Genomic DNA, 56088 nt, shown 5'->3' with positions numbered 1-56088 from the left:
ATGCCGGACAATCCAGGCCGTGGCATTCGGCGCCAACAACGCGTCGCCGTCGATACCGATCAGAATTTCGCTATTAGCCAGCAAGGCTGCGGTACGCAAACCCACAGCCTTGCCCTGATTACTGGCCAGATTGACCACACGAATTTGAGGATGTTGGTCAGCCAATTCGTGCAAAATTTCCAGCGTGTTGTCCTTGCTGCCGTCGTTAATCGCGATGATCTCGTAATTAGGGTATTGCTGATGCAGCAGATATTCGATGGTTTCCCGGACGTTCTCGCCTTCGTTGTAGCAAGGAATTAGAATCGACACCGACGGATATTCCGGCAACACCGGCAGATCGGACAACACATTGCCGCGATTGCGCTCCCAGCGGAAATAATAAATCATCCCGCCCAGCATCCAGACGTAGGCCATCAACAGCGGGTAATAAAACACGAAACGCGACAACCATTCGTTGAACTGCCACCAGGGCACTTCTTCCCATTGTTCGCGGGTTATTAACCACAAATCGACAAGGTGCTGCACCCACGCCTGAGACACAAAGTTTTCCATTACTCGATTAATCCTTGATCGCTACGGGAAAGTATTTTTTTAATTCCGCCAGCTTAGGCTGATCATGAAATACATTATCCGGATAATAGCCTATATGCCTGGCACCCAGTTTTTTCAGCAACTGAAATTGTTCGGTAAACACCGGCATCGGAATGTCTTGTTGAGTTTTCCAGTTCACGGCTTGCAGTTCGAACACCATTTTATCCAGCCCATCCGGATATTCCGCGGTTTTTTGCACCAGTTCGGTCAGCCATTGTTTCGGATTTTCGGCTTCTTCCATAAAAGGCATCGCTTCCACCGCAACATAATCGTAATGTTTTAAAAACCCCGGAAATGACTGCGCGTACCATTCTTCGCTATAGGGCTTCAACAGCGGTAAGGAGTAAAAATTCCGGGCGGTCTTTATATACGGCCGATAAAACCGCACTTTGTTGGCAAGATAATCGGTAAACTGCCCCATCAACTCGGTCTTATACTGCGCCCAACGCAGACGCAATTCGCTAGAAGCATGGATTTTATCGAACTCCGCCGGCAACCCCCACACATTGCGGGTAAACTCCATCGCCATCGGCGAGACGTCCTCGAAATCCGACAAAATGCCGTCATCGTGAAACAAAATACCGTTAAAGTCGCAATGCTTGGCCAAGTCTTCGTAAATCTCGCCGACAAACTGCCTCGCTTCCGGGTTAAACGGCGATAAACGCGTATACACATGCCGCGATAACTGCGGCTCGCCATCGCGCCATTCCTTCACATACCATTTCAGCGGCACGTCGCCCTTGTAGGCCATGATCGGCATCCAGGCGTAGACTTTGACATCGGCGCCTTTTCTCAGGCGTAAGGAGACATAATTGAACAAATCCCGCCGCACCGGCAAATGCCGGTTGGGAAAATAGAGCTGATCCGCGTTACCGTCGCCGTCAGGGTCGGAAAAAGCTTGTAAGTAAACGGTATTGGCGCCGCTGGCTTTAATGCGCTCGACCACCGCATCCAGGTTTTTCTCGGTCTGTTTTTCGTCCTCGTCGTAGATATAATCCATATCCACATGCGCCACCCGCAACTCGCGGCCCTTGCGCAGATTGGTAACGATGTTGGCAAAGCTTTCGGCCGACGGATCGTCGGTCATGATCATGCGCTTCATCACGCCGGTATCGGCCAAGGTATTAGTACCGTCGCTGAGGCCCATCGTCAACGGCATGCCGGCGCTTTTTGCCGCTTCCAATGCGATTTCGTTGTATTCGCCGTAAGGCCACACCATCACTCTGGGCCGTTTGCCGACAGCCTGCAGCAGTCGCTCCGAGCTGCGGTCCAGCTCTTGAAAAATACGTTTGCGATAGTCCTCGTCTTTTTCGTATTCGTCGTATTCGTTGCTGTACAGGCGAGTGGTAATGGTGCTCTGCTCGTTGCCTTGCGGATTGGCGACGATGCCATGATGCGCATCGAAACTGTGCGATGCAATTTCGACCAAACCGCTGTTCATCACTTCGCGAATTTGGGCCGGCGTCATCAGCGGCTTATTGGTCCCGGCGTGACTTTGCTGCTCCAGCCAATTGCCGACGACCGCCAAAGTAGCCGGGTACTTGTATTTTTTCAGTAGCGGCATCGCCCGCGTGTAAAAACTCAAATAACCATCGTCGAAAGTCAACATCACCGCCTTGCTGGGCAGAGACCTTTTGCCCTGCATACTGTCTATTAAGTCCTGGACGCTGATCACGTGATAATTATTTTTTTTCAGCCAGGCAAAATGATCGTTTAAGTGGTCTTTATTCACCGCCATCCGGTCGAACGGCGGCACCCGCTCTTCTTCTTCGAGAATATCGTGATAATTCAACACCAAAAAGCTGGAGTTGCCGGATTCGGCCGCCGACAACGGCATTGCGAGCAAACAGAAAAAGATAAAAATCACACGAGCAACGATGTGCATATTCATTAATTTTAAGCGGGAAAAAGATACTGGAAACAGCTGGTTCTCAGTGTTAAAAAGACCAGAATTGGACGTCACATTTTACCCGAATCATGCGGCTTGGCCCGTTTTTATTTGTCCGTGCGACGCACTGTCGCAGCCATACCCAAACACTTTGAATGACCTGCTGCCGTCGAAACAGCCAAGCAACAAGTCGCGGTAAAACCAAATTATCGGACGCAATCGCGTTCCCACCCAAGGCCACAAACTTGAAATTATTCGCATGAAACTGGTTATGATTAAGCAAAAAACGCCCCCAATACCCTGCCGGGGCAGACTATAAATACGGAGAATCGATGCCAAAATCCTCACTGACGCCCACTTTGCTGTCCCAAGGAAACAACGCCGGCCATTGGCGGCAAGATCTAATCGCCGGTTTTTTGGTGTTTCTAATCGCCTTGCCGCTGTGTCTGGGTATAGCTGTCGCCTCCGGATTTCCGCCGATGGCCGGCATCATTTCCGCCATTGTCGGCGGCTTACTGGTATCGCGCATCGGCGGCGCACAACTCACTATCACCGGCCCGGCAGCCGGTTTGATAGTGGTAATTTTAACCTCGGTGCAAACCCTCGGCGACGGCGATGCAATGGCAGGCTACCGTTACACCTTGGCGGCTATCGTCATCGCCGGCGCCTTGCAAACCTTACTGGGTTACTTCAAAGCCGGCCGGCTGGCGGCATTTTTCCCGGCCTCGGTGGTACACGGCATGCTGGCGGCCATCGGCATTATCATCATCAGCAAACAATTACCGGTGATGGCCGGGGTGCAAAGTCCAGGCGCCAGCATCCTGTCCGGTATCTCGGCTTTGCCACATAGCCTGATTTATTTCATGCCGCAGATCGGCCTGATTGCACTGATCGGCATCGTGGTGCTGATCGGCTGGCCGCAGATTCAACAGCCCTTGCTGCGCAAGATTCCGGCGCCAATCATCGTCATAGCCTCCGGCATCCTGCTCGGCCATTTGTTTCAGCTGGATCGATTGCAACCGGGTGCAGCGTTCATCGTCCCCAAGGACATCCTGTTTGCCCAGCACTTTCTGGTAACTTTTCCGGACAGCTTGCTGGCTAGTTTTTATCTGCCGGATTTCGGCAAACTGAGCGCGTTTGCTTTTTGGGATAGCGTGGTATCAATCTGCCTGGTCGGCAGTCTGGAAAGCCTACTGAGCGCCGCCGCCGTCGATAAACTCGATCCGGAAAAACGCTATTCCGATTTGAATAAAGAATTGCGCGCGGTTGGCATCGGTAATGTAGTCTCCGGCATGATAGGCGGCCTGCCGATGATTGCGGAAATCGTCCGCAGCTCAGCCAACATAGACGCCGGCGGCCGCAGCAGCTGGGCCAATTTCTTTCACGGCGGCTTCGTCTTGCTGTTTGTGGTGTTGTTTCCGGACTTGATCTCGACCATACCGTTGGCCTCGCTAGCCGCGCTACTGGTTTATACCGGCTTTAGACTGGCCTCGCCGCAAGCCTTTGCCAAAAGTATGGACCTGGGCAAAGAGCAGCTGGCTTTGTTCGTGATTACCATCTTCGCGATATTGGCCAGCAATTTGTTGATCGGCGTTCTGATCGGCATCGCCGCAAAACTGCTGCTGCACATCGGTCGCGGCGTATCCTTGGGCAACCTGCTGTCTATCTCTTACCAGCTACAAGCCAACAGCCCGAACAGCTGGATCATAAAAGTCAGCGGCGCGGCCTTATTCTCCAACTTTCTGGCGCTAAAGAGCCAGGTCGCCAGCCTGGCCGACGGCCAAACTGTGATCTTCGATTTAAGCGCTGCCGATTTGATCGACCACACCGTGATGGAGTTTATCGCCCACTACCAGGAAGACTACATCGCTCGCGGCGGCCGTTGCGAAATTCATGGCTTGGCCGACTTGGAATCCCTGGGCGACCATGCTTTAGCCGCTAGACAGCGCCGATAAAATAGAGGCTTAGGCTCAGAGAGTCCTCTAAAAATTACCCCCTTTTCCCTCTGGGAGAAGTCCGGGATGAGGGGATTAAAATCAATGATTTACAACCCTCACCCTAGCCCGATCGAGTGGGTTGGGGAGAGGAGAATTGAGTCAGCAAAATCGCTTGTTTTCGCTTCCTATACCGCTGTCGAGGGATTATTGCGTTTCGCACTGAATAATTTCCTGTTTTCTAAATATCTAAAAACCGCCCAACATGACCGAAGCCACCATCACCTGCCCCAATTGCAGCACGCAAGTACCGCTGACCGAATCGCTTGCGGCTCCTTTACTGGCCGCTACCCGCAAACAATTCGAGCAGCAGCTGCAGCAAAAAGACCAGGCCATCGCCCTGCGCGAACAAGGCATTAAAGACCAGGAAAAACAACTGGCCGAAGCCAAGCGCGGCCTGGACGATCAAGTCGCGCAGCAAGTCGCCAAACAACTGCAAGCCGAACGCCAGCGGGTCATCGAGGAAGAAACCCGCAAAGCCAAACAGGCAGCCGCCGCCGAACTAGCGCACAAAAGCCGGGAACTGGCCGAACTGAACGAAGTATTGAAAGTCCGCGACGCCAAACTCGCCGAAGCCCAGCAAGCCCAGGCCGAGCTGATCAAAAAGCAGCGGGAACTGGACGACGCCAAGCGCGAGCTGGAACTGACCATCGAAAAACGCGTGCAGACTAATCTCAACGAAGTGCGCAACCAGGCCAAACGCGAAGCCGAGGAAGGTCTGAAACTACGGGTGATGGAAAAAGACCAGACCATCGCCTCGATGCAGCAAAAGATCGAAGAACTGAAACAAAAAGCCGAACAAGGCTCGCAGCAACTGCAAGGCGAAGTGCAGGAACTGGAGCTGGAAAACCTGCTGCGCGCCAAGTTTCCGTTCGACAACATCGAACCGGTCGCCAAGGGCGAATTCGGCGGAGACTTATTGCAACGCGTGGTTGGCGGCTCTGGGCAAGCCGCCGGCAGCATCCTCTGGGAAGCCAAGCGCACCAAAAACTGGAGCGACGGCTGGCTGGTGAAACTGCGCGAAGACCAGCGCAACGCCAAAGCCGACATCGCCGTACTGGTCAGCCACGCCCTACCCAAAGGCGTGGAAAGTTTCGAGGTGATCGACGGCATCTGGGTCACCTCCCCGCGCGCCGCCCTGCCGGTCGCCACCGTGCTGCGCCACACCCTGCTGGAAGTCGGCATGGCCCGCCTCGCCGCCGAAGGCCAACACGGCAAAACCGCTTTGGTCTACGACTATTTAACCGGGCCGCGCTTTCGCCACCGGGTGGAAGCCATCGTCGAAGCCTTCTCAACGATGCAGGAAGACTTGGACAAGGAACGCAAAGCCATCACCAAGCAATGGGCCAAACGCGAAGCGCAAATCGAACGGGTAATGAACGCTACGGTCGGGATGTACGGCGATCTGCAAGGCATCGCCGGCAAGTCCTTGCAGGAGATTGATGGCCTGGAAATGCGGGCCCTGGGGATGGATGATGAGTTGGAATGACCTTTCACTAGCCTATTGAAGTTAACTAGCCGGACCGACCATTCTGGTTCCCAAGCTCCGACTTAGGAACCACAGCCTCGAAAGCTCCAGCTTCCAGTTTGGGTGTAGATAGGAAGCTAGAGCTTCCGAGATAGCGTTCCCAAACTGGAGTTTAGGAACCAGAGAAACCCAGTTCAAGCTTTCAATGCTGGTCTTGCGATACTCTACCCAACAAATAGCACGTTGAAACTCATGGCGGTTGAGCCGTTCAAAGTACTTAAACTTTGAACCGTGTGACCATTGCATGCATTTCATTCGCCAATTGGTCCATTTGGCTGGCGGTCTCTTTAATACGAAGTAATGATCGATTATTTTCATCGCTCATCCGTTCAATGCGGGTTACGGTTTGCGCAATATTCTCGCTGACAGCCGTTTGTTCTCTAAGCGCCACGGCGATATTTTCCGTGGCTTCGACAACCTGCTTGCTGCCGGAGCGTATCCCCGAAATGGCAGTACCTGCCTGCTTAACCCAAACTAAATTGCCGTTAACGCCATCAACCACTTTTTCCATATTCGATATCGCATCGCGAGAACTTGAGTGAATTCTGCTTACTAATTGAGTTATATCCTGGGTAAGCTTGGTCGTTTTCTCCGCCAGTTTACGAACTTCATCGGCAACGACGGCAAAACCGCGTCCTTGTTCGCCCGCGCGCGCCGCTTCAATTGCCGCGTTTAAGGCTAAAAGATTGGTTTGATCGGCGACGTCTTTAATAATTTGCACGATCCCGGTTATTTCCGTCGATTGCTGGCCTACTTGCGAGACTACCCTGGCCGTTTCTTGGACTCCTTGGGAAGTGGACTCCATGGCCGATATCGTTTTTTCAATCACCAAATTACCGTCGGAAGCCAGTTTGGAAGATTCGCTGGAGATAGCGTTAGCTTCCCGCGACGAATTGGAAATATGGGAAATACTGGCCGTCATTTCTTCAACGGCAGCAGCCATATCGGTGGTGGCGTCGGTTTGAGTATCGACACAAGTCGATAGGCTCGATACCGAATCCAGCATGCGAAACGCGTATTTCGACACGGAATCCGCGCCCGTATTCATTTGCAAAATGGCTTCTTGGATGCCTCGCAACAACTCGTTGAAACGCGATCCAATAATCGATATTTCGTCTTCACCGGTCACTTTGAGTTTTAATGTCAAATCCCTGTTTTGACCTATCCGCAGCATGGTTTCATGAAACTCGGACATTTGGCGGTTGATTTGCTTGGCCGAAATGAAAATGACACCGCCGAAGAAGCATAACAATATGCCAAATACAATGAGTTGAGCATTACGTATTTGCGAAAACCGGGCATCCATAATTTCGATTTGCCGGGAAATATGCTTGAATTCTCCCTGTTCGAAATCATTTGCCAGCCTAGTTATATCTTCAGTGGTCGCTCTATCCATCCCCTTAACCAATTTATCGATTTTTTTGCCGGACTCCATATCCTCTTTATCGAATTGATTTAGAGCCGTTCGATATTTTTGCCCCATTTCGTTGTGTTTGTTAAGCAGCAACGTGAATTCCGATGCTAGTGCCGAGTTATCTTGGGTCATTTCAGCAACGATTGTGGAAAGCGTCTGTTTAACGGTGTTCTCGGCCTCGTCAAAACCTTTGAGATATTTATTGAAACTGTCAGTATCATTACCCCGGATCAAAATGTTTTTCCATTCCTGCACTTGGGTTTTAAAACTAACATTGGCGGCCTGAATTTGGCTCAGATGTTTTAGCCCTCTCTGTACATCCTGCATATCGGTTTGGATTTGCTGCTGAATGCCGCTAAGCTGATAAAAGCTGATCGTCTCAAACACCAAAAATCCGCCAATTGCGCACACCAGAATTAAATATAAGCGCACTTTAATCGTTAAATTATTCATATATCCATACTCCAGTGTCCAAATTCAAAAAATACTAACGTCTCTAAAATCTACGGATAATCGTGGAAATGGCTATAGCCCTAATATAGCAGACAATAGAGGCTTTTTTTGTGGCTGGCTGGTGGGCTCGATCCCCTTGAGGTCAAACACGCCATCTGATTCAATGACAGCAAGATCAGGCTGGGTCTAACAAGGAGACGGACAGTGCGTGTAATGGTGCTCGTGAAGGCGACTGAAGACAGCGAAAAGGGCTTTCTCCCAACGGCCTGGGCGTCCGAGATGCTTGAGGCGATGGGTAAATTCAATGACGAACTGCGCAGTGCCGGCATCTTGCTCGCTGCCGACGGCCTCAAGCCTTCGATGTACGGAAAACGTATCACGTTCGATGGCACCGGTCGTACGGTCATTGACGGGCCTTTCGCCGAGACACGGGAACTGGTCGCCGGCTTCTGGCTTTGGGAAGTCAAGGACATGGACGAGGCGGTTGCCTGGGTACAGCGCTGCCCAAATCCCATGCCGGGGCCAAGCGAAATCGAAATCCGACCACTTTACGAAGCGGCCGATCTGAGCTGAAAACCTGCTCGGCTTCCAGGTGCAGCTTATTTGGGGCTCTACATGGCGGTTTGGCAATCCATATCGGTTATTAGGGGGTTGATTGGGTAAAACCGACCCATTTTTGTCACTCGCGCTTCTCCAAAGCGGCCAATCGGTCAAAGCCAGATTTTGAATTTGGAGGACTGCGAAGCAGACGTTCGCGACCTCAACCTATCGGCCAAAAGCAGTCTATCGAGCTGGATTTCTGAATGACCGGTTGATGCTTGATACTGCTCGTTTAACGTTCGACGTAACGGGCGGCCCGATTGCGGGACGTCCCCTTGACGGAGGGGTTAGGCAGTAATCGAACTTCAAACCTTAAAAGGTGAGGCAAGAGTTGACCATCTGTTATTAGCTAAACGGCTTGGAAACCAGCATCAAAACGTCATTGCGCTGATTGACCAATACGTGAAGGACTTTGAAGAGTTCGGAAGGGTCGCGTTTGAAACGCGAACCATTGATACAGCCGGTGGACCACAAAAGCAACGTGTCGCTCTTCTTAATGAAGATCAAGCTTATCTATTACTGACGTACTCCAGAAATACGCCAACAGTGATGGCTTTGAAAATCTATTTGGTGAAAGCCTTTGCCCGGTTCCGGCGACACCAACAAACCGAGGCGGACTATTTGCCCTTCTACCACGAACTACACGATCAAGTTAAGGTTATGCACGAAGTGGCGCAACTCAAGGGAAGCACAACACCTGAGAGGATATTTCACATAAACATCAACAAAATAATAAATGCCGCGTTCGGCTTGGAGTCAGGTCAGCGGCAAGGCTTGCCTGGTCATTTGCGGGCCAAAGTAACAGCGGTCAATGTATTCGCAAACGAAGCAATTCAAAAGGCTATTGAAGCTGGTCTGGATCACAAAACGGCTTTTCAATTAGCCAAAAGGGCTGTACATGCATTGGCTGGTGAAAACGTCATACGATTGACCGCTTAATCTTGCAAAGGGGGTGGTGTTTCGCCACCCCTTGCGACATTGAAAGGGTAAGATTTGAAATCCGCTCCCTTGTTTCTATCATGATCCTTGAATTCCAGGAACCTACCGAAATACACGGCATTGTTTGTGATGGGTGCCCTAGCTTCAATCTAGGTTCTTCTGATAAGGCAAAAATCTTTTATCCATGGATTCAAAAGATGGTTCAAATTTGAACCATGAACAAAATCAACTATATGGCTGACTTTTCAGCCATCCATGAAATTCAATCGGTTAGCCACAAAAAAACCGACGGCCTCACCCAAAGACCGCCGGCAGCATCCATGCAAATCATGAACTAGCAAGATCGCCGGCTCTGGCATGACTGGTACCAGAGCCGACATTGCGCTGTGATCGCCACCACAAACGCACATGAAGTATATCGGCTCGGCTTGGCTGGATCGGTGGCGCTTTCCGGGATTGAAACATCCGGCAATGGCTTTAGTTGGGGATTACCGGCAACGGCGGGGATTTTCCCGGCGTGTTTTGGTAGTGGAATATTCGCTGTTGGTTGGCGATTAGGATTCTCGCCGGAAGCTTTGGTGTTGATTGATATTCCCCGAATTCGCTTACTATTTGCTTACCGGAAACCTACAGGCAACAAAAAGGCCTAGGTCGTTAAACCTAAGCCTTTGATTTGTCTGGTAGCGGGGGCATCAACATTATATAAGTCTCAACTGTTTGATTTAATTGAAATAAGTAACTATTGAAAATAGTAGTTACTGTAAAAGTTACTGTGTACAAAGCTTGCAATACAGTAACTAGTGTTGTCATTGTATCCAGCGTTTCTACCTTCTACAACTTCAAACACCCATTGAAAAGCTAATTTATCTTTATCTCTTGCCAGAAGAGGTTGTTACAGCTCTGCAAAAGGCAACTGATCCTGGTTGTTATTTCCAAAATCGACACTAAAGAACATTCTTTAGTCGCTGGAACCTAGAAAGGTACTTCCTCAGGCTTTGCTATGAAGGTGTTTCTATAGAACATCATCGAAAAAAAGGCTTTGTTGCATAAATCGAGGCAAGGATAAACAGCCCTTCCCCAAATCGCCAGACGGATTTAGGGCATGACCACGGTGATCGGCGTTCCCAACTGGGTAAACCTATTCAATAGCGCCGCTCGAATTTGTAACTCAGCGACTTGGCTATTAAAGATTCGCGCCCTGACCCGTTCGCCCAACAGCTTGAAACAACGCATTTTGGTTTCCACCAGGCTGCGACGATGATAACCGCTCCATTTCTTCCAGATGGCTCTGCCTAACCGCTGCGTGGCGCGTAGCGTTTCATTTCGGCCTTGAGCCCCTGAGGTATTTTCTTTCCAGGGTTTGCCGTTCTTGCGCACAGGAATAATCGCTTCGGCATCCCGTTCAACGATGGCGGCGTGCGCGTTCTTGGTGTCATAAGCGCCGTCACCGCTAACCGAATCGATGCGTTCGTCGCAGGGTATCTGGTTTAGCATATCGGGCAACACCTGCGCGTCACCGACTCGATTCGATGTCACTTCAATCGCCCGAATTTCCAAGGTTTCAGCGTCAATGCCCAAATGAACCTTTCGCCATTGCCGACGGTATTCGGCGCCATGCTCCTGGGTTTTCCATTCGCCTTCGCCCAGCATTTTTACGCCCGTACTGTCCACCAACAAATGCAAGCCATTGGGGTTAGGACGATAGGAAATACACACCTGTAAGTGCTGTTGGCGACGGCAGAGTGTCGTGTAATCCGGCGTGGGCCAGTCTATGCCAGAGAGCCTCAACAAACTGGCCACCATGCCACTGGCCTGACGTAATGCCAGTCCGAATAAATTCTTAACCATCAAGCAAAACTGAATGGCAGCATCCGAAAACTTCTCAGCCCGACCTCGCTTACCGCTGCCAGGGGCTAACCAATCCATCTTTTTATCAATCCACAACAGCATCGCGCCTCTCTGCTTCAAAGATTGATTGTAATCAGGCCAGTTTTGGGTGCGGTATTTCTTCGGTTGTGGCTTGAGCATTCCAGTTAGGGATTAGTGAATTCCCTTGCAACATGGGGGCTGTTGTCGATTTATGCAACAAAGCCGTTTGAACCCTTCAACGTGCCCCGATAAGTCGAGTTATCACCAAAACCTTCAGCAACTTGTTGACCATAGGCAAGAATCAAACTTTCCAGTGTTGGCATTGGAAAATCCGTGTCATAACAAGCTCCTACATCATTAATAAATGTCTGGAATTTTTGCGCCAAGACGCCATCGGACGCGTCATAAGCAACCCAATCTGCCCACTGTCGAATAGGCTCTGGCAGCGAGTTTGATTGAATATCGACCGCGCATTGTAGCAATGTAGGATAAATAGAAGATTGAGGGCTACTAATCCAATGAACGCCACCAATTTCAGCCAGATCATTTACCAAATCGACAATTTCCCGAGTTTTCTGTTTAATTTCTCCTCTGATTTTATCGGCTTCTTTACTCCGTGAAACGCCAATTGCAAGAGGGGTCTCACTCTTCTCGTGAGCACACTCTTCACTTGTACCAACACCCCAAATCATCCAAGCGCGATGTAAACAGAAACAGAAAATCACCATCTGTTCCTCTGTCTCCAAAAGTTCACAAATCTTGCGTAATGACTTGGCGCAGTGATTTTTGGAGGCGATAAATCGATTGATTATTTCTAGGTGCCCACCATCGGCAACGTGATATACGTGAAACTTGCTCACAACTGCATATGCTTTACGAAAACTTGGGCTTGCATAGAACGGAAACCGAAACAAACAGCCCGCCCTGGGCGGCAGTTTTTGACTCGCCACCCACTTATCAATTTCGGTATCAGTCATACTGACCATGCTCACGTCAACACCTCTCAAGTGTCATCCCCACAAAAAGAAACCAAGCCAGACGGGTGAGAAAGCCGCTTTTCGCCCCGTCGGGCTAGGCTCGGTAAACCGGTTAAGCTGCCGCTGATCGAGGCGCCGGCGTGACGTTGGGGCGTGGTTTCTGGCGGGCCTGCCATAGGTCATACTCGGCCTGCATACGCACCCATGTTTCAGCAGTCGGGCCACTGGTCCAGGCTTCCAATCGAATCGCCATGTCGGCACTGATCGCTGCGCGGCCATTGACGACACGCGACAAGGCCACACGGGAAACCCCGAGCTGTGCGGCCGCCTCGGTAACGCCAATACCCAGTTCGGGCAAGATGTCCTCTTTCAAAATACTGCCCGGATGGGGCGGGTTAAACATAGCCATGCAAACACCTCGTCAGTGATAGTCCTGATAGTCGATCAGAATGGCGTCTTCACCCTCAAACGCGAAGGTGAGACGCCAGTTCCCGTTAACCTTGACCGCCCAATGTTCGCATAAATCACCTTTGAGCGGATGAAGTTTCCAGCCTGCTACGTCCATTTCTTGCGGACTTTTGGCGGCATTCAGCAACATCAATTGCCGTGCCAGCTTGCCGGCATGTTCGGCATTGATCCCGGCCTTTGAACCGGTTTCAAAGAACTGCTGAACGCCTTTATGGCGGAAACTCTTAATCATCGTTTAGTGTATAGCTACGCTTTACAATATGCAATGACGCAGATTTATCCGCAGCAGGTGCGACAAATGGTTCTCCTCGCTCATCGGCGATTTCTACAATCTCACGCAGTCGCAAGGCCGACACTTGGACAGCATCCGCCAATGCTGCTAACTCGAAACGATCCTTTATGGTGTCATCAGCCCAAAATCGATACGAAAGCATGCCGGCCAATTCCTCAATGCTATTTACCAATCTGTAGGCTTCTGGTTCTGCAATTTGTGTCATGGCTACGCTCCTTATGCGTTAATGGTTTGGTTGTTATTCCAAGTTTGAATACTGTGATCGATGGTCGCCAATTCATCTATTGCTACCCTAATTGCCGGCAGCAAGTCGCTGCTCTCCAAGGCACTAGAAACAAGCTCCAAAACGCAACGCGCCCGTTCGGTTTGAAGCATTACTGTGTCAAATAGCTCTATTAGGTCATCCGCATTACTAGGATTGTTGGTATCACGATCTTGGTTTTCTGTATTCACGGTATTCTCCTAATTATTTTTGCCGAATGGCGGCGGTCATGACGCGTTCCACCAGCTTTGATTTATGCTCGGTGGATAGGTGCGCATAGCGTTTGGTGGTTTGGGTGGATTTGTGGCCTAACACTTCGCCGACTTCGTATAACGAAGCGCCGGCCATCGCCAGTAAACTGGCGGCGCTATGGCGTAGATCGTGAAACCGGAAATTATGGATTCCGGCTTCATTTAGCGCCTTATCCCAGTGTTTTTTGAACTCGAACGGTCGCTCGGGCTTGCTGTCGCTGGCAAAGATTAACGCGGTGCCAACCTGACGCAGTGGCCGCAGTTGCTCCACTACAAAATCCGGCAATGGACACCAGCGGGGTTCGCCGTTTTTGCTGGTTGCCAACCGGGCCAGATTGTTTTCGAAGTCGATGTCGCTCCAACGTAGGTTAAGCAGCTCGGCTTTACGCATGCCGGAAGTCAGCGCCATCAACACCAGTAAATGCAGCCTATTCCAGTCTGATTTTTGACACGCACCCAACAGGCGCACCCGTTCGCCTTCATCCAGGAATCGATTAATCTGATTGTTCACCTTGCGAGCGGCCACACGGGCCACGGGATTGGCCACGATATAGCCCTCGAAGATCGCATACCTGAAAATAGCCGACAGCACGGTGCGATATCGATTGACGGTGGACGGCGAACGGTCGCGATTAATCGCCTTGGCCTTGCCGGCACCATCGCCACGTAAGGCCTTACCGGCTTCGAACCCTTTAAGCTGTTGGCGGATCATATCCGCGGTAATATCAACCAACTTATAATCGCCGAAGCACGTTTGCCAATAATGCGCCCGCCTGGCTTGGTTGACCGCATCCTTGCCTTGCCATTGGCCCATGTATTCATCGACCAAATCGGCAAACCGCAGACCCGCACCGCGCGAACCTAAGGCCTCCATCATCTCTTGGTCGGACTCGATGCGTTTTGCCCACGATTGAGCATCACCTCTGCGAGTGAAGGTTTTGGATTTTATTGGAATGCCGCGCTGGGTGATGATCGCTTTATAAACGACACCCGACTGGCGTTGGATTTTTCGGATGGTGGCCATATCCGCCCCCATCAATGTGAATTGTTGGATTTAAAAGCCATATGGGCAGCCCAAAATCCACCGGTTTTATTGTCGATAAAATTACACCCAACATCTTCAGCCATAACGTTGATGTCGTTTTGAAGTCCATCCGCAATAGCATTTATCTGTCTTAGTGCATGGTGTAAATCGTAAGGACGGCCATAAAAACCGGGGCTTTCCATCGCCAACAATAGCAACCCGGTAATAGCCGAAATACGCTCAACCGCCTCCTGGGACATGCAATCCATGTCTTTGACAGTTTGCTTTAGCCTGTCAATATCCGGATTGATGTTGGATCGGTTGGTTTTCGAAACATCCGCACTCACTGTCTCTGTGCGGTTGTCATGGTCGGCATCGATTGCCGATGGTGAAAGATTTTCTGAAAAATCACTGGACATAAAAAAAGCCCTCGATGTAACACAGGTTCTCTGGAACCTTTTTGAAAAAATCCACATGTGCCCTAAACGGTGCCCTGTGGCGTTTTTTTCAACGTGTTAAACCGATGGCTTTATGATTCTTATCCTTAAGAATCAATCAGTTATCTGGTAGCGGGGGCAGGATTTGAACCTACGACCTTCGGGTTATGAGCCCGACGAGCTACCAAGCTGCTCCACCCCGCGATTGATTTGGTTAATTATACAGGCTATAAAATAATTAGCAAGCAATAAACATGCTATTAATTACGAAAACGAAGTAAAGCCGAATAAACGGCCTTACCTCATACTCATTTTACGGATTGTTTCCGATAGGCGCGGTTAAGAGCAAACCGGCATTTTTGATGTGCTCAGTACCTATACATTTAGGATGACCAAAGCCACCCGCGCTTTTTCCATTGGCATCCAAGTCGAAGATAATGTTATCGCCCGCTGAGCCGGAAAGACCGGCCGGTACGAAATCGAGTTTCAAAGTATCACGCACACGCCATGCAATATTATGATCGGCGCAGGAGGTGTCACCGCTTACGCCCACAGCCCCCACTAATTTACCGCTCGCGTTATAAAGTGCCAAACCACCGCCAAAAACATTTACCCCGCCGACCCGACGACCATTCATCGGGTCGTCTTTTCTACCGAATTTTTTCGAATTACCAGCATATGCCCAATTTGTATCGACCGGATTGCTGTGTTGCAAACCAAACAGACTTCCACCCGGCTGCACCGCCGAATATAAATTGGCAGTCGACAACGCCAAGCCGTCAAGCGCCGCATTCGGATTCGCCCCGTCAGTTAAACTAAACGCGTTTGCTGTGTACGCTTTCTGCGCGGAAATCACCCGGCTACCCAGCCATTGCGCGTTAAGTCCGTTACCCGATTTAGCTACCGCGCAAACCACGCCATTCGCATTGACGACCGAAGCCCACATGTGAAAACCCAATCCGCCGTTATCAAGCGCCTGTGCCGATTTAATCGCACTTTCCAGAGCGGCATGGCTGACCGGACAAGCGCTTTCCGAATCGCCGTAGCTATCGTCTCTGTCGGCAAACGCCACGCTAGTTGTCGCAAGCGCAAAAATCGAAGCGCAAAGTAATAGTTTTTTATTCATAATTTCACCTTTTTTCTGGTTGTTATAAAGAGTGCGGCGATGTTTGCAGGAAAACTCCATTTTAGAAACCGTGTGCAACAAGATAACCTGCAAATCGGGGCGGATTGTAGTCGTCCAAGATATTTGAGGTCAACTGAGCTGCTTGCCTAATCAATCATTAAGCATCAACCGAAATTTAATTCATGAAAAACAAAGGTATATTACTTGGCGTGCTTTGTTTTGGAGCAATCGCTGTTTCCGCTATTCCCCATGTGGATGAGTTTAGCGCATTAGTTTTCGATGCAGATAAACACTTATCGAATACCGATACGCACCAGGCTCCGGCCGATAACTCGGAATCCAACCCGGCGCAAACTAAAGCTCAAGTTGAGTTTGTGCTTCAGCAGCAAGCCCAAAAAATAGCCAATCAAGAACCCGTTGAAGATCTACTAAGCGATAGCGAAAAATTGCAAAAACTGGATGGCGCATTACATCAATTGGATAACGCCGAAGATGAATACGACCGGGAACTGGCTGTAATGGAATTGGGGGAATTGACGAGCGCCGAAGCCAAGCAAGGCATAATCACGGCGCTGAATGACAACTCCCATTTGGTTGTCAGTCAAGCCATTCGGCAGATAATCAAATGGCAGGACCCGACAGACCGCACCGACATGCTGTTGACTGCGCTGCAAAGCCATAGCGACGACACTATCGAGCAAACCTTGTTGGTCATCAATTCGGTAGAAGATAAAAAACTGATAGCCCGCCTAAAACAGCTAAGCAAACACAACAACCGCGACATCCGGGAGGCGGCAAAACTGGCTTTAAATTTGGCTCCTTAATTACCTAAATATTTAAAACCAGATACGCATCATCAGCGCCGCAAAAACAGCCGCAACCACATCGTCCAGCATGATGCCAAAACCACCTTCCACATGCCGATCCAGCCATTTGATAGGCCAAGGTTTTACAATATCGAAAAAACGAAACAGTGCAAAACCCGCCAATAAACTCTGCCAGGAATAGGCAATACCCCACATGGTAATCAAAAACCCGGCGATTTCATCCCAGACGATGCCGCCGAAATCATGGACTTCCAGTTTTCTTGCCGCCCGGTCACAAATCAATATCCCGATAGCGACTATGAACATCGTGATCAGGAAGTATGCAATTTGGCCTGCTTGCAGCGCAGCCAAATAAACAGGTATCGCAGCGACGGTACCCATCGTTCCGGGCATTACTTTCGATAAACCCGAACCGAAACCAAATGCCAGAAACAGCGTTGGATCTTTGATGATCTGCCGCGCACTTAACCGGCTGTTGCCGTAATGATCTCTAAGAAAAATGCTCAAAACCTTTCGCCTCGAACGCGTCCACACGCCCTCCTCGCTTGACCCGGAGGCCGGGTTCGGCTTCAATAACACCCACGCAAAAGCAACCTTCCGGCAAGGCTTCCGCAAAGTCAGCCGGCACGGTAAAACACAATTCGTAGTCATCGCCGGCAACTAGCGGCAAACTCCAATCGTCGTTTTGCGCAATGTAATCTTGCATGGGGATAGATAACGGCAAGCTCTTCCATTCCAAACACGCGCCGACACCGCTTTTTTCCAGAATGTGTCCTAAATCGGCGGCTAATCCGTCGGAAATATCGATACAGGCATGCGCGATACCGCGTAGCGCCAAGCCTTCCGACACCCGCGGCCGCGGCTGGTTAAAGCAGCGCAAAGCCAGCTCCGGATCGGCACAGGCATAACCTTGTTTAATTTTCAGCCCCAAGCCGGCATTGCCCAGTTGCCCGGTGACATAAATCAGATCGCCGATCTTAGCACCGGAACGTAATAACGCCATCCCCTGCGGCACCACACCTATCGCTTGTACCGTCATCGTCAACGGTCCGGAAGTGGTATCACCGCCAATTAAATCGACCCTGTACTCACGAGCCAAATTGATAAAACCTCGCGAGAAAGCTTGCAGCCAAGTTTCGTCGACTTTCGGTAAGGTTAATGCCAATGTTGCCGCGAACGGCTCGGCGCCCATCGCGGCTAGATCACTTAGATTAACCGCCAACAGTTTATGACCAAGCTGCTCAGGATCGGCATCGGCGAAGAAATGCACGTTTTCGACCATCGTATCGGCGGTTACCGCCAATTGATAGCCGGCCGGGACGTCCAGCAATGCGCAGTCGTCGCCTATTCCTAATCGGTTGAACGGATGCTGCGGCGTATGTACCGCAAAATAACGCCGGATAAGATCGAATTCGGCAACAGCCATTAGCTTTGCGAGTTCGCCCTCTTCGCTGCAATCTCTACCGCGCGCTGTTTTTGCGCGACTTTATCGAGGATGCCGTTTACATATTTATGACTGCCGTCCGCGCCGAAATCCTTAGCCAGATTAACGCCTTCGTTGATGATGACCTTGTAGGGCGTTTCCAGGCGATTGATCAGCTCGTAAGCTCCGATACGCAGAATAGCGCGTTCCACCGGATCGATTTTTTCCACCGGCCGATCAACGAATTCGGCCAGCGCCGCATCGATCACATCCAATTGTTGCGGCACCCCATGAAACAGCTCGCTGAAATAGGTTTTTTGCGCGCCTTTCAGATGCTCTTCTTCCAGAAAATAGGTTTCGATGCGGATCAAACTCTCGCCGGACATTTGCCATTGATACAGTGCCTGTACCGCGCACTTTCTGGCATTGGTTTTTGCTTGACTCATTAAAGACCCAGGTTATTAAAGAGACTGACCATTTCGATCGCCGACAGCGCTGCTTCCGCACCTTTGTTACCGGCTTTGGTACCGGCGCGTTCGATAGCCTGTTCGATGCTGTCCACCGTCAACACGCCAAAAGCCACCGGCACATCATATTGCAACGCAACCTGAGCAATGCCTTTGACGCATTCACCGGCCACATATTCAAAATGCGGCGTGCCGCCCCGAATTACGGCACCCAGGGCGATAATCGCATCGTATTTTTTGCTGGCGGCAATTCGTTGCACCACCATCGGCAACTCGAAGGCGCCCGGCGCTTTTACCAGGGTGACATCGTTCTTATCTGCGCCATGGCGAACCAAGGCATCGATCGCGCCGCCTTCCAGTTGTTCGACAATAAAGCTGTTGAAGCGTGACGAAACGATGCAAAACTTGCCGCCTTGCGCGGAAAAGTTGCCTTCCAGAGTAGTGACTGTTGCCATGTGTTTACCTGTTGTTGAATGATTGAAATCGTAAGATGCGGGCGAATAAATTCGACCCTGCATTAATGCGTTGAATCGACATGCTCGACCACTTCCAGATCGAAGCCGGACAAACCTATATATTTTTTCTGGGCCCCCATCACCTTCAAGCGCCGCACCCCCAAATCCGACAAGATGCGCGAACCGGCACCAGTGGTGCGCCAATCCGCATCCGCGCTCAGATCCTGACTGTTTTTGACGCCATGGTCCTGCATTTGGTAGGTGTGAATCAGTTCCACTAAATCTTTGTTGTTTTCTTTTTGGCGGATGATCACCAAAACGCCGCGACCGGCTTCGGCAATATTTTTCAAGGCTTCCCGCACCGGCAGACTGCAATCGCTGCGCTTGGAAAACAATAAATCGTCGATCAAGTTACGGGCGTGGACCCTTACCAGTACCGGCTCGTCGCCAGCGACGTTGCCCATCACCAAGGCCAAATGCACGTTATCGTCGTTGCAATCTTGGTAGGCGTAAAGTCTGAAATCACCGAATTCGGTCGGATAGACGCATTCGCTGATCCGTTCCAGGGTGTTTTCGTGTTTGATGCGGTAGTGGATCAAATCGGCAATGGTGCCGATTTTCAGATTGTGCGTTTCGGCAAAGACTTCCAAATCGGGCCGGCGCGCCATTGAACCGTCGTCGTTCAGGATTTCCACGATGACGGCCGCCGGCTCAACGCCCGCCAGCCGGGCCAGATCGCAACCGGCTTCAGTATGCCCAGCCCGATTTAACACGCCACCGGCTTGCGCCATCAATGGAAAAATATGTCCCGGCTGCACCAAATCGCTAGGTTGCGCATTTTTTGCCACCGCCGCCTGCACGGTCAAAGCCCGATCGGCGGCGGAAATACCGGTGGTTACGCCGGTAGCCGCTTCAATAGACACGGTGAAATTGGTGGTATATGGCGTATTGTTGTCGGTGACCATCAGGGGCAAACGCAACTGCTGACAACGCTCTCGCGTCAAGGTCAGACAAATCAGGCCACGGCCGTATTTGGCCATGAAATTAATGTCTTCCGGCCGGGCAAACGCCGCCGCCATCAACAAATCACCTTCGTTTTCCCGGTCTTCATCGTCCATGATGATGACCATTTTGCCTTGGCGAAGGTCGGCTATGATTTCTTCTATGCTATTCATTTAATAAAGCCTGAGTTTTGTAATAAGGCCTCGGTGACGCCGCCTAGGCAATGCGCCGCAGCTTCGCCTTTCATTAAGCGTTCCATGTAGCGGGCCAGCAAATCCACTTCCAGATTCACCTCGCTGCCTGCTTCGGTGCTACCCAGGGTGGTTTCTTGTAAGGTATGCGGCACGATGTTCACGGAAAAATACGCGCCGTCCACACTATTCACGGTGAGGCTGATGCCGTTGATGCAAATCGAGCCTTTTTCGGCGATGTATTTGGCCAACGAATCCGGCGCCTTGAATTTAAACCGAATCGAGCGGCCATCGGCCTGCTTCTCGATCACTTTGCCGATACCATCGACATGGCCGCTGACGATATGCCCACCCAGCCGGCCGGATGGCGTCAAGGCCAATTCCAGATTAACCGGGGTACCGGTGCTCGCCGACTTTAAAGTCGTACGCGATAAAGTCTCATTCGAGACATCGGCGAAAAAATAATGCTCGCCCAACTCAACGGCGGTCAAACAAACACCGTTGACGGCAATGCTGTCACCTAATGCGCAATCGACTAAAGAAAGTTTGCCTGTGTCGATTTTCAACCGACAGTCGCCGCCGCGCGGCTGGATGCCGGCGATTCTACCGACGGCAAGTATGATACCCGTAAACATTGTGGCCTTTATATTCGCTAATTAAACGTCAGCCTGAGATCGGGGCCAACTTGTCTCACTTCAAGTAACTTTAACTGCTTTTTATCCGCCATTGTCCGTAAGCCCGGCAAATGAAACAATCCGCGTCCCTCATCGCCCAACACGCAAGGGGCCATATAAATCAGCCATTCGTCAACTAGGCCGCTTTCCAGCAATGCGCCGTTCAAGGTGGCACCAGCTTCCACCCAAACCGTGTTGATTTGCAGCTCTGCCAGTAATTTAAAAACCTGCGGCAAATCGGCGCGGCCTTCGACCGCATCGACCTGAAATACTTTGCAGCCCATATCGCGCAATCGTTGCAGTTTAAGCGCATCGTCGCTACAAGTAACGATCCAGAGCTCCTCGGCATTTTCTAGCAGCTTCGCCGTTAACGGCATCCGCAAATTCGAATCAAGCACGACTTTGATGGGTTGCACCACGTCAAAGTCGACGCGGGCGTTAAGTTGCGGATCGTCGTACAACACCGTACCGATACCGGTAACAATCGCGCTGCTGGCGGCCCGTCCAAGCTGCACGTCCTGCCGGGCGTGTGCCGAAGTAATCCATTGGCTCTCGCCCGAGGCCATCGCGGTGCGGCCATCCAAACTCATAGCCAGTTTGCTGCGTATCCACGGCAAGCCGCAGGTCATCCTTTTAAAAAAGCCTCGATTCAGTTTTTCGGCTTCTTGCTGTAACACGCCGACGACAACTTCGACACCGGCTTCACGGAGTTTTTGCAAACCGCGTCCCGCCACCAGAGGATTGGGATCCTGCATAGCCACCACGACACGACTGACGCCCGCCGCAATCAACGCATCGCTGCAAGGCCCGGTTTTACCGCAGTGACTGCAAGGCTCCAGGGTCACATAGGCGGTTGCGCCCGACGCATTAGCGGTTTTGGCAAGCGCGTCTATCTCGGCATGCGCAAACCCGGCCCGCTGCGTCCAACCTTCGGCAACAATATTACCTTCCTTAACCAACACACAGCCCACATGCGGGTTCGGATCGGTAGTGTATATGCCGTTTTCCGCCAGTTTGACGGCCCGCGCCATATAGGCCGCGTCTTGACTAAGCATCATGCTTTTGTAGATTCTCGATCATTGCGGTGAATTCGGAGACGTCCTGGAAACTGCGATACACCGAGGCAAAGCGCACGAAAGCCACATGATCCAGTGCTTGCAATTCCTGCATCACCAGTTCGCCCAGTTCACGCGCGGCAATCTCGCGTTCGCCCTTCGCCGTCAGGGCTTTTTTGATACGGCTAAGCGCCGCCTCGACCGCGTCGACCTGTACCGGGCGCTTTTCCAGGGCCCGCTGCATACCGGCCCGCAGCTTGGCTTCGTCGAAACTTTGCCGGGCGCCGTTACGCTTGATGATACGCGGCAGAGTCAGCTCAACTACTTCGAAGGTAGTAAAGCGTTCCTTGCAAGCCACGCATTCGCGGCGGCGTTTGACTTGATCGCCGTCGTCGGCCAAGCGGGTATCGATTACCCGGGTATCTTGTGCTGAGCAAAACGGACAACGCATAGTTAAAGAGCCAAGTCGGTGTTCAAAGGGCTGTTATTTTATTACAGAATGGTTATATATTGAAATCGACTACTGACGTGCGACTCATTCGTTCCATATTCCCTTGGCTACCGAACGGATATGTACATCGCGTTGCGGATAGGGTATTTCGATATGGTGGGCCAACAAGGCTTCATATATTTGCGTGTGCAACCGATGGGTAACTACCGTTCTATCGCTGAGTTCGCGGACGAAAACGTTAATTTTGAACTGTAAGGCGCTATCGCCAAAGCCGACAAAACTTACCACCGGCTCCGGATCGCAGAGAACCTCTGCCACGCTTTTTACCGCATCGGCCAAAATTTGCTCCACCATATCCACGTTCGTGCCATAGGCCACGCTGACCGGGACCACAACCCGCGTCACTGTGTCGGACAAAGTCCAGTTGATCAGCCGGTCGGTGATGAAGATTTTATTCGGCACCACCAACTCCTTTCTATCCCAATCGACAATATGCGTCGCTCTCATCTGAATCCGACTGACCCGGCCGGTTACATCTCCCACCGTGACAGTGTCGCCAACCCGAATCGGCCGTTCGAAGAGCAAAATAATGCCGGATACCATATTGGCAAAGATTTCCTGCAAACCGAAACCCAAACCCACGGAAAGCGCGGCGACGAGCCACTGCACTTGAGACCAGCTACCGCCCAGCTCGTTGGCTACCGCCAAAAAGGCAATCGCAGTCAAGGAATATCTCACCAACTGAATCAGCGCATAACGGCTGCCGGCCGTCATTGCGAACTTGCCGGCGGTTATCAAATCCACCAATGCCGGAAAATTGCTGGCGAACACAAAGGCCAAACCGCTATATACCAGGCAAATCGACAGATTTATCAAGGTAATCGGTTGCAATACCTCCTTACCCTCGACCGTCTGGCTATGCTGCCAAAGCACGACTTGATCGAACACCGTTAAGGCCGGCAAGATATCGCTCCAGATCATCCAGCAACCCAGCAACATAATGACCATCACCACTGTCGTCAACAATTTGTGGCTTTGCTGATTGATTTTAGAAATATCCAGTAACTCGTCTTCGAGCGGATGACTGCCTTCAAGGCTGGCGCTCGCGACAGCCGCTTGCTCGACTTGCTTACGTTTTTGCCGGGCATTTTTCAGCGCCAATTTCCGTTCGGTATTGCGCAACCAACGTAAAACCAACCCCTGGAATAATACGGTGATAAAAATCAAACGTAGCGTCATCACCAACTTGCCCTGCAATTCCAGCGCACTTTGATAGTAACCGGTTACGGCAAAACCGATGATGACCAGAGGCGTCAATACCGCAATAGCGTACCAGACGTAGCGCAGACGGCTAATCCAGCCCTCCGATTGCTGATAGAGATTTTTCCCCAATCCCGTTTGCGGTTGCGTCAAGCGGTGAAACATATACGTAAAGGTCAGCATCATCACAATCAACGCCGTCCGACCCAGCGCATAACTGTGTTCGGAAAACAGATCGGTGCCCGTCATCGCGATTATGAAGACGCTTGGCACCAATAGGAAACGCGCCCACTTCATTTGACCGTGCAGTAATCGGATGGCGTGGTCCGGCCAGTGAAACAAGGTGTCCGCCACGCCGTATGGCCTAAACAAGCGGTAAAAGAATTGCACCAAGCATAGCGATACGGCAGCGGCGATTAAGCCTTCCGCAAACGAATGGCTGAATAAGTTCGCTCGGGTATTCAATATCAGCACCCCGCCGATCCAAGCCATAAGCAAGGCGCCGTACAAAGACATCAACAACAGATAGAACAGGCTCGATACAATCTCGCCGAAATCATGACTAATCACTTTTTTGCTTAGGAGGGCCGCCAGTTCCTGTTTGATTCTAGCCCTGAAACGCCAGTGTAATAACAGGATACTCAAACCCACCAACACCAGAAAGGGAAACTGGCTAATACCTTCCCAAAATCCGTTTGCCACGCCCAGCCAATTGCCCGGACTTACAAACCAGAGTAAAGAGGAAACGATATCGTGTAGATAATGTTTGTCGATGACCGGCGCACTGGGCACCCACAATAAGCGCTGATCCAAATAGCCGCTGAATTTTTCGGCCATGCTCAACATCTGCTGCAAACTAAAATCGACATCGCCCAATATCCGGCCATATTCGTCATAACCGCCGGATAATCTTGCCACCAGATCTTTCTGGTCGTTCAACAGCATCCGTAGTTCGGTTCGAATCCGAAGCTTTTCCGAATCGTCGGTTTCCGCCGGCAATTGGGCAATACGCGTCAACAAGACCTGATTGATATCCACCAGATTTTTTTTAGCTTCATCCAGCTTGAACATTTCCAGACTGGCCAAGGCAATCTGACTTTGCACCTCTTCGCTTAAAGCGCTGTACTGTTTACGTTGCGGTAAATTACGGCGCTGTTCGCGCAGTAAATTCCCCAATGCGGGACTCAAACCAGCAAGGCTGATTTTTTGCTCGGCACTTTGAAAATCCTTTTCCAGTTGTTTATAACGCACATCGATTTCATTTTTCTGGAGCAGGTATTGCTCCGTATTTTTATTGATGTCCTGCAAGCTGTGGTTGTAATGCATATTTTCTTTAGTGGCGGCCTGAATCAACGGATGTTTGCCTTCCGCTTCTTTTTCCGCTTGCACCAGTGCAGCCTGTTCTTTGTCGATTTCCTGCTGGCGTCTATCCAACAGAAAGTTATCCAGATCGGCAATCAGCAGACTAAGCTGCTCCCGTTGCAAGGTCAGTAGATGCACGCGGTCTTTGCTGGCTTGTAATCGCAACGGATTGCTGAGGTTTTCCAATTCCAGGGCTTTCAGCGCACTGTTTAATAGCCGAATCCGGGTATCCAACAATATTTGCTTAGCTTCTTTTTGATATAGATTATCACCGGCCCTGGCCGCTAAAGCCTGCTGTTCCTGTTGGCTGGATGCCTGCTTGCTCTTGATTTCGGAGATTTTTTCCCTAATCATCTGCGGCCTGCCGCTCAAATCGCCAATCTGCGCTTCTATCCGGCTAATCTCAGCATCCAAATCGCTAAGCCGGGTTTTTTCGATGATTAATCGCTGCTCCAACTCATCGGTTGGAAAAATCGTAAACTTCTCGGATTTATGGTTCTTTAGGTTGTTCTCGGCATCGGCTATTTGTCTGGCTAATTGCTTGACTTCCATCGGCAAGCTATTTAAAGCCTGCTTAAACGATTCGGCTTGAGCGTCCTGAGCTTCCTGTTCGTTTAAATTGTCGTCGCTTTCGGAATAAGCGGCCAAAATTCGGGACTTTAACTCTTCCGGCAAATTCTGCTTATCTTTGACTGTCTGCATCCGTTGTTGCAAGTCGGCATGCGATAACGCTTTAATCAAAGATTTTTGGTTAGCGGCGTAGGCAAGGTTTACACTGATCAGCAGCATGAGCATACAAAATGCAAAGCCGGATTTTAAAAAAATTGGTTTCATGCGTTGGCTGTATAACAAATAAAGCTAAAAACTCATTATAAAAATGGAAAACACATTCGGCGAACAAGAAGGTGTCATTAAATATCGGCTGGATCATCGACACGCCGAATTAGCGGCGGACATCGACATATCGGAAATTAACGCTTGGCGTAGCGTACTTTACCGCTTGCGGTTGATCGGCCAAATAGCCGAAAAATATGCCGGCCTGGGGTTTGGCAATATCAGCCGGCGTCTGGTTCCAGGAAATCCGGAATTTTTAATTTCCGGCACTCAAACCGGCCACTTGCCTTGTCTGAGCAATCTACATTTCACCTTGATTGAAAGCGCTTCGCCGCAAGCCAATTACATTCAATCACTCGGTTTATTGCAACCATCGTCCGAAGCGCTGACACATGCCAGCGTCTATCAGCAACAGTTACAGGTTCAAGCCGTGATACATGTGCACTGCCCGGAGTTATGGCGGCAGAGCCGGACGCTCAACCTGCCCTGCATTGCGGCGGACGTGCCTTACGGCACGCCGGAAATGGCAAAGTCAGTTGCCGACTTGTTCGACTCCGGACGTTTACAAAATTGCGGCATATTCAGTATGCTTGGCCACGAAGACGGCATCGTGGCATTTGGGGCAACTCTGACCGATGCGGCAGTTTTGCTGATCACGCAATTCGCCGAAGCCATCGCTATTGAGCAAAAACGGTCGTGGCCTTAGAATACCGCCATTTATTAGCATTTATTAATTTTATCATGCCGGAAATTATCATTTACACCGCCAAACTTTGCCCGTATTGCACGATGGCTAAAAAACTTTTGGAGCGCAAAGGCGTCGGCTATACCGAAATCAATGTCGATGCGGAACCTGGGCTGCGTCAGCAAATGATGGAAAAAACCAAACGTCGTACAGTACCGCAAATCTATATTGGCGAGCGCCATATCGGCGGTTTCGATGATTTACATGCCTTGGATATGAGCCAGGAACTGGACCCGTTGTTGCAAGCATAAACGCGTCCACACCGGTAACGAAGGACCAGACCGGACAGAAAAACCGATCGGACGCCGTTCAATCGCGAAGGGCGTCAACTCCTAGACGATCCAAGCTTTGTAATAAAACCGAATACCGGCATTTTCCACAGAGCTGTCGATCAAAGACATTGGGATCCACTCAGAGCGTTTGGAACCCAATGAGGCGTTATTTAACGATGACCAGCTGTAAACCGAAACGTGTAACCAATTCGTTACTCTCGACCCAAACTACTTTGCCTAAAGCGCTCAAACCCGGCTCGTTAACTTGCAATTTAACCGGAGCGCCTACTCTAATACCGGGATGATGACCGGACAATTTCAGACACATCCCCTCGACCGAGCGATTGACACCCTCCGCGCTGACGCGTTCCTTGTCGATAAACAATTCGACCGTGAAGGCTTCGACTTTACGATAGCCGCGCCGTTTACGCCAAAGCTTGTGAGCATTGTGCACCACATCGCGAAACTCTAAGCCCATCATGATTCGGTTGCGCTCGCGTTTCACCCAAACGATATCGACTTCGCCCGCCAACATCAATTCCGCAACGAAAATCTCGGCCTGCCGATCTTCATTCAGCAAGGTTTCGAAATCCTGAATGGTGGTTAGCAAATCGCCCGGACTGACTTCCACCATGGCGCCTTTTAGCGAAACATCGTAGCAATTTAGCTGCAAGGTCTCGCCACCCACGAAGAGCTGTCCCTCGGCGTTAAAGTTTTTTCGGTATTCTTTTCTATCCTGAAACATGATCGGAATCTCTCTATAACGTCGGTCAAAGATAGCTTACTTTTCGATTTTCGTGGATCGAGGCGGCTCGCTTGGTTCCACGAACCGGCTTAGCACTGTGTTAACCCGGTTAGCAAATCGGCCTTGATATCGTCGATATTTTCCAAACCCACCGAAATTCTGACTAAGCTGTCTTTAATCCCCGCCTCGGCTCGGGCTTCCGGCGGCAATCGGCCGTGAGTGGTGGTAGCCGGATGCGTGATAGTGGTTTTCACATCGCCCAAATTCGCGGTAATCGACAACATCTTGGTGGAATCGATCAATTGCCAAGCCTGATCCTTGCCACCTTGCAATTCGAAACTGACCACCGCGCCGAAATGGCTTTGCTGCCGTTTAGCCAGCTCATGCTGAGCGTGCGACGCCAGACCCGGATAATGCACCTTGGCAACAGCTGGCTGTTGCTCCAGCCATTTGGCCAGCTCGAACGCATTATCGCAATGCGCTTTCATACGAAGTGCCAGTGTTTCGAGTCCTCCCAAAAACACCCATGCATTGAACGGACTCATCGTTGCGCCGCCAGTACGCAGATAGGGATACACGTATTTTTCGATCAATTCTTCGTTGGCTACCACAGCGCCGCCGACGCAACGCCCTTGTCCATCGATGTATTTAGTCGTGGAATGCACGACCAGATCGGCGCCCAAGGTCAAAGGCTGCTGTAAGATCGGCGTGCAGAACACATTGTCTACCACCAACAACGCTCCATGTCGATGGGCGATGTCCGCCAACACGCGAATGTCGGCAATTTCAATCAAAGGATTCGACGGCGTTTCCAGAAACAGAAAGCGGGTATTGGGTTTGATCGCCGCTTCCCAGGCCGCCGGATCGGTCAGACTGACAAAATCGGTCTCGACCCCGAACTTGCCGAAATAATTCTGGAAGGTCAGCACCGTATTACCGAACACGCTGCGCGAACACACCACATGATCACCGGCCTTCAGCAAGGCCATACCCACCGCCATGATTGCCGCCATGCCCGACGAAAACGCCAGACAACGCTCGCCCTTTTCCAGGCAGGCCAAACGCTCCTGAAACGCGCTGACAGTGGGATTGGTGAAGCGCGAATAAATGTTGCCGGGTTGTTTGCCGGTAAAGCGCAACGCCGCTTCCTCCGCCGACTTAAATACGTAACTGGAGGTGGCGAAAATCGGGATGCTATGTTCGTCTTCGTGAGTGCGTTTATGCCCGGTACGGATGGCCAGGGTTTCCGGGGCATAATCTTGCCAATCAAATTCGCTCATCTGTCGTCCTGTTATTTTGCGACTTGCATCTCTATGATAAAACTGCTGCTATTGCGCTGTTCCTGCGCATTATCGTTGCGTAGGGCTTCTATTCTGGCCAAATAGGCATCGTCTATATCCCCGGTAATGTAATCGTGGCTGAAGCAAGACGTATCGAAATGCTTGATGTCGGGATTACCCCGACCAACCGCTTCGATTAGATCGTCCAAATCTTGATAAATCAGCTTGTCCGCACCCAAGGCTTGGCAAACTTCGTTTTCGGTACGATCGTGCGCGATCAACTCATGCGCGGCCGGCATATCGATACCATAGACATTCGGATAACGTACCGGCGGCGCCGCCGACGCAAAATACACTTTCTTGGCGCCGGCATCCCGCGCCATCTGAATAATTTGTTCCGAGGTTGTACCGCGGACAATGGAATCGTCGACCAGCAACACGTTCTTGCCGTCGAATTCCAAAGAAATGGCATTCAGCTTTTGCTTGACCGATTTTCTGCGCATTTTCTGACCGGGCATGATGAAAGTCCGGCCGATGTAACGGTTTTTCATGAAGCCTTCACGAAATTTTACTCCCAGATCGTGGGCAATTTGCGAAGCCGCGGTGCGGCTAGTATCCGGAATCGGAATTACGACGTCGATGTCGTGATCCGGCCATTCCCGTTGAATTTTTTCGGCCAGTTTTCTGCCCATCCGCATTCTGGCTTTGTACACCGAAATATTGTCGATAATCGAATCCGGTCTGGCAAAATACACATATTCGAAAATACATGGGCAATGATCCACTAAGTCCGAGCATTGCTTGGTATGTAATTGGCCGTCTGCCTCGATAAATACGGCTTCGCCGGGCTCGATGTCGCGAATCAATTGAAAATCCAGCACGTCCAGCGCCACGCTTTCCGAGGCGATCATATAATCGATGCCGTCTTCGGTTTTGCGCTGTCCGAACACGATTGGGCGAATACCGTGCGGGTCGCGAAAGCCCAACACGCCAAATCCGGCAATCATCACTACCACGGCGTAAGCGCCGCGGCACCTTTTGTGCACGGCATTAACCGCTTGGAACACATCGTCCACAGTTAATTTCAGTTTGCCGAACTGCGCCAGTTCATGGGCAAACACATTCAACAGCACTTCGGAATCGGAATCGGTATTGATGTGACGTTGGTCGTCGACGAACACCTGTCTTTTCAACTCCTCGGTATTCGTCAGATTCCCGTTGTGCGCCAGTGTCAAGCCAAACGGCGAGTTGACGTAAAAAGGCTGAGCTTCGGCCGAACTGGTGCAACCGGCAGTCGGATAGCGCACATGAGCAATACCCATATTGCCTTTCAGCTTCATCATTTGCTTGCTGGAAAATACATCCCGCGCCAAGCCGTTATCCTTACGCAGATGCAAACGTCCGCCATCGCAGGTCACGATGCCGGCGGCATCCTGCCCCCGATGCTGAAGTACCGTCAGCGCGTCGTACAGATCCTGATTAACACTTTGATTGGAAACAATAGCGGCAATACCACACATAACAGACCCGAGTTATCGATAATGAATGTAATCCGCCAAACCGGCTGGCATATGGACTTTTAACCACACAGCCAAAGCTTGAAACGGAGGAATGAGAAGGGATTGTTTCCACCAGGGATCTTCCGGCAACGGCGTCAAGCCGGCCAGCATCACTAATAGGGAAATCAGCACCGCCCCGCGGGCAATACCGAATAACATACCCAGCAAACGATCACTGCCGGTCAAGCCGGTTTTTTCTATCAGTTGACTCAGTAAAAAACTGATTACGCTGCCCAAAATTAAGGTGGCGAAAAACAATAAAGCAAACGCGGCGGCGATTCGAGCGGATGGATACGTAATCGTCGCTTGCAACAATACCGAGACATCACGGCAATACTGGGTAGCCACCCACACTGCAGCCATCCAAAGCACCAACGCAAAAGCTTCTCTAATAAAGCCACGCAATAAACCCATTATCGCCGAAATGGCGATAATGGAAATAATGACGTAATCGACCCACAATAGCTTGGCCCAGGGCACAAAATCCAACATGATCTAGCCGGCCACTCCACACACTGCGTCATTCGCCAATTAGTTACTCGTCAGCCGAGACGAAACTATTTACGTTGATTTGCGCCAACTTGGCCTTGACTGCCTGGGCCTTGGCTTTATCGACGATAGGGCCGATCCGCACTTTAAATACCGTACCTTTGTCGCTGGCGACCTCTTTTATCGTTGCCGCAAAACCTTGTTGTTTCAAATTCTCTTGCAAACTGGCCGCATTAGGTTTCTGACTAAAAGTACCGACTTGCAAATACCAGCGATTGCTTTCCTCGGCAGACGGGGGCTGAGCTTTGCCAGCAGTTGCCGGAGCGGGAGTCGCGGCGGCTTCGGCTTTAAGTTCAGGCAATTTATTTACCGGCTTTAACACCTTCGGCACCGGACTCACAGCTTGCAACGGCTGGATTGCCGGAGCCGGCGACTTGGCAGGCTTGCTGACTACCGCCGCTGGCGCCACATCTTCAGCTTCGGCCGGTTCCTCGCCAAGTTGCGCAACCGCCGCCGATGCTGACGGCTTGGCAGCGGGCAGATTGTGCGGCACTGGCGCCGTTTCTTTACCCGACAGTCTGACTTTAGGCTTAGGTGCTTCCAGCGCGGCTTCGGATTCACCCTCTTCCAACACTTGCGGCGGTTCTTTCGGGGTATTCGCGGCCGGCAAGTTATCCGCCACTTCCTCAACCTTTTCCGGCAGAGGCATAATTTCCACATCTTGTGCCTTGGCCGGTAGCTCGGGGATCTTCAATTCATTGATGCTTTTGCCGGTTTCGTCGATCGGGTCGTCGAACAGCATGGGCACGAAAATTGCCGCCAATGCGGTTATCACCGCCGCACCAATCAATCGTTGCTTTAACTCTTGATCCATTCTCATCACCTCTAAGAAAATTTCGATAAATATTCGGATACCAGAAAAAAAGAACCAAAAATCAAAAGCAATTCGTCTGGCCCGCTATTTTGCCGAGCGGCATGAAATGCCTCGGAAAAATCGGCAAAACCGCTGCGGACATTGTCCAGGCCTTGTTGCTGAAAGATGGTTTCTAACATATCCGGACTAGCAGCGCGCGGATTAACCAGCGGCGCCAAATACCAGGTTGTAACCCTGTCGCGCATCATGTTCAATACGCCGGCAATATCTTTATCCCGCATCATCGCAAAAACTGCGTTTATTTTGATGGCCGGGAAGTATTCGCGCAAATAGTCGATTAAAGTTTGTACGGCTTGCGGGTTGTGGCCGACGTCGAGCAAAATCCTCGGCTCACCGGGAATCAACTGAAACCGCCCCGGCAACTGCGCGCTTTGTATGCCTTGCCGAATCGAGTCATCGCTCACTGCCAATAAATGCTGCAAGGTTTTCACCGCCATTATCGCCGCCGAAGCGTTTCGATACTGATGCTCGCCCTTGAACGCCGGCGGCGGCAGCTGGCCAACTTGCAAATCCCCCGCCCGCCAATCCCAGACCTGCGGGTGTTTTCGATAAGTGAAAGCCTTGCCCATTTGCAGCAAAACTGCACCGACTTGTTCCGCAACTTCGGCTATGGATATTGGCGGCTGCCAGTCGCCGACTATCGCAGCCACCCCAGCCCTGAAAATGCCGGCTTTCTCCCGACCGATCGCTTCTTCGGTGTGGCCCAACCAATCGAGATGATCCAGCCCTATCGTCGTCACTAGCGCGGCATCGGCATCGACAATATTCACCGCATCCAATCTGCCGCCCAAACCAACTTCGAGCAACTGTATATCCAAATTCGCAGTGGCGAAAATACTCAGCGCCGCTAAAGTGCCGAATTCGAAATAACTCAAACTGGTGTCGCCGCGCACCGCATCGATACGGCTAAATGCTTCACAAATCAATGCGTCATCCACTGGCTGACCATCAATACGAATCCGCTCGTTGTAACGCAGAATATGCGGCGAAGTATAAGCGCCGACTCTATAGCCTGCCGCGCGATAGATGGCCTCTAGGAAAGCCACGCAGGATCCCTTGCCGTTGGTGCCGGCAACCGTAATCGTCAGCGGCTGTTTTTGATCAGGATTAAGCTGCCGATACACGCCGGCAGCCCGTCCCAATCCTAAATCTATAGGACGAGGATGTAACTTTTCCTGCCAATCCAACCAGGCTTGCAGCGAATCAAAACGCGTCATTGCGACCGTATTCAATCCTGATACTGCGGATTATTGCTCTCACCCTGATTGCTTAAAGACTCGCTGTTTGAACGCTCTTCCACAGCTTTAACGTCGCGGCGCCCTGCGCACAGAATAGCCAGAATGCTGGCTATTTTATCGCGCATCTCGCGGCGATCAATGATCATATCGATGGCGCCGTGTTCCTGTAAAAATTCGCTGCGCTGAAAACCTTCCGGCAGCTTTTCGCGCACCGTTTGCTCGATAACCCTGGGGCCGGCAAAACCGATCAACGCGTCCGGCTCGGCGACATTAATATCGCCCAGCATGGCCAAACTGGCGGACACGCCCCCCATGGTTGGGTCTGTCATAAAGGATATATAAGGGATCCCGGCCGCGGCCAATTTGGTTAAAGCCGCACTGGTTTTGGTCATCTGAAACAGCGAGAACAAAGACTCCTGCATCCTGGCGCCGCCACTGGCGGTAAAGACGATGAACGGCACGCCCAGACGTAAGCTTTCGTTCACGCCGCGCACAAAACGCTCGCCAACCACCGAGCCCATGGAGCCCCCCATAAAACCAAAGTCGAACGCCGCGGCGACAATACCTGCACCTTGCAGCGTACCTTTCATCACGACCAATGCATCGTTCTCGTTGCTTTGTTTTTGCGCTTGGCTGATGCGGTCCTTGTAGCGTTTACTGTCCTTGAATTTCAAAGGATCGCTGGGCTTCAATCCGGCGCCGATTTCTTGGCGTCCGTCTTCGTCCAGAAACATATTCAGGCGTTTACGCGCCGAAATGCGCAAATGATGGTCGCATTTCGGGCAGACGCTAAAGTTTTTTTCCAGCTCGGCATTAAACAAAATCGCATCGCAACGCGGACATTTATTCCACAAGCCCTCGGGCACCGTGGTTTTTTTCTGCGAGGATTCGGTTCTAATCACAGAGGGAACCAGTTTTTCAAACCAACTCATTCGTTTTATTCTCCGCTTTGCAGCTTAAACATCCATGGCTAGACGCATGGATTTCAATAAGGCGATGATCTCTTGCTTCGCTTGCTGAGGATCGTCGAGATTTGCCTCGATTTTACTGATCAGCGCGCTACCCACCACGACACCGTCGGCAATAGCGGCGATGGTTTTCGCGGTTTCGGCATCTTTCACGCCAAAACCGACCCCAACCGGTAAACCGGTATTTTCACGGATCAATTGTAATTTTTGTTCGACATCCGCGGTATCCAGATGCCCGGCGCCAGTAACGCCTTTCAGAGACACGTAATACAAATAGCCGCTACCGACCGCATCCATTTTTTGAATCCGTTCGGCATTGGTGTTGGGCGCCAGTAAAAAGATCTGATCGATGCCACGCTCACGTAGCAAGCTGACGCAAGCTTCCGATTCTTCAGGTGGCAAATCCACGGTCAACACGCCATCCACATCGGCGCGTTGCACCGCATTGGCAAAGTCCTCGTAACCCATGATTTCTATCGGATTTAAATAACCCATCAACACTAAAGGTGTGTCCTGATCGGTTTTCCGAAACTCCATGGCCATGCTCAATACTTTTCGCAAGCCAACATGGTGCGATAAAGCCCGCTCACTGGCGCGCTGTATCACCGGCCCGTCGGCCATCGGATCGGAAAAAGGCACGCCTAGTTCGATGACGTCGGCACCGGCGACTACCATTTCGTGCAACAGCGGTACGGTAAATTCCGGATACGGGTCGCCGGCGGTAATAAACGGAATCAAGGCTTTACGGCCGGAGGCTTTTAATTCGGCAAATTTATTGGCTAAGCGGCTCATAGACTGATGCCCTCGCGTTGCATAATGGTGTGCATGTCTTTATCGCCGCGTCCGGACAGATTAATAATGATGATTTGATCCTTGCGCATGGTTGGCGCCAGTTTCATCGCATAGGCCATGGCGTGGCTGGACTCCAACGCCGGAATAATACCTTCCATTCTGGTCAAGGCGTGAAAACCCGCCAGTGCTTCATCGTCGGTGATATTCACATATTGGGCGCGGCCGGTATCTTTCAACCAAGCGTGCTCCGGGCCGACGCCGGGATAATCCAGGCCGGCGGAAATGGAATGGGTTTCGATGATTTCACCGTCGTCGTCAGCCATCAAATAAGTACGATTACCGTGCAGCACGCCCGGACGACCGGCGCATAGCGGTGCGGAATGGCGGCCGGTTTCCACGCCGTCGCCGGCCGCTTCCACGCCATACATTTTCACCGTTTTGTCATCGATAAACGGATAAAACAAACCGATAGCGTTGGAACCACCGCCGACGCAAGCAACCAACGCATCCGGCAAACGTCCGGCTTGATCGATACACTGTTGTTTGGCTTCACGGCCGATCACGGCTTGAAAATCCCGCACCATGGCCGGATAAGGATGCGGACCAGCAACAGTACCGATAATATAAAAAGTATTGTCGATATTGGTAACCCAATCGCGCAACGCTTCGTTCAGCGCATCTTTCAGGGTCTTGGAACCGGATTCGACCGGCACCACGGTGGCGCCCAACAACTTCATGCGATATACATTCAAGGCTTGCCGGGCAACGTCGACCGCACCCATATACACCACGCATTCCAATCCCAGGCGCGCGGCGACGGTGGCGGTCGCAACCCCGTGCTGACCGGCGCCGGTTTCGGCGATGATGCGGGTTTTGCCCATCCGTTTGGCCAACAAGGCTTGACCGACAGTATTATTAACCTTGTGCGCACCGGTATGGTTAAGATCTTCGCGTTTTAAATAGATCTGCGCGCCGCCTAAATGCTGGCTCCAGCGTTGAGCGTGGTACAACGGCGAGGGCCTGCCCACGTAATCTCTAAGATCGGCATCCAATTCGGCGATGAACTCCGGATCTTGCATATAGCGCTGGTAGGCTTCGTTCAATTCGGTAATTGCCGGCATCAGCGTTTCCGCTACAAAAATACCGCCGTAAGGCCCGAAATGGCCCCGGGCATCCGGCATATCGTATTTGTCAGTCATAGTTCTCAAGTCGCTTGATTAGTTTTTCTTATAAACGCAGCCATTTTCGCCGCATCCTTGATGCCTTTCCCGGCCTCGACACCGCTGCTGACATCCAGTGCATACGGTTTTACAACTTTGATGGCCTCCCCGGCATTATCCGGGGTCAATCCGCCGGCCAGAATAATCGGTAAGCTGCGGCACTGCGGGATTAAATTCCAATCGAAACCGCTACCGCTGCCACCCTGTATCCCCGGATGATAAGCATCCAGCAATAATCCCGCGGCATCGTGATATTGCGCCGCCAACCGGGCAATATCGGTGCCGGGCCGCATCCGAACGGCCTTTATGTACGATTTGTCGTAGGGCCGGCAGCTGTCGGCTGTTTCGTCCCCATGAAATTGCAGGCAATCCACCCTAACTTTACTTAACACCTCGCGAATCAGAGCCGGCTCGGCATCGACAAACAAGGCTACCACGCTAACAAAAGCCGGCAATGCCTTACTGATAATTGCCGCTTGTTCGATGGAGACGTTCCGCGGACTGGACGGGTAAAAGACCAAACCGATCGCATCGACACCCAATTCGGCGGCACAAACCGCATCCGCAACACTGGTAAAACCGCAAATTTTAACGCGGGTACGCATGATCGGCCTCACAAAAAACGGCGGCGTAGGATAACACAGCTATCCGATATGTCATGCCCGGCTCAATAAAAAAAGGCTGACCCTTGTCAGCCTTTGTCCGACGGCTTTCAGGTGGGCGTCAATGCGCATGATGATGGTCATGATGGTGGCCGGCACCGCCATGCGCTGCTTCATCTTGATGGCTATCGTCGTGTTTCACTTCCTCGACTTCGGCTTCCGAATGAGTTGCCGGCAAACCATGCTCATGGACGTCATTACCCTCATGCTCATGCGCTTGTGCCGCCGCTCGATTGACTTGATCGGCCGCTTCCACCGACACACCGTACTTATATACCATTAACCCGCCAAGGTCGGCGGTAAACGCCAACAGTCCGGATAAAACCGCCGCCAATAGCAAGTAAAAACTATTGGCCGGCCCGGCAATATGGCCTTTGCTCAGCAAACGCCAGACCGACAGCAACGCCGCCAAACTCAATACCGATATGCCCAAATGCTCGTGATGCTCCATAATTTCATGGACATTGCCGCCGTGAGCCACGGTAGAAGCGGCAGCCAAGCCGGCGAGCACGGCAACCCCGGCAAAGGCAGTACCCAAATACAAAAGCGAGCCGGCTATTTGTCGCCAATCCTGACGGTTAGCCAAGCTGCCGATCAAATCCAGCGCAAAAAACACGGTCAACAACGCAATCGGAAAATGTACAACCAGCGGGTGCAGGTTTTGCAGAGCGGCAATACCCGGCATTAACGCGCCGAAGCCTTCAACGGGCGTTTGCTGCGTCAATCCCTCTATAAATGACAGTAAACCCTCCACGCCACCAATAAATCCGCCGCCGCTATCGCCACCACCATGCACGGCAATGGTCAAGTGATCGTTTAAAGCCCACATAACTCCCCCCGGATCCAATTTTGCGCCGATACTACCACGAATAGACCTGCGCTTAGTTAATCGTCACCTGGGTAGACATGGTCAATGCGCGGGTTTTGCTTTCCACAAACTCGGTACCTTGCTGCTGGATGAACATCACCTGCAATTTTTCGGCATCGGCGATTTTCATCCCCTCGTCTTGCCCCAGACACAACAATGCCGTCGACCAGGCATCCGCCAGCGTCGGGCTCTCGTTAAATACGCTGACGGCCACCAGATCGTGCGATACCGGCATACCGTTGCGGGCATCCAGGATATGGCTATAACGCTTACCTTTCACGTCGAAATAATGCCTGTAAGTGCCAGATGTCATCACCGCCATCGGCGCGTCTTTAGGTAGAGTCACTACCTTGTGCATTTTTTGTTCGCCGGGTAGCGGTTTTTCCACCGCGATCCGCCAAGCCTTACCATCCGGTTTGTTACCCAGCGCTTTCAACTCGCCGCCGATTTCGACCAGATAATTCCGCACACCCAAATCTTCCAAAGTCCTGCTGATTTTTTCCACGCTATAGCCCTGGGCTATCGAGGACAAATCGACCCGGACTTTCGGTTGTTTTTTTAACATGTGGCTGTCGTCGACAAGCTCTAACTTATTCATACCGACATCGGCAAGCGCGGCTTGCAGTGCGGCGTCCTCCGGAATATGCAACTCGTCGCCCATAAACCCCCACAATTCAAATAGCGGCTTGATAGTCAAATCGTAACAACCCTGACTTGCCTGGCTCACGGTCTCGGCCACTTTAACCAAACCCACGATTTCGTCACCGACTAACTGACTGCTTGTCGACGCGTTGGCATTAAACTGCTCGATTACCGAATCCGGCCGATAGTTGGAGAGGGTTTTATCCAGGTCGGCGAAAATTTTTTCGACTTCCGTTTCTATCTGCTTGCCGTCCAAAGCTTGCGGGACCCAATAACTAATGTGATACGTCGTGCCTTGCGCAAAACCGGCCAGGGTTTGCACCGGCGGCAACGGCTCCGCGCAGCCCGCCAACAGCAACATTCCCAGTATGACCCCGCTCCATCCCTTCCGTAACATTAAACCCCCGTAAATTAACGCAAAAGCGCTGAAATAGTTTTGAAATGACTATGCCGGGCATCACGCAACCATTCGAACAGCACTGACTCATGACAACTTATCGTAGCGCCCTGTTGCCGTAACCGCTGCAATGCGCAGTCTCTATGATCCGCCCGGCGCGAACTGACCGCATCCTCCACGATGTGAACCTGATAATCGTGACTTAACAACTCAAGCCCGGTTTGCAATACGCAGACGTGCGCTTCCTGACCGATCACCACCACTTGCTTCCGACCGGTATCACTCAGGGCTTGCATGAAGCCGTCCGCGGCACAGCAGGAAAAACCGGTTTTGCCGAATATCCGGGTAGCGTCCGGCAGATAGTCGCCGATCTCGGATTGCGTGGGTCCAAGCCCTTGCGGGTACTGTTCGGTCAACAGCACCGGCACTTGCAATAGCCGGGCGGCTTCCAATAACCTGCGGCCGTGATTAAGCATCTGCTCCGCAGCGACAGCCGACATCGCCGCCGTCAACCGACCTTGAATATCGACCACCAGCAAAACGCTGTTGTCGGCGTCTAATAAATTGGGATGCGTCGCCATTGCGCTTAACCGTGCTTCATGATGCGCGCCCTGTCGCGCTGCCAATCCTTATCCTTGGACGCGGCACGTTTGTCGTGCAATTTTTTACCCTTCGCTAAACCGATTTTCAGTTTGGCGCGCCCCTTGATCCAATACATCGATAGCGGGATCAAGGTATAGCCCTTGCGCTCCACCGAGCCGATCAACTTGTTCAACTCGCGCCGGTGTAACAATAATTTTTTCTTGCGCACGGCATCGGGGTTGACATGGGTAGACGCTGACAACAAAGCCGACACATGCGCACCGCTCAGCCAAGCTTCGCCGCGTCTGATCTCGACATAGCTTTCCTTCAGCTGAATCCGGCCGTCGCGCAAGCTTTTGACTTCCCAACCTTCCAACACCAACCCGGCCTCGAAAGTCTCGTCTATGGTGTATTCGTGGGAGGCCTGACGATTAACCGCAATCGTGTTATCGGTGGCTTTGTTGTCCTTCTTGGATTTTTTGGCTGCCATTCTGTAGCGAAGATTTTTTAAACTGACTGAAAACGTGAATTTTGATATTTTACTCACACACCCGTTAAATAACGATATAAAAACACACAGGGCTCCCCAACATGACAGATAAAACCCGATCCATCCACGGCGAATGGTCCTCCCGCTTCGCCTTTATTCTGGCCGCCACCGGTTCGGCGGTCGGTTTGGGTAATATCTGGAAGTTTCCTTACATCACCGGCCAAAACGGCGGCGGCGCCTTTGTATTGGTTTATTTAATCTGCGTGGCCGCCATCGGCATACCGATCATGATTGCGGAAATCATGCTGGGCCGGCGCGGCCGGCAAAGCCCGATCAACACGATGCAAGCCTTGGCTGCCGAAGCCAAGGTCGACTCACGCTGGGGCTATTTGGGCTGGATGGGCATGATCGCCGGTTTTTTAATCCTGGCCTACTATAGCGTGATTGCCGGCTGGTCGATGGCTTATATCTTTAAAGCCTTTTTCGGCGGCTTCTTCGGCACCGACGGAGCAGAAGTGAAGCAAATGTTCGACAATTTGATGGCCAGCCCTATCCAGCAAATTTTCTGGCACACGGTGTTCATGTTCATCACCATGCAAGTCGTAATGCGCGGCGTGAAAGGCGGCCTGGAAAAAGCCGTGCGCTTTTTGATGCCGGCCTTGTTTGTGATCCTGATTATATTGGTCGCTTATGCGATGGCCTCCGGCTCTTACGCGCAAGGCATCCACTTCCTGTTCAATCCCGATTTCAGCAAAATCAACGCCGACGCGGTGCTGACCGCGATGGGCCACGCCTTCTTTACCCTGAGCTTGGGCATGGGTGCGATCATGGTATATGGCTCTTACCTGCCCGGTCATGTCTCCATCGCCAAAACCACCTTTTTCATCGCCGGCGCCGATACCGCCGTGGCCTTGTTGGCCGGCATCGCTATCTTTCCCTTGGTGTTTGCCAACCAACTGGAAGTCGCTACCGGACCGGGCCTGATCTTTCAAACCCTGCCCTTGGCCTTTGGTCATATGAGCGGCGGCTGGTTATTCGGCGTGTTGTTTTTTGTGCTGCTGTTTTTCGCCGCCCTCACCTCGTCAATTTCTTTGATTGAACCGGCCGTTGCCTGGCTGGTGGAAAACAAAAATATTGATAGGCAAAAAGCCTGCGTCTGGTCCGGCACCGCCTGCTGGGGCTTGGGCGTGGCCGTGGTGTTTTCCTTCAATGTCTGGTCCGACTTCAAAATCTTCGATAAAAACCTGTTCGAACTGCTGGATTATCTGACTGCCAACCTGATGCTGCCTTTGGGCGGTTTGTGCATCGCCGTGTTTGCCGGCTGGATGATGCAACAAACCCATGCCGAACAGGAATTGGAACTGCCCGCGCAAGGCTTTCAGGCCTGGCAATTTCTGATCAAATACGTGGCGCCGGCAGCGGTATTCATCGTCTTCCTGCATGTACTCGGGGTGCTGTAATGATCACGGTTGTGCAAAAAAGCGCCTTGGTCAAATTTTCCGCGAAGCAGATGTTTGACCTGGTTGACGATATCGAGTCGTATCCAAAATTTTTACCCTGGTGTGCCGGCAGCAAAATATTGAAGCGCGACGGCGATATCGTCGAAGGCCAAATCGACATCGCCAAGGCCGGCTTTCATAAATCCTTTACCACCCGCAATAAAATCGATCAGGGCGGCAAAATCCAAATCAGCTTATTGGACGGACCGTTTTCCTCGCTGGAAGGCTTTTGGAGCTTCATGCCTCTACGTGAGGACGCCAGCAAAATCTCGCTGGACCTGGAGTTCGAAATCTCCGGCATGCTGGCCAACCTGGCCTTCGGCCCGGTGTTCAACCAAATCTGCAACACCATGGTCAGCTCGTTTACCCAGCGCGCCAAAGCCCTCTATGGCGGATGAGTTGATCGCGGTGGAAGTGGCGTATGCTGCGCCGGATCGGCAACTGCTTATTCCTGTTAGCTTGATGGCAAATAGCACTGTCGAGCAGGCGATAGCTGCTTCAGGTATTTTGCGGGAGTTTCCGGAAATAGATTTGGGTCAGCAGAAGGTAGGGATTTTTGGGGTGGTTTGCAGTTTGGATAAGACCCTGAGCCCTGAAGATCGTGTCGAGATTTATCGGCCTTTGCGGCAAAATCCGATGGATGCGCGGCGGGGGCGGTTGCAGAAATAGTTTGGGTAAATTTGATGGTTAACCAATTTGATTTTGGCAGTGCTAAATGCAGACACACAGTTGAAATGAAAAGATATTTCTATTTTTTAAACTATTTAGACATCGTTTTGACGCAATGTTTTGCGTCATTTAGGATGGCTAATTGTAGTTAGGCAGCACAACATGCATACCGCGAGCGACTACGAAGACTTCGTCACCGGCGTACTGAACGAGTTCTTCGGGGTCGATGCCCAACGAGCGACTTGGCATGAAGGCCGAGTTACGCGTCGCCAGATCCAAGTTGACGCATCATTCCGGCTCAAGACTATTGGTGGAGCAAGCATCCTCTGTGTAGTCGAGTGCAAGCACTACCGCAACAAGGTCTCCGTCGATGACATAGAGGAGTTTCATTCGAAGCTGGACGACCTCGGCGCGCACAAGGGCATCATGATCACAACTGTCGGATACCAAGCAGGGGCTCGCAAGGCGGCGATTGGAAGGGGAATTGCTCTTGCCCTGCTGACAAAGGAGTCACAGCCTGGGGAAATCCAGTACATCGTCAACTCCATCGCACCAGTCACCGACAGACCGGAGATACCCGATGTTCTCCAAGGAAATGTTTGCGGTGTGATCTCCGACTTTGAGCCAGGCCTCCGGTTCAACGGCTTTGGGCAGCTTCTCGGCATGCTGCTAATAGATGCTCAGGCCAATCCACACCCAAATGGTGCTGCCTAACAGGTCGTTCAACCGGAGCGCCAACGGCATGTCACCTGGCCCGCGCGGCGCCGCCTGCGTATCATGCGCCGCGCGGGCCAGGCGCCACGCCGCTGTCGCCCGGTTAACTCTGCGTTATAACTCTCCGGAACTCTGAATTTGTTTCCTAAAATATTTAAGAGAGAAAAACCTAGAGTGTATTTAGGGGCTATGTTGGTAGCTTCTAGTGAAGAGTGGAAAAGCTTGGATGGTTGGGACCTATTTAAATCAGTGAACCTAGAAGATGGGCTTAGAAAAAGTCTTCATTCTGCCGTAAACCTTCCTCCTATAGATAGTAGAGAGGAAAGAAAAGAAAGCGATTTGGGTCTAGAGTTGGTGATAGTAAATTATCAAGGTGGAGAATTCAGTGCTTTTCAAACCACTGAGTTATTTATCCCGATTTTTTGGCGGCCAAAAGTGGAACTTAAGGCTAGATTATATAACTTAGCAACAGGAAAAACGGTTCATTCAGCTTCGTCAAAAAAGAAGACACCTTGGAGGCAATTCTTTAGTCGCGTATTTAGCTTTAATGGGATATTCAGGTTTAAACCTCTATTTGACGTAAAGGATATGGAAGTATTACTGTGTTTAGCCGCTATAGAAACGCTAGCAAAATTAACAAAAAGGTTATAACACGTCGCTCCACCCGACCAAAAACCGCTACGCGGTTTTCGTCGGGTGAGCTCAGCGTTAGGCTTAGTGTATGAGTTGCTATTCAGAATGTGATTGCTCGTGTGGACCGGAAGGAGAAAAGTTTGATTCCATAATTAGAAGTGAAACTAATTTTGGGATTACTTCCAATGACTTGATTCACTCTAACATGGGGTGGTTCTGCGGATTTGATAACCTTAAGCAAATTCGTTGGCCAATATCTAAAGATGATGGGGTGTATATTCTTTGGGAAAAGAATGATTATTGCTCTGAACATAACTTATTTCATTCAAAAGCAATTTATGTCGGGAAAGGGCAAGTAAAAACTAGAATTTATAGGCACGCGAAGAATAAGGGGTTCACAGAAGAAAACTTAGTATATTTTACCTTTGTAGATATAGAAAATAGAAAGGCAAAATATATAGAGCAACTGCTGCTAGATTTATATGACTTTCCTTTAAATAAGGCAGAAAAACGAGGTGTTAATAAGTTTTGTGGTTATATAACTCAAGGAGAAGCAGATTTTGGCTCCATGTAGAGACAGCTGCCTAACCAGGCAATTACACAGGGATGGCAAAAGCCACTTCGTCAGATGTAGAACGCTTTCCCACTGGCCAGCGTCACGCAATGCATATCTACCTACGGCAGTCGCTTGGCTCTGCTCACGACTGGGAGGCGGCAGAACTCGTGGCGCTAAATTGTGGGTGGTCGCAGGTTGAGATATTAAAAGCTGGAACTTTGCCCGCTGATACAGCGGAGCGCAAGGGAGAGCCTGAACGTTCCTGCTATTTATCCGCACTTGAAAAAGGCGATGCTATTTTGGTCTATAGGACCGTAGGCTGGCGTGAACAACGTGAGTACCCGCGCAAAAGCAATCAAGCTGGGTGTCGCTAACGCTCTACCCAGCCTACGCCTCCTTCGCTTACATGGTTATTCCTCAAATTTATCTGTATCGGCGTCTCGTCTAAACTTGCGGCATGCGCACTTATATTCGCCAGCGTGTTCCCGGTGGAACTTACTTTTTTACGGTTAATTTGGCCGAACGTCGAAATAACGATTTGCTGATTCGTTATGTCGATATCCTACGTGAGGCCTGCCGATACGTGCGGCAGCGTCACCCCTTCGAAATATCGGCGATGGTGATATTACCGGAACATTTGCATTGCATTTGGCGATTGCCGGAAGGCGACGACGATTTTCCCTTACGCTGGCGCCTATTAAAGACCCACTTTTCCCGCCATATTCCCAAAGGCGAACACATTTCCTCCAGCCGCCAACCTAAAGGGGAACGGGGGATATGGCAGAGGCGTTATTGGGAACACCTGATTCGCGATGATGTGGATTTTCAACGCCACGCGGATTACATTCATTACAACCCCGTCAAACATGGCTATGTGGAGCGCCCTCTCGACTGGCACTATTCATCTTTCCATCGCTGGGTCAAATCGGGCCTTTACGTGCCCGACTGGGCTGCCCCATCGAATCTCCTTGAACTGTCACGGCGAGAAACGTAGGCTGGGTTGAATGGAATGAAACCCAGCAATTGACTAAACAAACCAAGCTTTCAAAGCCACCAGCCATAACGCTGGGTTTCGCTTTGCTCTACCCAGCCTACGCGAGTAGGTTCTTAAGCCTTTACCGTATGCAATCCGCCACCGCGTGCAATACAATATGCCGTTATCGCCTTGACGTTGGCGACTGAAATTTTGTTTTAATTCAACCGCACACCAGCATGAGCAAAGACATCCGCATCCAGCGCCTCAGCGGCGAAGCCTTGATTCAATATATCCCGGAACTGGCGCGGCTGCGCATCGAAGTGTTCCGCGACTTTCCGTACTTGTACGATGGCGATTACGAGTACGAAAAGAAATACCTGCAAACCTATATCGACTGTCCGGAAAGCGTGATCGTGTTGGCGTTCGACGGCGAGGCGATCATCGGCGCCTCGACGGCAATACCATTGAAATACGAAACCGACGAAGTCAAAAAACCCTTCATCGAAAACGGCTACAACCCGGATGAAGTGTTTTATTGCGGCGAATCGGTGCTGAACAAGGCTTATCGCGGCCTGGGCATTGGCGTGCGTTTTTTCGAACAACGTGAAGCACATGCCGAAGATTTGGGCGGTTTCAAGCACATTACTTTCTGCTGTGTCGAACGCCCAGTCGATCATCCGCGCCGCCCGGCCGATTACGTACCGCTGGACGCGTTTTGGAACAAGCGCGGCTATGTCAAGCATCCCGAGCTGAAAACCACGTACACCTGGAAGGATCTCGACGACGCCGCAGAAACCGCCAAACCCATGACTTTTTGGTTGAGAGAAGACCGTGCCTAAAATCGCCAGCGCCCAATACGACATCAGCTTCCTGGAAACCTGGGAAAACTTCGAAACCAAGGCCCGCCGCTGGGTAAAAGAAGCTGCAGACAACAAAGCTGACATTCTGCTGTTCCCGGAATATGCCTGCATGGAATTGGCCTCCTTATTTCCCAAGGACATTTATTCTTCATTGAACGGCCAACTGGATGCCTTGCAAACTCTGCTGCCGGGTTATCTGGATCTGTTTAAAACCTTGGCCGCCGAATACCGAGTTTATATTCAGGCTGGTACTTATCCGGTCAAACATGACAACGGCGAATTCCGCAATCACGCTTATTTCTTCACGCCGCAAGGCGACGTGGATTATCAGGAAAAGCTGACCATGACGCGATTCGAGAACGAGCAATGGCATATTTCACGCGGGCTGGACATCAAGTTGTTCGATACCGTATTCGGTAAAGTTGCCATCAATATCTGCTACGACAGCGAGTTCCCGCATTACGCCCACCAACAAGCCGAACGCGGCGCAAGCTTGATTCTGGTCCCCAGCTGCACCGATACCGAAGCCGGCTATTACCGGGTACGCATCGGTTGTCAGGCCCGTGCTTTGGAAAACCAGTGCTATGTGGTTCAAGCGTCGTTGGTTGGCAATGCCGACTGGTCGGAAGCGGTGGACATCAATTGCGGCGCGGCGGCGATATACACGCCGGTGGATCGGGGTTTTCCCAACAATGGCATTCTGGCGATTGGTGAGTACAACCAGGCGCAATGGGTGTATGCCGACCTGGATTTGGCGGCGGTGGACACCGTGCGTCAGGAAGGTCAGGTATTCAATTACCGGGATTGGCCCAAACAGTTCGATTGCCGATAAGCGCCAAATACATCGTTAAGCCCGCACCGGAATATTGTACCTGGTGCGGGTAAAGTTCCCGGTAGATGCATTAAGCAGTGCTTCACTGAGCTAGCTTTCAATTCGGCAACGGCCGATCAAACCGCTGCCGAAGTCTTACTCTTTCGATTCCATTTACCAGCGATTTGTTTCGGTATTAGGCTTTCTTGGCTTTTCCGCCGATTATCCTAAACTTGCGCCCTACAAAAAAACAATGCGCGCAATAGGCAAAGCGCGGTTATCATTGAATCTTTGTCTATTTACATGCCCCGGCGGAGATAAGCATGCTTGACTCAATCGCTCTCGATGTCCAGGCTCTGGTCAATCTACTCAGCAGGTTAAGACCGGAATTACTGGATCAAATTTGCGCGAAACACCCCGGCTACACCGAAACCCTCCGGCCAGGAAAATTACTGGGGCAAGACAATGCATCACAGTCTCAGCTGCTCATCGATTTGGCGTTGAATACCAACGGCCTCATCAAACAGGAGTGCCTGAGCATCCATCGTTTGCTGACGGCCCGCCTGCAAGGCTCGGGCCGTTTACGCCTGATCGGCAGCACCATAGCCACGGTATCGGCCGGAGCCCTGATAGCGGCGCTAACGCTGGGCATTCCGAAATTGGTTATAGCATTTGCGGTATTGACGGTTTTTGCGACAGCCTTCATGTTGGTCGGCGAATGCCTAGAGGGTTATTTCGGCCGGCAGCGCGGATTTCGCGAAATGCAGGATCGCCTGCTGAAAAACCTGCTGGAGGTAGCCGACGTTGAAGCCGAACTGCGTTTGATGGAATTTCGGGGTAATTTCGACGGCATAGAACCGCAAATCCGCAGATTGAACGCGGTCGCCGTTACGACGCAGCAAATTCAACATCTGGCCGGCTGAACGCCCCCCATCGCGCTGCCGGTACTTTGTTTTGCGCCCAAGCCGAGCGTCCGGCACGCTCGCTGTCAGTAGCGGAATTTCAAATTGCACTCCCCAACCAGTCGGTTGGTCAGCGAACTGTTTTCGCCGGCAAACTGATTTACATCCACACCGCAACCCACATTCACCGGCCGGCTATTTCGCTTTTCAGTCTGCTGTGGATTTGCCGCACCCAGCGCAGAATTACTGAGTAAAAGATTTGCGCCATGACCGCTGTCGGCGGCAAAAGTTTGATCGGACGGCGTCAAGATCAACTCAGAAGCAGTGTTAAAATTTTCCGGCGGCGGTCCGGCATAGACATTTAGCGCACAAAACGCCAGTAAGCCGCCGATGATGGCGGAAATTGTGTTTGGGTTCTTTAGAAACAAAAAATCATGAGCTTTCATGACTTCCTCCTGTTCCAAAGTTGGCGTTACGAGCCCGGCGAACAAGTCGTCCTTCAACACAAACTTGTCGGAGAGCACAGTCGGAGCTACGCGCCGATGCTGACAAAAAATACTGCCCATCAATCGGCTACAGCAAAATCAGACACTTAATTAAGCATGCTTTGCTTAACATATTTTTAAAACCTTACTGCGAACCAAGTCTCAAGTGAGGTTTAAAAACTACACTAAATAATAGTCTGTTACTTGTTTTTTGGCGACCTTTAAATCGATTAATTTCAAGTTTTTCTTATTCAATGTCAATTGCTTGACGAATAAACCTCATCAACCTTCTAGCATAATCGGCGCCAAATTCCCCGTTGGACGCCATACAAAATATTTTCTTCGAAAAGTGGATTTAGTTTGACTGCAAAACATAAATTTATGTAGAGTATTCTACAAAATAGAAATAAGAGAACACATGAACACAAAGTCATGGCTGGTCTTAATCGTCAGTCTCCCCACGCACAATGCCAGCGGCCGGATGCGTATTTGGCGCGGCTTAAAAGCCATGGGCTGCGTTGCTTTGCGCGACGGCGTGTATTTACTGCCTAACCGGCCGGACTTTCGCTTGGCATTGCAACGTTACAGCGAGGAAGTGTTAGCGGGCGGCGGCTCTGCCCATATTTTGCTGACAGATAGCGAAGACGAAATTCAGCAAGCGGCTTTCGAAGCCTTGTTCGACCGGTCAGCCGACTATGAGATTCTCTTGGCAAGCATTGAGCAATTCGATCATGCGCAACAAGATGCAGGCAAACTGCAAAAACAGCTAAATCGACTGCGCAAGGATTTTGAAGCGTTGGCTAATCTGGATTTTTTCCCTAGCGCCGCTCAAACGCAAACGGCCTCGGCATTAGCCGAACTGGCGGATACTTTGTACGACAGGCTTTGCCCGGACGAACCGCGCACCGTGCTGAGGCCAATCCCACTACTGAACCGTGACGATTATCAAGGCCGCATCTGGGCCACCCGTCACAGACCGAAGATAGACCGTTTGGCCAGCGCCTGGTTGATCCGCCGTTTTATTGACACCAAACCGCATTTACTCTGGCTTGCCGACATCGGCGATTGCCCTGCCGATGCACTGGGTTTTGATTTCGACGGCGCCGCGTTTACCCATATCGATGCCAAAGTCACGTTCGAGGTTCTGCAAACCAGTTTCGGCCTGACGCAAGATCCCGCGCTGAACAAAATCGGCAACATCGTGCATTATCTGGATGTCGGCGGCATTGCCGTGGCCGAAGCGGCCGGATTGGAGACTTTACTAGCAGGCATGCGGCAAAACTGGAACGACGATGATCGTTTATTGGCCGAAGCCGAAAAGATTTTCGACGCTTTTCATCAAGCTTTTTCCGGAACAAACGCATGAATCAGCCTCAGCCACCCATCAGTCCGCCGCCACCCGTCAGCTTGAAACAGGCCTTTTGGTATTGGCTAAAACTGGGCTTCATCAGCTTCGGCGGTCCGGCCGGGCAGATTGCGATAATGCATCAAGATTTGGTCGAAAATAAACGCTGGATTTCCGAGCGCCGCTACCTGCATGCCTTAAATTACTGCATGCTATTGCCCGGCCCGGAAGCGCAACAACTGGCTACCTATATCGGCTGGCTGATGCATCGCAGTTGGGGCGGCATAGTGGCCGGTGGCCTGTTTGTATTGCCATCCTTATTGATTTTGATCGGTTTGGGTTGGATTTATCTGGCTTACGGACACCTGCCCGCCGTGGCTGGTGTGCTTTACGGCATCAAGCCGGCAGTAACGGCGATTGTGTTATTCGCGGCATATCGCATCGGCTCGCGCACATTGAAAAACGCCTGGTTATGGACGATGGCGGCGCTGGCGTTTCTGGCTATTTTCGCGTTGCACGCCCCGTTTCCGCTAATCGTGCTGGCCGCGGGATTACTGGGTGCCGTGGGCGGCAAACTGGCTCCCGATTACTTCAATCTGGGCGGCGGCCACGGCAAATCCAACCGGCATTTCGGGCCGGCGTTGATAGACGACGAAACACCGACGCCGGAACACGCCCGTTTCAACGCCAAAAAACTGGCAAAACTGGCTTTAATCGGCCTGGGGTTATGGGGCGGCGCGCTCGGCTGGCTTTGCGCCAACTACGGTTGGGACGGTGCGCTGACGCAAATGGGCTGGTTCTTCACTAAAGCCGCCCTACTCACGTTCGGCGGCGCTTATGCGGTATTGCCCTATGTATATCAAGGCGCGGTGGAACATTATCACTGGCTGACAGCAACCCAAATGATAGACGGTCTGGCCCTGGGAGAAACCACGCCGGGCCCGCTGATCATGGTCGTCACCTTCGTCGGTTTCGTCGCCGGCTGGAGCCAGGTCTTGTTCGGCGGCGAGCACCTGTTTCTGGCCGGCGCGGCCGCGGCAACAGTGGTGACTTACTTCACCTTCCTGCCCAGTTTTCTGTTCATTCTCAGCCGGCGGACCGTTGGTGGAATCCACTCACAACAATTTGAAATTTACCGCGCCATTGACCGGCATTACCGCCGCCGTGGCGGGTGTCATTCTAAATCTGGCGGCATTTTTTGCGTATCACGTATTCTGGCCGAAGGGCTTTGGCGGCGAGCTGGATAGCATCGCGCTGCTGATTGGCCTGACGGCTGTTCCGGCTTTGTTTCGCAAAGCCGGCGTTATCCCGGTCATTGCCTGCAGCGGTGCGGCCGGACTGTTATTGACCTTTCTAAAACCCTGGCTAAGCCAACATGGAGTGAACTTATGACTAACGATTATACCCGGAGAGATTTTTTAGCCACAGCCGCGGCCGGTGTAGCCTTGGCATCACTGAGCAGCAACAGTCACGCCGAAGACGGACCGGACATCAATACCAATTTATCATCGGCGTTCGGCACGGTTCAGGAAATAAAGCCGTTACCCTTCGATCCGGCCAAACTGGACGGCATCTCAGAAAAACTGATTCGCTCGCACTGGGAAAACAATTATGCCGGCTCGGTGAAGGCGCTGAACGCGGTCAAACAAAAACTGGCGGGTTTTCTGGAAGATTCGACGCTGCCGGCTTATATCTATAACGATCTAAAACGCGAACATTTGGTACGGACCGGCTCGGTGGTATTGCACGAACTGTATTTCGCCAATCTAGGTGGCTCCGGTAAGCCGGATGCTGCTGTAAGTAAGGCTTTGAACGAAGCCTTCGGCTCGGCGGAAGCCTGGGAAAAAGAATTCAAACGCATCGGTGCCGGCCTGGGCGGCGGTTCCGGCTGGGTGGTTTTGGGCTTAAACTTGCATACCGGCCTATTGGAAAATTATTGGCAATGGGATCATGCCACCGGCCCTAGCTCGACATTACCTATCCTGGTGCTGGACATGTACGAACATTCCTATCAAATGGATTACGGCGCGGCCGCCGGCAATTATGTCGATGCCTTCTTTCGCAACATCCAATGGGAAGTAGTCGCCAGCCGTTTACAAAAAGCATTGAAAGCGCGAGCTATTTGGGCCGGCTAAGCATCTGCTTAGATTTTCCGATAACAAGTTCGCCTTTCCACGCGGACCCGAGCACAAGGCTATTCGGTTCAATTCAGGCTTGTCACAGCCCGAAAACATAAACACCTCGAAGAACAAAATAGCCAGCGCTTAAAAGGCAAACAACATCCGGATACACTCGGGCGGTGGGCGCATTAGCACGATGCCCACCAAATTTCCGGCTCCCGCCCTATCGTCACACCGAATACATGGCCCGCAGAATTTGCTCGAATTTCTATAAACCGGTTTTTTTAGTATAAACTTCGCGTATTAGTTGCAGGTTAAAGGCTAAGTCTTTCAAAAAACAGGTAAAGAGTGAATAGACATATCATCGCTTGCTGTTCTGCAATCCCTCTATCGGCATTTTCTAACGGAAACCGCTCACAGTGCGCTTACTGCAAAAATTACTGCGAAAACCCAGCGTATCGCCCGGCATCGTCGCCATCAGCTTCGTCGCCAATGGGTTTGCGATAGCCATCACCCGTTATGCCGAACAAGAGCGGCCGCGTCTTCTGCACTGCGAATTTGTCGCCGGCAGCGAAGCACAGCTGTTGCCGCTGCTGGAAGCCTTGGTGAAAAACCATCAGCTGGAAGAATACGATTGCCATATTCTGCTGGCACCCGAGCAATACCGCGCTATCAGCATCGAGGCGCCGGCGGTTAATCCGGAAGAAATGAAGCAGGCGGTACGCTGGCGAATTGCGGATTTACTGGATTATCCGGTCGATCAAGCCGTCATCGATTATTACCCTTTACCGCCATCCAATCGTCCCAACACGCCGCAGATGCTGGAAGTGATCGCTTGCACCGAATATTTGATCGCCACCCTCGGCGCACGCTGCCGACAAGCCGGTTTACGGGTTAAAGTCGTCGACATTCAAGAGACGGCTTTGCGCAATCTGGCCACCTTATTACCGGAAAACCAGCAAGGCATCGCCCTACTGCACTTACAAAAAGACGCCGGCCGTGTCATCCTGCAAAAAGATGGCGCGATCCATTTATCCCGTAAACTGGTCAGCGGTTACCAGGCACTGGCTGAAGCCTCCGCCAATAACGAAATGGAATTGGGTTTTATGGCGCAAGACGGCCTAGCACTGGAAATACAACGGTCGTTCGATTATGTGGAAAATTTTTTCGATATTCCGCCAATCACGAGTTTGGCGCTGGTGCTAATGCCAATTGACACCCAAAAAATCATCAATTTCCTGACCATCAGCCACGGCATTACCGCGCGAGCCATGGATTTATCGGCAATAGTGGACGCCGATATTTTGTTAAGCGATGCGATGCAAAATCTTTGCGCACCGGTCATCGGCGCCAGTTTACGCCGCGCATTGGAAACCGACCAATGATCCAGCAAATTAATCTTTATCAGAATGGCGGCCAAGACCGCAGCCATGTTTTGCTCAATCCCTATATGCTGGCGCTTATCGGTATCTGCCTGTATCTGTTGATTGTCGGTACTCTAGCCAGCAATTCCCTGCGTAATCGGCAAGAGGAATTACATCAGCTGCAAGCCGAGTTAAAGCAAGCGCAGACCCACTTACAAAGCCAATATCCCGACCGACAAGTCGATGCATTATTGAGCCAGGAAATCCGTCAATCCCAAAGTCTGTATCAAAGCCTGTCGCACGTTCTGGAGCTGTTGGCCGAAGATCGAACGGATCAAGCCCAGGGATTTTCCGGCTATTTGTCGGCTTTGGCCGCGCAAGCGGATAGCGGCGCCTGGATAACGGGCATAAATATCGACAGTACCGACAACAGCATTCGCCTGTATGGCAGCGCGTTCAAACCGGAACAAATCGCCTTGCTGTTGCAACGCCTGCAAAACGTCGAGCCGTTCAAGGGCCGGCATTTTGCCAAACTCAGCATTCAGCAATCGTCAAAGGCGGCCGAACTCAGCGAATTTAGCGTTAGCTCCCGATATAAGGACGACAAGGAGACGGTAAATGCAGCTAAACATTGAGCAGTTTCAGCAGCGTTTCGCCAGACTTAGCCGCCGCGAAAAACTGATGGCGGTCGGCACCGCCATCCTGACGATATGGGGTGTCTGGGATTCCCTGTTTTATCAGCCATTGCGCAAACAGCAACAATTGCTGGATGCCGAAATCGGCGCATTGCAAAAACAACTGGATGCGCAACAAAAAATCGCCGACCAATTGCAGGAAATGGGCCGTAAAGATCTGAATGGCGACTCCCGCAAGCAATTAACCGAGATACAACAATCCGTGCAAAATCTAAAGCAGCAACTCAACCTCGGCGGCAAAAAATTCGTGCCCGCGCCGTTAATGGCCGCCGCTTTAAGAGATATGTTGAAACAACATGGCAATCTGAAATTAATCAAATTGCAAACCCTACCGGCCACTGGGTTCGGCAATGCCGAAGCAGAACCGATCTGGGTTTATCGGCACGCGATGGTCATCACCTTGCAAGGCGACTATTTCAGCACCTTAAATTACTTAAAATCCTTGGAAACCCTGCCCTGGCGTATTCATTGGGACAGCATCGCCTACCGGGTGACTGAATACCCGGTCGCCGAAACCCGGATTCAGGTTTATACCTTGAGTTTTGACGAGGATTTTCTCGGTGTTTAAACGCCATATCGTTTTATTAATATCGCTAATGCTGCCGAGCTTAACCCCGGCTGAATTACGCGACCCAACCCTGCCCGGCAATCTGCCTGCCAGCCCTGTATTGGAATCTCCGCATACCGAAAGCGTATTCAGCCTGACCGGTATCTGGATTTCCGATACCCACCGCCGCGCCACTATTAACGGTACCACCGTCAGCAAAGGCCAGACGCTGGCCGACGGCAGCCGGGTTTTACAGATTAAGCCCGGCTATGTGCTAATCAGGCAAAACGGTACCGATAAAAAACTCTACCTGGTCCCCTCAATTAAAAAACCGGTGAAACGAAACTAATGCCCAATACTTTTGTACTTGTTACTATCAGCCTGACCTTATTGCTATCGGCCTGTAGCGACACTGCGGCTATCAAAACGGCAAACGTCGATAGAACCTTTCCGGCCCTGCCGGCACCAAGCAGCCAACCCTCGCCTACGCCACCCACGGCGGTAACCGATGCGCTGATTCCCGATTTCAATCAAACCCTGCTCGGCGACTCGTTAACCAGCCGGCCAGCCACTTTTAACGTGTCGGTACACGAAGTCGATGCCCGCGAATTTTTCATGAGCTTGGTGGTGGATAGTCAGGAAAACATGGTGGTGCATCCCGATGTCACCGGCCGTATCTCCCTGGAGTTAAAAAACGTCAGCATCCCGCAAGTGCTCAGCGCGGTGCAAAAAGTCTACGGCTACGATTACAGTAAGACCGATATCGGCTACATCATTTACCCGGCCACCTTGCAAACCAAAATATTCAAGATCGACCGTATCGATTTGCTACGCGAGGGCAGCTCCAACACACGGGTGTCGTCCGGGCAAATCAGCAACGGTTCCAGACGCTCCAATCTCTACAACCAAGCAAATCAGAGCAGTAATCCGAATAATCCGAACAGCAACGCGCCTAATAACGCGACCTCGGGCAGCTGGATTACCACATCCTCAAAAACCGATTTCTGGGACGAATTGCAGCAATCGTTATCGGCCGTGGCGGATGTAACGCCCGCTGCCGGCAATGCCGACGAATTGCACAATCCACAGACCGGCACCAAAGTCGTGATCAACAAACAAACCGGTATCGTAGTAGTGCGCGCCAATCCCAGCCAAATGCGCGAAGTGGAAAAATTGATAAGCACTACCCAAGGGCAAATAGGCCGACAGGTAGTCATCGAAGCCAAAATCCTGGAAATCATCCTCGACGACAAACATCAAGACGGCGTCAACTGGGCGAATATCATGCACGACGCCAAGAATGCCTTCCTCAGCAGCGTCAATCCGCTGCCGATGGCGGCCTCGGTGACCAGCCAGGTGTTCACCATCGGTGTGCATTCCGGCGATTTTTATGCTTTTATCGAACTGATGGAAGGCCAGGGTAAAACCAATATTCTGTCCAGCCCGCGAATTTCCACGCTGAATAATCAAAAAGCCGTGATCAAGGTCGGTCAGGACGAATATTTCATTACCGACATCGCCTCCAATAACAGCCTCTCGGCGGCGACCAATACCGTCACGCAAGACATCACCTGGACGCCGTTTTTCTCCGGTATCGCTTTGGATGTAACCCCACAGATCGGCGATACCAACAACATAACCTTGCACATTCACCCTTCGATTACCCGGGTGGAAAACCAAACCAAAAAATTCACGATAAACGATCAGCCCAACGAATTGCCGATGGCGCTGAACACGGTGCGGGAATCGGATAGCATCGTCCATGCCGAAAGCGGACAAATCATCGTCATCGGCGGCTTGATGCAGGAAAACCGCGAAGAAAACAAACAAGGGGTTTCGCTACTTTCGCGCATCCCTTACCTGGGTAACGCCTTCAGGGAAAATCAGGGCACCGGCCGCAAGTCGGAACTGGTCA

63 protein-coding genes and 1 tRNA gene (2 of these 64 cut by a window edge) are annotated in these 56088 nt (G+C 51.4%); 27 read left to right on the top strand and 37 right to left on the bottom strand.

All coding sequences use genetic code 11. The annotated features are described in order from the left end of the window. A protein-coding gene (gene pgaC, locus ACH50O_RS05765; RefSeq protein WP_446811071.1) for a poly-beta-1,6-N-acetyl-D-glucosamine synthase crosses the window boundary here: on the bottom strand, nt 1-552 show its start. 795 nt of this gene lie to the left of the window's left edge; only the first 552 of its 1347 coding nucleotides appear in the window; it begins with the start codon at nt 550-552; the stop codon falls past the left edge of the window. A 7-nt stretch (nt 553-559) separates the two neighbouring features. Next, on the bottom strand, nt 560-2482 hold the full coding sequence (pgaB, locus tag ACH50O_RS05760) for a poly-beta-1,6-N-acetyl-D-glucosamine N-deacetylase PgaB (protein WP_446811070.1): 1923 nt from the start codon (nt 2480-2482) through the stop codon (nt 560-562). A 329-nt stretch (nt 2483-2811) separates the two neighbouring features. On the opposite strand from pgaB, the gene ACH50O_RS05755 reads away from it, so the two are divergent. Both ACH50O_RS05755 and ACH50O_RS05750 read left to right on the top strand, forming a co-directional pair. Next, nucleotides 2812-4434: a SulP family inorganic anion transporter gene (locus tag ACH50O_RS05755; protein ID WP_446811069.1), complete on the top strand. Its 1623-nt coding sequence runs from the start codon at nt 2812-2814 to the stop codon at nt 4432-4434. A gap of 244 nt (nt 4435-4678) precedes the next feature. Then, on the top strand, nt 4679-5962 hold the full coding sequence (locus ACH50O_RS05750) for a DUF2130 domain-containing protein (RefSeq protein ID WP_446811068.1): 1284 nt from the start codon (nt 4679-4681) through the stop codon (nt 5960-5962). Between the two features lie 256 nt (nt 5963-6218). On the opposite strand, the gene ACH50O_RS05745 is transcribed toward ACH50O_RS05750, so the two are convergent. Further along, a complete protein-coding gene (locus ACH50O_RS05745) occupies nt 6219-7868 on the bottom strand; it encodes a methyl-accepting chemotaxis protein (RefSeq protein ID WP_446811067.1) in 1650 nt (549 codons plus the stop codon). Nucleotides 7869-8081: 213 nt separating this feature from the next. On the opposite strand from ACH50O_RS05745, the gene ACH50O_RS05740 reads away from it, so the two are divergent. The 3 genes from ACH50O_RS05740 to ACH50O_RS05730 all read left to right on the top strand — a co-directional run bounded on the left by ACH50O_RS05740 (nt 8082) and on the right by ACH50O_RS05730 (nt 10057). After that, nucleotides 8082-8441 (top strand): YciI family protein, encoded by a 360-nt coding sequence (locus ACH50O_RS05740; RefSeq protein ID WP_446812119.1) that lies wholly within the window; start codon nt 8082-8084, stop codon nt 8439-8441. A gap of 324 nt (nt 8442-8765) precedes the next feature. Continuing rightward, nucleotides 8766-9407 (top strand): Rha family transcriptional regulator, encoded by a 642-nt coding sequence (locus ACH50O_RS05735; protein ID WP_446812118.1) that lies wholly within the window; start codon nt 8766-8768, stop codon nt 9405-9407. Nucleotides 9408-9793: 386 nt separating this feature from the next. Then, nucleotides 9794-10057: a hypothetical protein gene (locus ACH50O_RS05730; RefSeq protein ID WP_446811066.1), complete on the top strand. Its 264-nt coding sequence runs from the start codon at nt 9794-9796 to the stop codon at nt 10055-10057. 445 nt (nt 10058-10502) lie between these two features. On the opposite strand, the gene ACH50O_RS05725 is transcribed toward ACH50O_RS05730, so the two are convergent. The 10 genes from ACH50O_RS05725 to ACH50O_RS05680 all read right to left on the bottom strand — a co-directional run bounded on the left by ACH50O_RS05725 (nt 10503) and on the right by ACH50O_RS05680 (nt 16113). Further along, nucleotides 10503-11435, bottom strand: coding sequence for an IS5 family transposase (locus ACH50O_RS05725; protein WP_446808515.1), 933 nt, complete (start codon nt 11433-11435; stop codon nt 10503-10505). Nucleotides 11436-11485: 50 nt separating this feature from the next. Then, entirely contained in the window at nt 11486-12253 is a 768-nt protein-coding gene (locus tag ACH50O_RS05720) for a hypothetical protein (protein ID WP_446811065.1), read from the bottom strand. Between the two features lie 112 nt (nt 12254-12365). Further along, nucleotides 12366-12662: a HigA family addiction module antitoxin gene (locus ACH50O_RS05715; protein ID WP_446811064.1), complete on the bottom strand. Its 297-nt coding sequence runs from the start codon at nt 12660-12662 to the stop codon at nt 12366-12368. Between the two features lie 12 nt (nt 12663-12674). Then, complete coding sequence (locus tag ACH50O_RS05710) at nt 12675-12953, bottom strand: type II toxin-antitoxin system RelE/ParE family toxin (protein WP_446811063.1); 279 nt, start codon at nt 12951-12953, stop codon at nt 12675-12677. Then, complete coding sequence (locus ACH50O_RS05705; RefSeq protein ID WP_446811062.1) at nt 12946-13218, bottom strand: hypothetical protein; 273 nt, start codon at nt 13216-13218, stop codon at nt 12946-12948. Before ACH50O_RS05705 ends, ACH50O_RS05710 begins: the two co-directional genes overlap by 8 nt. Nucleotides 13219-13229: 11 nt before the next feature. After that, the gene (locus tag ACH50O_RS05700) at nt 13230-13466 is read right to left on the bottom strand and encodes a hypothetical protein (protein ID WP_446811061.1); all 237 of its coding nucleotides are present in this window, start codon (nt 13464-13466) and stop codon (nt 13230-13232) included. A 13-nt stretch (nt 13467-13479) separates the two neighbouring features. Continuing rightward, complete coding sequence (locus tag ACH50O_RS05695) at nt 13480-14550, bottom strand: tyrosine-type recombinase/integrase (protein ID WP_446811060.1); 1071 nt, start codon at nt 14548-14550, stop codon at nt 13480-13482. 11 nt (nt 14551-14561) lie between these two features. Next, the gene (locus tag ACH50O_RS05690; RefSeq protein ID WP_446811059.1) at nt 14562-14969 is read right to left on the bottom strand and encodes a hypothetical protein; all 408 of its coding nucleotides are present in this window, start codon (nt 14967-14969) and stop codon (nt 14562-14564) included. A 145-nt stretch (nt 14970-15114) separates the two neighbouring features. Continuing rightward, a tRNA-Met gene (locus tag ACH50O_RS05685) sits at nt 15115-15191 on the bottom strand. Between the two features lie 109 nt (nt 15192-15300). After that, on the bottom strand, nt 15301-16113 hold the full coding sequence (locus tag ACH50O_RS05680; protein ID WP_446811058.1) for a GlcG/HbpS family heme-binding protein: 813 nt from the start codon (nt 16111-16113) through the stop codon (nt 15301-15303). Between the two features lie 182 nt (nt 16114-16295). Here ACH50O_RS05680 and ACH50O_RS05675 point away from each other — a divergent pair, with 182 nt between their 5' ends. Next, complete coding sequence (locus tag ACH50O_RS05675) at nt 16296-16937, top strand: HEAT repeat domain-containing protein (RefSeq protein WP_446811057.1); 642 nt, start codon at nt 16296-16298, stop codon at nt 16935-16937. Between the two features lie 12 nt (nt 16938-16949). On the opposite strand, the gene ACH50O_RS05670 is transcribed toward ACH50O_RS05675, so the two are convergent. The 9 genes from ACH50O_RS05670 to ACH50O_RS05630 form a co-directional block, all read right to left on the bottom strand. Continuing rightward, on the bottom strand, nt 16950-17447 hold the full coding sequence (locus ACH50O_RS05670; protein WP_446811056.1) for a phosphatidylglycerophosphatase A family protein: 498 nt from the start codon (nt 17445-17447) through the stop codon (nt 16950-16952). After that, on the bottom strand, nt 17431-18366 hold the full coding sequence (gene thiL, locus ACH50O_RS05665) for a thiamine-phosphate kinase (RefSeq protein ID WP_446811055.1): 936 nt from the start codon (nt 18364-18366) through the stop codon (nt 17431-17433). Before thiL ends, ACH50O_RS05670 begins: the two co-directional genes overlap by 17 nt. After that, a complete protein-coding gene (nusB, locus tag ACH50O_RS05660) occupies nt 18366-18809 on the bottom strand; it encodes a transcription antitermination factor NusB (protein WP_446811054.1) in 444 nt (147 codons plus the stop codon). The genes thiL and nusB overlap by 1 nt, the downstream gene beginning before the upstream one ends. Continuing rightward, the gene (ribH, locus tag ACH50O_RS05655) at nt 18809-19285 is read right to left on the bottom strand and encodes a 6,7-dimethyl-8-ribityllumazine synthase (RefSeq protein ID WP_446811053.1); all 477 of its coding nucleotides are present in this window, start codon (nt 19283-19285) and stop codon (nt 18809-18811) included. The genes nusB and ribH overlap by 1 nt, the downstream gene beginning before the upstream one ends. A 62-nt stretch (nt 19286-19347) precedes the next feature. After that, the gene (ribBA, locus tag ACH50O_RS05650; RefSeq protein ID WP_446811052.1) at nt 19348-20460 is read right to left on the bottom strand and encodes a bifunctional 3,4-dihydroxy-2-butanone-4-phosphate synthase/GTP cyclohydrolase II; all 1113 of its coding nucleotides are present in this window, start codon (nt 20458-20460) and stop codon (nt 19348-19350) included. Then, nucleotides 20457-21113 (bottom strand): riboflavin synthase, encoded by a 657-nt coding sequence (locus ACH50O_RS05645; protein WP_446811051.1) that lies wholly within the window; start codon nt 21111-21113, stop codon nt 20457-20459. The genes ribBA and ACH50O_RS05645 overlap by 4 nt, the downstream gene beginning before the upstream one ends. A 17-nt stretch (nt 21114-21130) precedes the next feature. Next, nucleotides 21131-22210 (bottom strand): bifunctional diaminohydroxyphosphoribosylaminopyrimidine deaminase/5-amino-6-(5-phosphoribosylamino)uracil reductase RibD, encoded by a 1080-nt coding sequence (gene ribD, locus ACH50O_RS05640; protein ID WP_446811050.1) that lies wholly within the window; start codon nt 22208-22210, stop codon nt 21131-21133. After that, a complete protein-coding gene (gene nrdR, locus ACH50O_RS05635; protein ID WP_446811049.1) occupies nt 22200-22658 on the bottom strand; it encodes a transcriptional regulator NrdR in 459 nt (152 codons plus the stop codon). Before nrdR ends, ribD begins: the two co-directional genes overlap by 11 nt. Nucleotides 22659-22742: 84 nt before the next feature. Next, nucleotides 22743-26114, bottom strand: a complete 3372-nt coding sequence (locus ACH50O_RS05630; RefSeq protein ID WP_446811048.1) for a mechanosensitive ion channel domain-containing protein — start codon at nt 26112-26114, stop codon at nt 22743-22745. A 43-nt stretch (nt 26115-26157) separates the two neighbouring features. Here ACH50O_RS05630 and ACH50O_RS05625 point away from each other — a divergent pair, with 43 nt between their 5' ends. Next, a complete protein-coding gene (locus ACH50O_RS05625) occupies nt 26158-26820 on the top strand; it encodes a class II aldolase/adducin family protein (RefSeq protein WP_446811047.1) in 663 nt (220 codons plus the stop codon). A 35-nt stretch (nt 26821-26855) separates the two neighbouring features. Further along, nucleotides 26856-27110, top strand: a complete 255-nt coding sequence (grxC, locus tag ACH50O_RS05620; RefSeq protein ID WP_446811046.1) for a glutaredoxin 3 — start codon at nt 26856-26858, stop codon at nt 27108-27110. A gap of 187 nt (nt 27111-27297) precedes the next feature. Here the strand turns inward: grxC and ACH50O_RS05615 are convergent, their stop codons facing one another. The 14 genes from ACH50O_RS05615 to smpB all read right to left on the bottom strand — a co-directional run bounded on the left by ACH50O_RS05615 (nt 27298) and on the right by smpB (nt 39997). After that, nucleotides 27298-27876: a PilZ domain-containing protein gene (locus ACH50O_RS05615; protein ID WP_446811045.1), complete on the bottom strand. Its 579-nt coding sequence runs from the start codon at nt 27874-27876 to the stop codon at nt 27298-27300. A gap of 89 nt (nt 27877-27965) precedes the next feature. Further along, a complete protein-coding gene (locus tag ACH50O_RS05610) occupies nt 27966-29156 on the bottom strand; it encodes an O-succinylhomoserine sulfhydrylase (RefSeq protein ID WP_446811044.1) in 1191 nt (396 codons plus the stop codon). 11 nt (nt 29157-29167) lie between these two features. Continuing rightward, a complete protein-coding gene (gene purF, locus ACH50O_RS05605; protein WP_446811043.1) occupies nt 29168-30676 on the bottom strand; it encodes an amidophosphoribosyltransferase in 1509 nt (502 codons plus the stop codon). A 12-nt stretch (nt 30677-30688) separates the two neighbouring features. Next, the gene (locus ACH50O_RS05600; RefSeq protein ID WP_446811042.1) at nt 30689-31207 is read right to left on the bottom strand and encodes a CvpA family protein; all 519 of its coding nucleotides are present in this window, start codon (nt 31205-31207) and stop codon (nt 30689-30691) included. Nucleotides 31208-31250: 43 nt separating this feature from the next. Next, nucleotides 31251-32078 (bottom strand): SPOR domain-containing protein, encoded by an 828-nt coding sequence (locus ACH50O_RS05595; protein WP_446811041.1) that lies wholly within the window; start codon nt 32076-32078, stop codon nt 31251-31253. Between the two features lie 11 nt (nt 32079-32089). After that, complete coding sequence (folC, locus tag ACH50O_RS05590) at nt 32090-33355, bottom strand: bifunctional tetrahydrofolate synthase/dihydrofolate synthase (protein ID WP_446811040.1); 1266 nt, start codon at nt 33353-33355, stop codon at nt 32090-32092. Between the two features lie 11 nt (nt 33356-33366). After that, complete coding sequence (accD, locus tag ACH50O_RS05585; protein WP_446811039.1) at nt 33367-34308, bottom strand: acetyl-CoA carboxylase, carboxyltransferase subunit beta; 942 nt, start codon at nt 34306-34308, stop codon at nt 33367-33369. A 24-nt stretch (nt 34309-34332) separates the two neighbouring features. Beyond that, nucleotides 34333-35136 (bottom strand): tryptophan synthase subunit alpha, encoded by an 804-nt coding sequence (gene trpA / locus ACH50O_RS05580; RefSeq protein WP_446811038.1) that lies wholly within the window; start codon nt 35134-35136, stop codon nt 34333-34335. Then, nucleotides 35133-36335, bottom strand: coding sequence for a tryptophan synthase subunit beta (gene trpB / locus ACH50O_RS05575; RefSeq protein WP_446811037.1), 1203 nt, complete (start codon nt 36333-36335; stop codon nt 35133-35135). The genes trpA and trpB overlap by 4 nt, the downstream gene beginning before the upstream one ends. 5 nt (nt 36336-36340) lie before the next feature. After that, a complete protein-coding gene (locus ACH50O_RS05570) occupies nt 36341-36961 on the bottom strand; it encodes a phosphoribosylanthranilate isomerase (protein WP_446811036.1) in 621 nt (206 codons plus the stop codon). Nucleotides 36962-37079: 118 nt separating this feature from the next. Beyond that, nucleotides 37080-37847: a DUF2231 domain-containing protein gene (locus tag ACH50O_RS05565; RefSeq protein ID WP_446811035.1), complete on the bottom strand. Its 768-nt coding sequence runs from the start codon at nt 37845-37847 to the stop codon at nt 37080-37082. A gap of 52 nt (nt 37848-37899) precedes the next feature. After that, nucleotides 37900-38925, bottom strand: a complete 1026-nt coding sequence (locus ACH50O_RS05560; RefSeq protein ID WP_446811034.1) for an FAD:protein FMN transferase — start codon at nt 38923-38925, stop codon at nt 37900-37902. Nucleotides 38926-38939: 14 nt separating this feature from the next. Further along, a complete protein-coding gene (locus ACH50O_RS05555) occupies nt 38940-39551 on the bottom strand; it encodes a hydrolase (protein ID WP_446811033.1) in 612 nt (203 codons plus the stop codon). Further along, nucleotides 39512-39997 carry an SsrA-binding protein SmpB gene (gene smpB, locus ACH50O_RS05550; RefSeq protein WP_020481594.1) on the bottom strand — a complete coding sequence of 162 codons (486 nt, stop codon included), beginning with the start codon at nt 39995-39997 and terminating at the stop codon, nt 39512-39514. Before smpB ends, ACH50O_RS05555 begins: the two co-directional genes overlap by 40 nt. A 101-nt stretch (nt 39998-40098) precedes the next feature. Here smpB and ACH50O_RS05545 point away from each other — a divergent pair, with 101 nt between their 5' ends. From ACH50O_RS05545 to ACH50O_RS05500, 10 genes are all read left to right on the top strand, one after another. Continuing rightward, the gene (locus ACH50O_RS05545; protein WP_446811032.1) at nt 40099-41457 is read left to right on the top strand and encodes a sodium-dependent transporter; all 1359 of its coding nucleotides are present in this window, start codon (nt 40099-40101) and stop codon (nt 41455-41457) included. Beyond that, nucleotides 41457-41894, top strand: coding sequence for a type II toxin-antitoxin system RatA family toxin (locus ACH50O_RS05540; RefSeq protein ID WP_446811031.1), 438 nt, complete (start codon nt 41457-41459; stop codon nt 41892-41894). Before ACH50O_RS05545 ends, ACH50O_RS05540 begins: the two co-directional genes overlap by 1 nt. Then, nucleotides 41884-42165, top strand: a complete 282-nt coding sequence (locus ACH50O_RS05535; RefSeq protein WP_446811030.1) for an RnfH family protein — start codon at nt 41884-41886, stop codon at nt 42163-42165. The genes ACH50O_RS05540 and ACH50O_RS05535 overlap by 11 nt, the downstream gene beginning before the upstream one ends. Before the next feature lie 162 nt (nt 42166-42327). Beyond that, complete coding sequence (locus tag ACH50O_RS05530; protein WP_446811029.1) at nt 42328-42879, top strand: restriction endonuclease; 552 nt, start codon at nt 42328-42330, stop codon at nt 42877-42879. Between the two features lie 138 nt (nt 42880-43017). Beyond that, nucleotides 43018-43530 (top strand): hypothetical protein, encoded by a 513-nt coding sequence (locus ACH50O_RS05525; protein ID WP_446811028.1) that lies wholly within the window; start codon nt 43018-43020, stop codon nt 43528-43530. 70 nt (nt 43531-43600) lie between these two features. Further along, nucleotides 43601-44086, top strand: coding sequence for a hypothetical protein (locus tag ACH50O_RS05520; RefSeq protein ID WP_446811027.1), 486 nt, complete (start codon nt 43601-43603; stop codon nt 44084-44086). A 439-nt stretch (nt 44087-44525) separates the two neighbouring features. Beyond that, nucleotides 44526-45062: an REP-associated tyrosine transposase gene (locus ACH50O_RS05515; RefSeq protein WP_446811026.1), complete on the top strand. Its 537-nt coding sequence runs from the start codon at nt 44526-44528 to the stop codon at nt 45060-45062. A gap of 218 nt (nt 45063-45280) precedes the next feature. Continuing rightward, a complete protein-coding gene (locus ACH50O_RS05510) occupies nt 45281-45883 on the top strand; it encodes a GNAT family N-acetyltransferase (RefSeq protein WP_446811025.1) in 603 nt (200 codons plus the stop codon). After that, nucleotides 45876-46736, top strand: a complete 861-nt coding sequence (locus tag ACH50O_RS05505) for a carbon-nitrogen hydrolase family protein (RefSeq protein ID WP_446811024.1) — start codon at nt 45876-45878, stop codon at nt 46734-46736. The genes ACH50O_RS05510 and ACH50O_RS05505 overlap by 8 nt, the downstream gene beginning before the upstream one ends. 302 nt (nt 46737-47038) lie before the next feature. Beyond that, nucleotides 47039-47638, top strand: coding sequence for a hypothetical protein (locus ACH50O_RS05500; RefSeq protein ID WP_446811023.1), 600 nt, complete (start codon nt 47039-47041; stop codon nt 47636-47638). Between the two features lie 65 nt (nt 47639-47703). Here ACH50O_RS05500 and ACH50O_RS05495 read toward each other — a convergent pair whose 3' ends face one another. Further along, nucleotides 47704-48063, bottom strand: a complete 360-nt coding sequence (locus tag ACH50O_RS05495; protein ID WP_446811022.1) for a hypothetical protein — start codon at nt 48061-48063, stop codon at nt 47704-47706. A 457-nt stretch (nt 48064-48520) separates the two neighbouring features. On the opposite strand from ACH50O_RS05495, the gene ACH50O_RS05490 reads away from it, so the two are divergent. The 9 genes from ACH50O_RS05490 to mshL form a co-directional block, all read left to right on the top strand. Continuing rightward, complete coding sequence (locus tag ACH50O_RS05490) at nt 48521-49468, top strand: chromate resistance protein ChrB domain-containing protein (protein ID WP_446811021.1); 948 nt, start codon at nt 48521-48523, stop codon at nt 49466-49468. Then, nucleotides 49465-50694 carry a chromate efflux transporter gene (chrA, locus tag ACH50O_RS05485; RefSeq protein ID WP_446811020.1) on the top strand — a complete coding sequence of 410 codons (1230 nt, stop codon included), beginning with the start codon at nt 49465-49467 and terminating at the stop codon, nt 50692-50694. Before ACH50O_RS05490 ends, chrA begins: the two co-directional genes overlap by 4 nt. Beyond that, the gene (locus ACH50O_RS05480) at nt 50591-50839 is read left to right on the top strand and encodes a hypothetical protein (protein ID WP_446811019.1); all 249 of its coding nucleotides are present in this window, start codon (nt 50591-50593) and stop codon (nt 50837-50839) included. Before chrA ends, ACH50O_RS05480 begins: the two co-directional genes overlap by 104 nt. After that, nucleotides 50836-51582, top strand: coding sequence for a superoxide dismutase (locus ACH50O_RS05475; protein WP_446811018.1), 747 nt, complete (start codon nt 50836-50838; stop codon nt 51580-51582). Before ACH50O_RS05480 ends, ACH50O_RS05475 begins: the two co-directional genes overlap by 4 nt. A 404-nt stretch (nt 51583-51986) precedes the next feature. Beyond that, nucleotides 51987-52952: a pilus assembly protein PilM gene (pilM, locus tag ACH50O_RS05470; RefSeq protein WP_446811017.1), complete on the top strand. Its 966-nt coding sequence runs from the start codon at nt 51987-51989 to the stop codon at nt 52950-52952. Then, complete coding sequence (locus ACH50O_RS05465; protein ID WP_446811016.1) at nt 52949-53566, top strand: PilN domain-containing protein; 618 nt, start codon at nt 52949-52951, stop codon at nt 53564-53566. The genes pilM and ACH50O_RS05465 overlap by 4 nt, the downstream gene beginning before the upstream one ends. Further along, nucleotides 53550-54194: a hypothetical protein gene (locus ACH50O_RS05460; RefSeq protein WP_446811015.1), complete on the top strand. Its 645-nt coding sequence runs from the start codon at nt 53550-53552 to the stop codon at nt 54192-54194. The genes ACH50O_RS05465 and ACH50O_RS05460 overlap by 17 nt, the downstream gene beginning before the upstream one ends. Further along, nucleotides 54187-54522 (top strand): hypothetical protein, encoded by a 336-nt coding sequence (locus ACH50O_RS05455; protein ID WP_446811014.1) that lies wholly within the window; start codon nt 54187-54189, stop codon nt 54520-54522. The genes ACH50O_RS05460 and ACH50O_RS05455 overlap by 8 nt, the downstream gene beginning before the upstream one ends. Continuing rightward, a protein-coding gene (gene mshL, locus ACH50O_RS05450; RefSeq protein ID WP_446811013.1) for a pilus (MSHA type) biogenesis protein MshL crosses the window boundary here: on the top strand, nt 54522-56088 show its 5' portion. 107 nt of this gene lie beyond the right edge of the window; 1567 of the gene's 1674 nt are visible here — the first part of the coding sequence; it begins with the start codon at nt 54522-54524; its stop codon lies off the right edge, out of view. Before ACH50O_RS05455 ends, mshL begins: the two co-directional genes overlap by 1 nt.

It is taken from the genome of Methylomonas sp. 2BW1-5-20, assembly GCF_052474515.1.
This window is presented reverse-complemented; position numbering and strand designations above follow the sequence as displayed.

Excerpts from the sequence above, each read along its gene's own strand:
- ACH50O_RS05510 (WP_446811025.1), top strand. The coding sequence starts at position 45,281 with ATGAGCAAAGACATCCGCATCCAGCGCCTCAGCGGCGAAGCCTTGATT.
- ACH50O_RS05530 (WP_446811029.1), top strand. The coding sequence starts at position 42,328 with ATGCATACCGCGAGCGACTACGAAGACTTCGTCACCGGCGTACTGAAC.
- ACH50O_RS05705 (WP_446811062.1), bottom strand. The coding sequence starts at position 13,218 with ATGACACAAATTGCAGAACCAGAAGCCTACAGATTGGTAAATAGCATT.
- ACH50O_RS05680 (WP_446811058.1), bottom strand. The coding sequence starts at position 16,113 with ATGAATAAAAAACTATTACTTTGCGCTTCGATTTTTGCGCTTGCGACA.
- trpA (WP_446811038.1), bottom strand. The coding sequence starts at position 35,136 with ATGAGCCGCTTAGCCAATAAATTTGCCGAATTAAAAGCCTCCGGCCGT.
- ACH50O_RS05750 (WP_446811068.1), top strand. The coding sequence starts at position 4,679 with ATGACCGAAGCCACCATCACCTGCCCCAATTGCAGCACGCAAGTACCG.
- ACH50O_RS05690 (WP_446811059.1), bottom strand. The coding sequence starts at position 14,969 with ATGTCCAGTGATTTTTCAGAAAATCTTTCACCATCGGCAATCGATGCC.
- ACH50O_RS05645 (WP_446811051.1), bottom strand. The coding sequence starts at position 21,113 with ATGTTTACGGGTATCATACTTGCCGTCGGTAGAATCGCCGGCATCCAG.
- ACH50O_RS05535 (WP_446811030.1), top strand. The coding sequence starts at position 41,884 with ATGGCGGATGAGTTGATCGCGGTGGAAGTGGCGTATGCTGCGCCGGAT.
- ACH50O_RS05600 (WP_446811042.1), bottom strand. The coding sequence starts at position 31,207 with ATGTTGGATTTTGTGCCCTGGGCCAAGCTATTGTGGGTCGATTACGTC.
- ACH50O_RS05490 (WP_446811021.1), top strand. The coding sequence starts at position 48,521 with ATGAACACAAAGTCATGGCTGGTCTTAATCGTCAGTCTCCCCACGCAC.
- purF (WP_446811043.1), bottom strand. The coding sequence starts at position 30,676 with ATGTGTGGTATTGCCGCTATTGTTTCCAATCAAAGTGTTAATCAGGAT.
- ACH50O_RS05755 (WP_446811069.1), top strand. The coding sequence starts at position 2,812 with ATGCCAAAATCCTCACTGACGCCCACTTTGCTGTCCCAAGGAAACAAC.
- ACH50O_RS05540 (WP_446811031.1), top strand. The coding sequence starts at position 41,457 with ATGATCACGGTTGTGCAAAAAAGCGCCTTGGTCAAATTTTCCGCGAAG.
- ACH50O_RS05745 (WP_446811067.1), bottom strand. The coding sequence starts at position 7,868 with ATGAATAATTTAACGATTAAAGTGCGCTTATATTTAATTCTGGTGTGC.
- ACH50O_RS05565 (WP_446811035.1), bottom strand. The coding sequence starts at position 37,847 with ATGTGGGCTTTAAACGATCACTTGACCATTGCCGTGCATGGTGGTGGC.
- ACH50O_RS05720 (WP_446811065.1), bottom strand. The coding sequence starts at position 12,253 with ATGACTGATACCGAAATTGATAAGTGGGTGGCGAGTCAAAAACTGCCG.
- ACH50O_RS05695 (WP_446811060.1), bottom strand. The coding sequence starts at position 14,550 with ATGGCCACCATCCGAAAAATCCAACGCCAGTCGGGTGTCGTTTATAAA.
- ACH50O_RS05570 (WP_446811036.1), bottom strand. The coding sequence starts at position 36,961 with ATGCGTACCCGCGTTAAAATTTGCGGTTTTACCAGTGTTGCGGATGCG.
- ACH50O_RS05630 (WP_446811048.1), bottom strand. The coding sequence starts at position 26,114 with ATGAAACCAATTTTTTTAAAATCCGGCTTTGCATTTTGTATGCTCATG.
- ACH50O_RS05740 (WP_446812119.1), top strand. The coding sequence starts at position 8,082 with ATGGTGCTCGTGAAGGCGACTGAAGACAGCGAAAAGGGCTTTCTCCCA.
- nusB (WP_446811054.1), bottom strand. The coding sequence starts at position 18,809 with ATGAGTCAAGCAAAAACCAATGCCAGAAAGTGCGCGGTACAGGCACTG.
- ACH50O_RS05710 (WP_446811063.1), bottom strand. The coding sequence starts at position 12,953 with ATGATTAAGAGTTTCCGCCATAAAGGCGTTCAGCAGTTCTTTGAAACC.
- nrdR (WP_446811049.1), bottom strand. The coding sequence starts at position 22,658 with ATGCGTTGTCCGTTTTGCTCAGCACAAGATACCCGGGTAATCGATACC.
- ACH50O_RS05675 (WP_446811057.1), top strand. The coding sequence starts at position 16,296 with ATGAAAAACAAAGGTATATTACTTGGCGTGCTTTGTTTTGGAGCAATC.
- ACH50O_RS05560 (WP_446811034.1), bottom strand. The coding sequence starts at position 38,925 with ATGTTACGGAAGGGATGGAGCGGGGTCATACTGGGAATGTTGCTGTTG.
- folC (WP_446811040.1), bottom strand. The coding sequence starts at position 33,355 with ATGACGCGTTTTGATTCGCTGCAAGCCTGGTTGGATTGGCAGGAAAAG.
- chrA (WP_446811020.1), top strand. The coding sequence starts at position 49,465 with ATGAATCAGCCTCAGCCACCCATCAGTCCGCCGCCACCCGTCAGCTTG.
- ACH50O_RS05595 (WP_446811041.1), bottom strand. The coding sequence starts at position 32,078 with ATGGATCAAGAGTTAAAGCAACGATTGATTGGTGCGGCGGTGATAACC.
- ribH (WP_446811053.1), bottom strand. The coding sequence starts at position 19,285 with ATGGCAACAGTCACTACTCTGGAAGGCAACTTTTCCGCGCAAGGCGGC.
- ACH50O_RS05515 (WP_446811026.1), top strand. The coding sequence starts at position 44,526 with ATGCGCACTTATATTCGCCAGCGTGTTCCCGGTGGAACTTACTTTTTT.
- ACH50O_RS05610 (WP_446811044.1), bottom strand. The coding sequence starts at position 29,156 with ATGAGCGAATTTGATTGGCAAGATTATGCCCCGGAAACCCTGGCCATC.
- ACH50O_RS05500 (WP_446811023.1), top strand. The coding sequence starts at position 47,039 with ATGCTTGACTCAATCGCTCTCGATGTCCAGGCTCTGGTCAATCTACTC.
- ACH50O_RS05725 (WP_446808515.1), bottom strand. The coding sequence starts at position 11,435 with ATGCTCAAGCCACAACCGAAGAAATACCGCACCCAAAACTGGCCTGAT.
- trpB (WP_446811037.1), bottom strand. The coding sequence starts at position 36,335 with ATGACTGACAAATACGATATGCCGGATGCCCGGGGCCATTTCGGGCCT.
- ACH50O_RS05625 (WP_446811047.1), top strand. The coding sequence starts at position 26,158 with ATGGAAAACACATTCGGCGAACAAGAAGGTGTCATTAAATATCGGCTG.
- pgaB (WP_446811070.1), bottom strand. The coding sequence starts at position 2,482 with ATGAATATGCACATCGTTGCTCGTGTGATTTTTATCTTTTTCTGTTTG.
- accD (WP_446811039.1), bottom strand. The coding sequence starts at position 34,308 with ATGAGTTGGTTTGAAAAACTGGTTCCCTCTGTGATTAGAACCGAATCC.
- ACH50O_RS05495 (WP_446811022.1), bottom strand. The coding sequence starts at position 48,063 with ATGAAAGCTCATGATTTTTTGTTTCTAAAGAACCCAAACACAATTTCC.
- smpB (WP_020481594.1), bottom strand. The coding sequence starts at position 39,997 with ATGGCAGCCAAAAAATCCAAGAAGGACAACAAAGCCACCGATAACACG.
- ACH50O_RS05545 (WP_446811032.1), top strand. The coding sequence starts at position 40,099 with ATGACAGATAAAACCCGATCCATCCACGGCGAATGGTCCTCCCGCTTC.
- ribD (WP_446811050.1), bottom strand. The coding sequence starts at position 22,210 with ATGATGCTTAGTCAAGACGCGGCCTATATGGCGCGGGCCGTCAAACTG.
- ACH50O_RS05475 (WP_446811018.1), top strand. The coding sequence starts at position 50,836 with ATGACTAACGATTATACCCGGAGAGATTTTTTAGCCACAGCCGCGGCC.
- thiL (WP_446811055.1), bottom strand. The coding sequence starts at position 18,366 with ATGGCTGTTGCCGAATTCGATCTTATCCGGCGTTATTTTGCGGTACAT.
- ACH50O_RS05465 (WP_446811016.1), top strand. The coding sequence starts at position 52,949 with ATGATCCAGCAAATTAATCTTTATCAGAATGGCGGCCAAGACCGCAGC.
- ACH50O_RS05615 (WP_446811045.1), bottom strand. The coding sequence starts at position 27,876 with ATGTTTCAGGATAGAAAAGAATACCGAAAAAACTTTAACGCCGAGGGA.
- ACH50O_RS05520 (WP_446811027.1), top strand. The coding sequence starts at position 43,601 with ATGAGTTGCTATTCAGAATGTGATTGCTCGTGTGGACCGGAAGGAGAA.
- ACH50O_RS05715 (WP_446811064.1), bottom strand. The coding sequence starts at position 12,662 with ATGGCTATGTTTAACCCGCCCCATCCGGGCAGTATTTTGAAAGAGGAC.
- ACH50O_RS05460 (WP_446811015.1), top strand. The coding sequence starts at position 53,550 with ATGCAGCTAAACATTGAGCAGTTTCAGCAGCGTTTCGCCAGACTTAGC.
- grxC (WP_446811046.1), top strand. The coding sequence starts at position 26,856 with ATGCCGGAAATTATCATTTACACCGCCAAACTTTGCCCGTATTGCACG.
- ribBA (WP_446811052.1), bottom strand. The coding sequence starts at position 20,460 with ATGAATAGCATAGAAGAAATCATAGCCGACCTTCGCCAAGGCAAAATG.